Raw genomic sequence first — 57,671 nt, forward strand, 5'->3', positions numbered from 1 at the left:
TCCCGTCGAACCTGTCAACCCACTTGCACCAGTTACCCCTGTCGCACCTGTCGTTCCCGTCGAACCTGTCGAGCCACTTGCTCCGGTTACCCCCGTTGCGCCTGTCGTTCCCGTCGAACCAGTTGCTCCGGTTACCCCCGTCGGGCCTGTCGTTCCCGTCGAACCAGTTGCTCCGGTTACCCCCGTTGCGCCTGTCGTTCCCGTTGAACCAGTTGCTCCGGTCAACCCACTTGCTCCGGTTACCCCTGTCGCGCCTGTCGTTCCTGTTGAGCCGGTTGGCGATGCTACCGTATCTATTCGGATAATTGTAGAACCCGGACTTACGTCAACGGACAAAGTATCGGAGATAAATGTGATTTCTCCATCAAAATCTACCGGTGCGTTTCCGGATGTCCCAATTACATTAAATAACGGTGTTCCCCCCTGAAGCCCAGTGGGGCCAGTAGGGCCGGTTATTCCTGTCCCTGTTGCACCTGTTGCTCCAGTTGTTCCCGTCGGTCCTATTGGTCCTCCGGCAGGGCCGGTCGCTCCGGTTGCCCCTGTCGGTCCGGTAAAAGAAGGAGCAGCCAAAATCATTTCCAAATTGGACTGCAGCAGCAATTGTTTTTTCATTAACTGCCCTAACGTTTCCCTTACACTGGAATTTACGGCAAGCAAATCGCTAATCGTCGCCGGCACACTCAGGCCGGGCAGCGTACCAACAGCATATTGAATTTTTTCAGCCTCCGAGTTAATGATATGTCCAATTCCCAACTCTTCTATCGCTATAGAAGCCAACAGAAGGTTAATAGCTTCATCCCTTGACAAGGTAATACTCGGGGTAATATTAGGAATATTCGACTGAGACATAACATCACCCCTTTCTTTCATTTTTCGGCTTCGAACTATACTATTCTATTTTTTCATTTTTGGTATAAACATAAGTTGAGAGAATCAAAAACAAACAAAAATCAGCTTTAATCCCGGAAAAGCATGTCCATTAAAAAGCCTGAATATTATACAGCTCCGGGGAAAATGCTAATTTAACATTTAAATGGCATATGTTACTATAATTTGCATGTGATTGAATGGACATGAAATCCTTAAACACATTCCCTGCAGGCCGATGAAGCTTCATTAATATTGCATCAACTACCCTGTTTAAATAACCGTTAAGGAGGAAATATCATGAATATCTTGCCGCTGTGGCTGCTCTATGCGCTGCTTTCGGCCGTCTCGGCTGCACTTGTAGCCATTTTCGGAAAAATCGGACTGAAGGATATCGATGCCAACTCTGCTACCGCTATCCGGGCGGTCATTATGGCGCTGTTCCTGCTTGGTGTCGTTGCAGTTCAAGGGAAATTCACGCATTTAGGGGAAATTATCGCCCAGCGCAAGGCAATGACCTTTATTGTTCTGAGCGGCGCCGCAGGTGCGCTGTCCTGGCTGTTCTATTTTATGGCACTCAAATACGGCAAGGTGTCCCAGGTCGGCCCTATTGACAAGTTAAGCGTTGTTATAGCGGTTGTTCTGGCTGTGCTGTTTCTTGGTGAAAAAGTATCCTGGATCAATGCGGCGGGCGTAGCGCTCATTGCCGTCGGAGCTTTGCTTGTAGCGGTCAAATAACATCCTGCGGAACTTTCCTTCCTCCCTGCTTTTTTGTACATGCCATCCATTTGTAGTATCATTAAACAAACCCGCACCTGATTTTCGATTGGCGTTTTTATATATCCTCACATCCAAGGAGGCACACCACCATGCAGGAAAAAGAGAAATACAGCTTGAACAGCAAGGCGGTCGCAGAAGCAACCGAAGTCTGGCTTACCAAACGGGGGGTTACAAAGGAAGCAATCGCAGAGCTGGTCTATTTTCTGCAAAAGGACTATTTCCCGCAATTAACGCAAGAAGAGTGTATTGTGAATGTGGAGGCCGTATTAAGCAAACGGGAGGTCCAGAATGCGGTTCTGACAGGCATTCAGCTTGATATACTGGCAGAGGAGGGCAAGCTGTTGCCTCCATTGCAAGCCATGATTCAGCATGATGAGGGGCTTTACGGATGTGACGAAATATTGGCCCTGTCCATTGTGAATGTGTACGGAAGCATCGGTTTTACCAACTTCGGTTATGTAGATAAACTCAAGCCAGGCATTCTGGTGAAGCTGAACAGCAAAACAGACGGAGAAATTCACACGTTCCTCGACGATATTGTCGGTGCTATTGCCGCTTCTGCTGCAAGCCGTATCGCTCACCGAAAACAGGCCGAGCGTGAAGCAACAGGCGACGTACCGTTAAGCTAAGGGCTTGTGTCTGATATCCATTATCTGCCTGACTTATCATCCTTGAACAACAACTCCAAGCTCAAGGTCCGGCACCATTGCTGCCGGGCCTTTTTGTAATTTCGTCCACTATCCCCATTCATAGAGCCGAAACACAAGGTCTGCATGTTCAGAGGAATATCAGGGAAAAATGCTCGTATATATACCTGAATTTTGTTACAGATTGGAAGCAGCTGTGCCAGGGTAATTATAGAAAAAAACAAAGTAAGGGGGACCGGTTATGAGTAAGCAAGGGAAAACACTCCGGCTGCTTAATTGTCTGATCCACCGCTTTAATGATGACGAGGTTCCCGCATTGGGCGCACAATTAACCTATTATTTGATCCTCTCTTTCTTCCCCTTCCTCATTTTTGTCATCAGCATGATCGGATATGTATCCTTCTCTGCAGAGGATCTCATGGCGGATTTTTTTACGGTCATACCGGATGAAGCAGAGAAAATCGTCGAGGGCATTATTATTGAGGTCACGTCCTCCAATTCCGGAACGCTGGTGTCATTCGGAATGCTGGCTACAATCTGGGCAGCGTCCAATGGAATTAATGCGGTAATCAAAGGGCTGAACAAAGCCTATGACGAGGAAGAAAACCGTCCCTTCTGGAAAGTAAGGGGCATCTCGATACTGGCCACGCTTGTTCTGGCTATCGTAATTCTCGTTGCAATGCTGATGCTGATTTTCGGCAAATCGATTGGCCAGTATTTATTTGTGGCAGCCGCTTTTCCAACGGATTTCGAACAGATATGGGGAATCGTCAAATACGTAATCCCGCTCTCCATTATGCTGTGCGTATTTATGCTGCTCTACCGAATCGCCCCGAACCGCAAACTGACATTCAAGGAGGTGCTGCCCGGTTCGTTATTTACGACGCTCGGCTGGATCATCACCTCGCTTCTGTTCTCTTTTTACGTCAACCAGTTTGGCTCTTATACAAAAACCTACGGCAGTCTCGGCGGCGTCATCGTACTCCTGATCTGGCTGTACATCAGCTCCATCATTATTTTAATGGGGGGCGAAATCAATGCGGCGCTGGCATTTGAACGTGAAGGCAAGCAGAAGGGGGAATGCAAAACGTTTGGCTCGGAATTTTTCACCTTTTTAAGGAAATGGAGAAAGACTTGATGTGCGAAGCTCTCCCTTCCCGTACGAAAAAACGCCACGCAAATAACCCCCTGGCATTCAGTGCCCTGTCTTTCTGACAGATGGCCCTGAATACCGAGGGGGATTTTTTCATGCCGACTCATTTTCTTACGCTTTGCGACGGATTGTTCTGCGCCGGCTGCTTTACATTCTTGTCCAGCACTTCTTCAGCAAACTCCTCGGAAGCCTCGTAATGATTGCCTTTTGTATCTTTTTGCTGTGCCATTGGTTCATACCCTCCTTTACAATAGAATTTGCCACCTTCAGCAACCTAGCATCAGTAGCTTTCCAGATCCAGATGCATGGATTCAATATGGGCTTTTGTCTGCTCTGTGCCTACCTCATATAGAAGCTTGTAGACTCTGCCGAGCAGATGGTCATAACCCAGGTTAATACGCTCTGTGGAAAAGCTCCCAAAGGGTCTGGTGAAATGCAGGACCTGTGCCTCATCCCAGCTCGAAAGCTCCTCAAACAGCTCCTGAAGCCGGTTAAGCTCCTCTTCATTAGCCAGGATCTCCAATTCATAGGCAGCAGCAGTCGGGTCCTCCAGAATTTGGCCGGCGCCTACTGCGACATAATACGGCTTGCGCTCGTAAAACGCCTCCTCCGAAGATGTATCCATCGGCTCGCCTGCCTCCTTTTCATTATTTTTGCCTGCCTCTGTAGCATCCCAGAGGGACAGACATTTTATGCCTGAGTGCCGCATATACCTTTGAGACCTTGGTTTAATGCTCAAGCGCAAACGGGCGCAACCTTTCTCTGGAAGCGGGTTGCGCCCGGTGCAGACATGTAAGAATAGCCCCCCATTCAAATGTGATGCATTCTTATATTCAAAAAAGGCAGAGAGGAATGAGAGGCATGTGCGGAATTACCGGATGGATAGACTGGACAAAAAATCTGATTCAGGAAAGTGAAAGCCTGGAGCGAATGACCGATACGCTTGCTCCCCGCGGACCTGATGCCTCAGGAACATGGATCACGACCCATTGCGCACTTGGACACCGGCGGCTGAGCGTCATGGACCCTGCTGGCGGCGCCCAGCCGATGGTACGGGATTCTGGTGATGATACGTATGTCATTGTGTATAACGGGGAATTGTATAACGCCCCCGAGCTGAAAAAAGAGCTGGAGCAAAGAGGGCGACGCTTCACAACAACCTGCGATACCGAAGTGCTGCTCCTCGCTTATATAGAATGGGGGATGGCCTGTCTCGACCGGTTTAACGGGATCTTCGCTTTTGCGATCTGGAACAGCAAGGAGGAGAATCTTTTTCTGGCCCGCGACCGCGTAGGGGTGAAGCCCCTTTTCATCAGCCAGATCGGCGGGCTTTTCCTGTTTGGCTCCGAGCCGAAAGCCATCCTCGCGCATCCTGCGGTGCCTTCAGATGTCGGGCCGGAAGGTCTGGCAGAAGTATTCATGAACGGACCGGCGCGGACACCCGGACAGGGCGTATACCGCCATTTATCCGAGCTGCTTCCCGGACAGTGCATGCTGGTTGACCGCTCAGGGGCCAAAACCCGCACCTACTGGAAGCTGGAGAGCAAGCCGCATACCGACAATATTGAACAAACAGCCGAGCATGTCCGCTGGCTGCTCAAGGACACTGTCCACAGGCAATTGGCCTCAGATGTCCCCGTCTGTACGCTATTGTCCGGCGGACTGGATTCCAGCGCCCTGACTGCCATTGCAGCAGCCCATTACAGAGGCAGCGGCTCGGGAGAAATTGATACGTATTCCGTTGATTATGCGGATAATGACAAACATTTCAAAGCCCATGCCTTCCAGCCCAATTCAGACGCCCCTTTCATTCAGGTGATGTCCGATTATCTTGGAAGCAGGCACACTTATATCCAATTTGATACGCCAGAGCTGACGGAAGCCTTGGATGCGGCTGTTGCAGCCCGGGATTTGCCGGGGATGGCTGATGTCGATGGCTCGCTTTATTTGTTTTGCCGGGAAATTAAAAAAGGAGCGACCGTTGCTATCTCCGGAGAGGCCGCGGATGAAATATTTGGCGGCTACCCTTGGTTTCACCGGGAGGAAGCCCTAAGCGCCAATACCTTTCCATGGGCGTTATCATCAGCAATGCGCTCCGAGCTGCTGTCCCCGGATGTCGCCGCCTGGATCAAGCCGCTGGATTATGTAAAAGACCGCTATGCCGATGCCGTCGCCGAAGTCCCGTATCTGGATTATGAGACGCCGGAGCAACAGCGGATGCGCAGGATGTCTTACCTGAACATTACACGGTTCATGCCAACGCTGCTCGATCGCAAGGACCGGATGAGCATGGCTGTCGGACTTGAGGTGCGTGTGCCTTTTTGCGATCATCGGCTCGTCGAGTATGTATTTAATATCCCATGGGAAATCAAAACATCCGGGGACCGGGAAAAGGGGATTCTGAGGAAAGCGCTACGCGGGATTCTGCCTGATGAAATCCTGTACCGCAAAAAAAGCCCCTATCCCAAAACCCATAATCCCAACTATTTGACAGCTGTCCAAAAGAGGCTGACCGCCATTCTTGATGATCCTTCCTCTCCGCTGCTGCCGCTTATTCATGTCAAGAAAATCCGCGAGCTTATCCAGTCTACCGACGCTTCCTCCAATATTCCGTGGTTCGGCCAGCTCATGTCCGGCCCGCAATTATTTGCCTATCTCATTCAGGTCAACCATTGGCTGAAAACCTATAAAGTGTCGATCAAATAAAAAGGAGCTGTGCCCCGATCCTTAACGATCAGGGGCCAGCTCCTTAATCAATTTGGCCAAAGCTTGTCCGCGATGGCTGATGGTCTGCTTCTCATCCGTATTCAACTGTCCCATGGTCCGGCCGAAGGACGGCACCCAAAACAGCGGGTCGTAGCCGAAGCCGCCTTCGCCGAGCGTACGGTCAATAATATAGCCTTCCGCTGTGCCGTCTGTATGGTACACACTTCCCTTGGACGGGTCATAGACAACGAGGCTGCATACGAAACGGGCGCTGCTGAGCGCGGTAAGGTCCGTAGGCAGAATCAGTTCTGCATCGAACTTCATTTCTTCCCCGGCCCGCTTGTCCCCCAACTCCTTGAGCAATTTTGCGTTGTTGGCTGCATCCCCGGCTCCTTCACCTGCATATCTGGCGGAGTATACCCCAGGTTCGCCGTTCAGCGCATCCACGCAAAGGCCGGAGTCGTCTGCCAGCACAGGCACGCCCAGCCGGTCGCCCACAGCCTTGGCCTTGATCAGCGCATTATCAAAAAACGTCTCTCCATCCTCTACAATGTCCGGCAGGTTATCAAAATCATACATGCTCTTGACTTCCATTCCGAGCTTGGCAAAGGCATGGGCGAATTCTTTGACCTTGCCCTTGTTCTGGGTCGCCACAATGATTGTGCTTCCGGTCAGCTTCATGATTCGGCCCCTCCAATTCTCAGGCCTGCCTCCCCGAGAGCTTCCTTCTGCTGCTCAATCAACGCATAGATGCCCGCTTCTGCCGCTTCCAGCATATTGTTAAGCTCCTCACGCGAGAAAGGTGCTTCTTCTCCGGTGCCTTGAACCTCGACAAATTTGCCGGACCCGGTCATCACTACGTTCATATCGACCTTGGCCTTGGAATCCTCTTCGTAATTCAGATCCAGCAGTGTCTTCTCCTGATTGATCCCGACACTGACGGATGCCAGGTAGTCGGTAATCGGGTAGCGGTTGAACTTTACCTGCTTGCTCAGTTTATGTATCGCGAGAGACATCGCTACGAACGCGCCTGTGATCGATGTCGTCCGTGTTCCGCCATCTGCCTGGATCACATCGCAATCCAGCATAATCGTCCGCTCGCCCAGCGCCTGCAAGTCTACAATGGAACGCAGCGCTCTGCCAATCAGCCGCTGAATTTCCATCGTTCTCCCTGTCAGCTTGCCTCTGGCGGATTCACGCTGGTTGCGGGTTTGCGTAGCACGCGGCAGCATGGAATATTCTGCATTGATCCAGCCCTTGCCTTGCCCTTTCATAAAAGGGGGCACACGCTCCTCCACTGTAGCTGTGCACAGTACCTTCGTATCTCCCACTTCAATCCATACAGATCCTTCAGCATGCTTGTTCGGATTTATTGTCATTTTTACAGGTCTTAATTGGTTGGTTTGCCTTCCATCCGTTCTCATTTCGTTGCCTCCTGAATTTGAACTATCCCCCATTTTACCAAATAAGAGCTGTAAAAGCATCCCCGCCCATGGAACCCGGGCAGTCCGGCAGTCCACAGCGATTAAAGAAGCCGCAGCCCGTATGCTTCGGCTGCGGCTTCCAGTTATTTAATATCGGGAGCTGCGGGAATTGTCCATTGCTCCAGACTGCACGTTTGCCATCTAGGATTTGATTGCATTCACATATACAGGGCGGTCAACCGGCTCGCTGTAGCTGCGGTTGTCGGTATCCTTCACGTTGCCGCTGCCGTTTAGCTGGATCTGCACTTTGTTTGCGCCGGTGTTCTCTGTCAGGGATAAAATGACCGACTGGATCATCTCCGAAGGCATTGGCTGGCCATCCTTATAGCTCTGATCACGCAAATCGACCGTTATCACATCTTTCTTGATCTCGATGCTGCCAACCTCCAGATCCTGCGTCATGACACTGGTCAAATGGCTGGACGAGCCGGGACCTGAAATCAGCTCCTTCATTGCTGCCGCGGCAATGTCATCGCTGCGCTCAATCAGTCGGGTTACCGGTACATAATATTGGGTATCGGCCGGAGTGAGCGACGAGAAATAGAGTGTAACCGGTGTGGAACGGGCAAGGTCAACACCTTCTGCACGCTCCAGATTAATTCCGATATCCCTGGTCAGCGCATGGGTGAGCGGGAACCCGTCCACAGGCATCTCGGACAATTTCTCTCCCTCCTGCCACAGCTCGACCTGCTTCACATCCGGAAAGCTGGTAAGCGTCCATGTAACCGCCTCGACAATACGACGCTCATCCGGAACATTATAATCTGTAAAGTGCTCATTCAAATCTACGACCGCAAGCTCCTGATCCTTGACAATGTCCACTTTCTTTATCACAGTCCCTTTGGATAGAACCGGCTTGAAGCCTTCAGGCAGCTGACCCGCGTATGGGCCTTCGGCAACCATTGCCTCCAACGCGACCTGTTCCGGCTTCTTGTCTCCATTCAACGGGACGGACAGCGTTACAGGAGCAATATACCCGTTGCCATCCTTCAAATAGACGGTGAGCTGACTCCCCTCACCCTGCTGCAAAGCCTGCCCTTCCTCAATAGCTTTGCTGTTCTCCTGCAATCCGGCAGGCGGCGGATCAATCTCTGTACTGGCCTGTTTGGAGAACAAACCGCATCCCCCTGTAATCAGCAATGAGGCCGCAATAAGACCTGCGGGTACTGCCTTTAACATCCAGCGTTGACGTTTCATAATTATACGTTCCTCCCCGGTTGCAAGAACAGGCGATTCGTATGGACTTGGCCCAGGGCCGCCCCGGCATGCACGATAGCTGTACTTGCTTGATACTATTATGTATGCTGACCCTGTCCAATTTTAGACCAGTTTTGTCCTATCCGGGGGAAAATCTGAATGAGGCTTAGATGAGCCTGTTATGAGGATGAAAATTGCAAATTATCTTCTATATATAATGCCTGATTCGTTTCGTTCACTGAAGATTCGCCCTGCCGCTTCCAGGTAAAACAGATGGGCCAGCGTCTCGGACATGGCAAACCGCAGCTGATGGATGCTGCTCTGCGTTCGTTTTCCGAACATGCGCGCGCACAGCGTATAGGCTTGCTGCGGCTGTTCCAGCCAGCTCTCCAGCTCCGCCAGCCTGCTAGTATGGTGGCTGTTCAGCTCCATGATTCGCTCCGCAAAGCGGGAAAACGGATTGCGGTGGCCTGGAAAAGCCATCTCGACCTCGCAGCGGCTCAACCGCTTGAGACTGTTCAGAAAAGACTGCAGCGGATTGCGGTCCGGATCGCCGGGAATGACACTGACATTAGGGGTAATGTCCGGCAGCACCTGGTCTCCGCAGATGATATGGCGCAGCTCGCGGTTATAGAAGCAGAGATGCCCGCTGGCATGCCCTGGCGTGTGGATGATCTCCCAGTCCCGCCCGCCAAGGCGAATTGTACCTTCAAGCGGCAAATAACCAACCTCCGGCTGCGGGGATACCTGGCTGACGAAGCTTTCCAGATGCGTCCCGACCTGTTCCAAAAGTTCCTCAGGCATACCGTGCGCGGCAAAAAGTTCTGACCACTCCTGCCCCATGGTTCTCTCTTCGCCCCACATTCGGACTGCATAGCTGTGAGAAAGCCCGGACATAAGAACAGGAGCGCCGCTGCGCTCCTGAAACCAGCCGGCCAGACCGTAGTGGTCAGGGTGCTGGTGGGTGAGCACAATTCTTCTGATATCTTCAGGGAAGATGCCATGTTTTCTGCCATCCATCTCCCAGACCGATTCGGCTTCAGTGGTATGAAGCCCCGGATCGATCAGGGTATATCCGCCCGTTTCCTCTGGAATGAGATAGCTATTGACCCAACGCAGGGAGAAGGGCAACGGAACTTTGACTTGAATCCAACCTTCCGGCCATTCTGTGGTCTTGGCTGTATGTTCGTCTTCTTTGTTCATTGCCTTACCTTTCCGGCCATAATGAGCCGCTTGGATTTCAGCTCATCATAGGCTGACCCGTCATAGTCACCGCATACGTCTGTCAGTTCAAGACCGGCACCGGACAGCGCCGATTCAAACCAGGCAATCGGGTAAAGGCGCACCTGTTCACAGTAGCGGCGTACCTCGTCCTCAAACTGCAGCTCGATGTGTTTTTTTACCCAATGCTCGTCGGCTTCTCTCGTCTCAATAATGGTGCAGCCTGCCTCCTCGTCTTCCCGGACCGATTGAGGAACCAGATGACTTCTTATGTAGCTCGGGTTCAAATAGTCAATGACAAATCGTCCGTCCGGGCGCAACACCCGCCGCAGCTCCCGGAGCACCTGCAAATTATCCTTTTCCTCATTAAAATAACCGAAGGAGGTAAACAAATTTACAGTGACATCAAACTCCGCTTCACCAAAGGGAAGCTGTCTCATATCGCCATGTAAAAATCTGACCCTCGACTGCGCATCCTTGCGGCGGGCTTCTTCAAGCAGTTGGAGGGACAGGTCAACACCTGTCACATGAAAGCCCAAATCAGCCAATGCCAGGGCGTGTCTTCCCATTCCACAGCCGACATCCAGCAGGTCTGCCTGCCGGGGAAGCTTCATCCAACCGGCCAGCTTGTTCACTTCTTCGTGGGCGTGCTCCCAGTCGCGATGCTTATAAATGAGCATATAATCCGCTCCAAAGCTTCGTTCATACCATTCTGCCATGAAGATTCCCCCTGTCTGTCCTATTTTTTTGCCTACTATAAAGCATATCAAAAAAAAGGGCATCCTCCAATAACAACCCTGCTCAGCTTGTTTGGCGGGCTGAAATTAACTATTGGGAATAAGCGGAAGGAAAGCGCAGCATACTAACAGAACCATTCGCACCGGAGGATACCAATTATGATTAACAGAATATTGACGATGTTTGCGGAAGCAAAGGATTTAATTACGAAGCGTCTCAGGAATGACGACACCTATATTGAGATTGCCTATATCGATTCCCTGTGTGATGAAAGTAAAATATCCGAAGCTATTTTTGTCCCTTTTTCGCGTAATCAAAAACCCTTTCAGGAAATCGTGGAATTCAGCTCTGAGTTCAAGCCGGTCCATGAAATGACCGAGTGGACCAGTTCCTTGCTGCGGGGCTATGTCCTGGTTCATATTAATGGAAAATATTATTCCTATGACGCCTCCCGGAACATCCGGATTGAGACACAGACAACCCAGGTGGAAAGCTCGATTCAGGGGCCCCAACTTGCCCTCACAGAGGATTTGAAGGATGGCCTCAACCTGATCCGCAACCGCTATCCGGAGCCTAGTCTTGCTGTAGAAGAACGCACACTCGGCACCGTCTCCAAGACGAGAATTGCTATTTTGTTCGATAACCGCAAGGTGAATTCCAAGGTACTGAAAAATGTACAAAAGAAGCTGCTGGAAATTAATTCAGACATGCTGCATTCCGCAGGCGAGGTTGTCAGGGAACTTGTCGGCAACCGCAAGCAGTTGTTCCCTACCACGCTGATCTCGGAGAGGCCCGACAGGATCAGCAACAGCATCGCCCAGGGCAAGATCGTCATTCTTATGCACGGCAGTATGTTTGGCATTATATTGCCGGTAACCTTCTTTGATCTGATGAACTCGATGGACGACCAGTACGAGGGATTCTGGATGAGCCGGACACTGCTGATTATGCGCTATTTCTCCGTGCTGCTCACCGTGACGCTTCCGGCGATGTACATTTCTATTGTTTCCTATAACCCGGAGCTTTTCCGCGTACAACTTGCCTTCTCCATTGCGGGCAGCCGCTCCGCCGTTCCGTACCCTTCCTTTATCGAGGTGCTGGTCATGCTGTTCATGATCGAGATGCTCGTCGAAGCCAGCGTACGCCTGCCGCGGTATATCGGCTCTACCGGAACAACGGTAGGCGGTCTGATCCTTGGCCAGGCTGCTCAACAGGCGGGTCTTGTGAGCAGCATCATGATTATCGTCACCTCGGTAGTGGCGATTACCAACTTTGTCATCCCGAACAATGCTATGGCATTTGCGATTCGTTTTTTAAAGTATCCGCTCATTCTTTTGGCGGTCTTCTACGGCATTACCGGAGTCTGTATCGGCATGTTCATTTATTTTGTCTATTTGTCGAGCATAAGAAGCTTCGGAGTGCCTTACTTTAGATTACACGGCAAACTGACCCGCAGTGCAGAGGGTGATCTGGGGCAGGTGAGCTCAACATGAACCGTTACTACTATTACAGCTTCCTGTATGTGCTGCTCATTAACATTATGATGTTTGTGCCCAATATTCTCATTCAGAACCGCTTTACAGGGGGAGTCTCCTCCATGCTGCTGGCTATACCGTTCGGCACGATGCTCGTCCTGGTTTTTTCATCCTCCATGACCAAATTCCCGGGCAAGGCCGTTCCAGAAATTCTGTATGAGCGTTACCCGAGATGGTTCGTGACCCCGGTCATGTGGGTGCTTGCCTCTATCTACTTATTGGGTTCCATTATTGTGCTGGTTGCCTTCTCGGTTGTCATCAACCGGTTCTACAACCCGGACACGAGCTCCACGATCGTTCTGTATCTGCTGATTGCAGCCTGCATCTATTGCGCGACCCGAACGACACTGTCTCTGCTCTTCATCCTGGAGATGTTAATCATCATTAATGCGCCGCTGGTAGTATTCGTGCTCGGCAAAGCGCTGTTCACCTCCGATTTGGACTGGGATGCCATGCATACGGTAGCAAATTATGTCACGGTCAAGCCCAATTTAGATTCATTCGCCGCCGCCACCTACATATTTTCCGGTTATCTGAACCTGTCGATACTAAACCGGGCTCTGCCGCCCAACTTCCGCTTGAAGCACCGCTGGATTATTCCTCTGGTCGGCACACTCGCCATGTTTACCTCCGTATTCATCCCGATCGGGTTTCACGGGACGGAGGGTGTAGATGAATATTTGTTCATCTGGAGCATTACGGCAGACTCAATGAAGATGGAGTTCGGATTTATTGAGCGCGTCCTGTTCTTGTATCTGATCCTGTATTTGAATCTGACGCTGCTGTTTACGACCTTTGGCTGGCATAAAGCGATGGAATTTCTGAAGAGTACCTCCAAATCGTACAAGCCTGAGCTGGATGCAGACAAAACTCCCATCTTGAATTGGGTGATATGCGGCAGTTTCGGCCTGCTGACTATCATTTACAGCATCGTCGTGGATGAAAAGCAAAATTACAACATTGCGGGGAAATGGCTTGTCATCCGTTTTTTTACGGAAGTTATCTCTGCAATATGGATTTTCTGGCTGGCCTACCGTGTCCGGTCAAAATCAAAGTCCAAATCCAAGATTAATGTAAAGGAGCAGACTGAATCCAAATGAGGCGTCTGATCTCTCTTGTTCTCTTCACTTTGATGTTCGGTATTATACTCGGGGGCTGCGGGTTCAAGGATATCGACAAACGTTTCTTTGTCGTGGCGGCAGGCATTGACGAGAGCGGTAACCCGAACAAGCCTTTCCGGGTTACGCTGCGGCTTGCCGTCACTTCTCCGAAAATTGAACCTGGAGCCGGCAAATCCCAGATTGAAACGATTGAAGCCAAGACAATTGCAGAAGGCGTGCGCGAGCTGAAGGCTTATGTGGATAAAGAACTGGATTTTGGTCATTGCAAAATCTTTATGCTTGGAGAAAAGCTCGCCCGCACCGAAATGACTCAGGCCTTGAACTGGATGACCCGCCGAAGGGATATTCAGATGATCGCCAATGTATCGATCGGCAAGCCAAGTGCGGAGGCTATCCTGCAAATCCAGCCTAAAACCGAGCGTTACCCGGGCAACACTCTTTTCCTCAGCTTCGGCAAGGAGGGTACAGATTCATCCTACACCTTATCCGAATATGTATTCGGACTGCGCAAACGGCTCACTGAAAAAGGCATCGATCCGGTTCTGCCGATTATCGTATCCGAGCGGGACACGTACCGGATTAGCCAGGTGGGGCTTTTCAATAAAAAAAAGCTGGTCACCACCCTGAAACCGGAGGAGACGCAGCTGTATAATCAGATTACAAAAACCTATCTCAAATCCAGTCTCGGCGGCAATGTTGAAGACGACCCGTATGTACTGACCGTAGGGAAAATCCGTTCCAACTACAACATCAAAAACGGGCCACAAGGGAAACCGGTTGTACAAATGATTATTCGAATCAACGGTTTGCTGGAGGAAGCGCCCAAGATGGTATTTGAAAAGGACTGGACCCCTATCGAACAGGAACTTGGCAGACAGTACAGCAAAGCAGTGGTTCAACTGCTCAAGAAGTTCCAGCGTTATGGTGTCGATCCCGTAGGCTTCGGCATACGCTACCGGGCAACCCACTACAGCGGCGGGGACAAGACCTGGCAGGACTGGCAGCGCATGTATCCAAACATTGATTTCGATGTCCAGACCCATGTCACCATCGAAGGGACAGGCTTAATCAAATAAGACCAGGACGGCAACTGCCGTCTTGGTCGCGTTTTGCTTATCTTATGAGGCGGGAAGTATGCCGCAGTTCTGCAATACTGCCTGCGCCAATACCGAACATAGCTGCCCGCAGCTCGAAGGCGATTCGCCGGAACTGGTCATGCAGCGCTTCCTCCCAGCTTCCATCCGCTTCCGCTCTTGCTGCTGCGCCGGGCAGCAGCACTCTCCCGAATCCGGCCAGATGGGCGCCAAGCGCAAGCGCCTTCGCCGCATCGACGCCGTGCGTTAATCCGCCGCTTGCAATGACGAATGCATCCGGGGCCTTGGCGCGGATATCTTCAATGCAATCCGCAGTTGAAATTCCCCAGTCCGCGAATGCTTCCGCTGCCAGACGCTTCATCGGGTCAGAGCTGCGGTATTTCTCTACCTGACTCCAGGAAGTTCCCCCCGCTCCGGCAGCATCAATAAAAGCCACGCCAGCCGATGCCAGCGCTTGCGCCGTATCTCCGTCAATTCCCCAGCCAACCTCCTTGATCCCTACGGGCACATCAAGGGAGCGGCAGACCTGCTCTATTTTACGGAGCAATCCGCCGAAGTCGGTGTCCCCTTCTGCCTGAAATACCTCCTGCATGCTGTTCAGATGCAGTACGAGCCCGTCAGCCTCAGCCAGCTCCACAGCAGCCCGGCACTCCTCGATGCCGTATCCGTAATTCAGCTGCACAGCCCCCAGATTGGCAATAACCGGGACATCCGGTGCATAGGACCTGATCTTAAATGTTGGGGCGAGCGCCTCATTTTCGATTGCTGCGCGCATCGATCCGAGTCCAATTGCCCATCCGTGCTCCTGAGCCGCTTCAGCAAGCCTCCGGTTAATTTCTCCCGCTTCTTCTGTTCCTCCTGTCATTGAACTGACCAGAAGCGGTGCTCCCAGCTTCTTCCCCAGAAATTCCGATTCGAGTGAAATGTTGTCGAGAGCCAGCTCCGGCAAGGCGCAATGGCGAAACCGGAGCTTGTCCAGCCCTGTACGGATACCTTCGGCCTGAACCTGCTCCTCCAGGCATATCCGGATGTGCTCCCCTTTACGTTTTGCTGTCACTTCCGATTGTTCTGTATGTATGTTTTTTGGATTCGCTGCCAAAAGTCATTCTCTCCTTCCGCCACCCCTCAGGCTTTTCGCTGCTGCCGCGCCGCATGGACTTTTGGGAAGGGGCCTTAAGTCCGGCTATTCGTTACAACTTATGTTAGCTTTGACCTGAGATGCTGCTATATGCTTACCGTTCATCATACCCTAGTGCCTGCCACCGTAGCAAGCTGAGGATAGGACTTACGAACCTTGTGTAACAACCTGCTTCGCAAATCATGAATTCAACCCGCAACCAAATGAGGCAAAACAACCGCTCTTTTATAGACTCCTGCATCGGAGAGCGTCATCAGCATGCTGCTCACTCGCCTATTTTTTGAAAAAATAAATCATTAATATGATTTTTACAATCAAAAACATTGTTAAAGATGAAAAATTTCATTATAATGAAAGCATATAAATGAGGGAGATGAGCTAGATGATCATTAAACGATTTGACAGACAGGAAGAGCTAGACCAATACGCGGCACACCTGATCACCAATATCGTCAGAGAAAAGGAGCAGCCGGTGCTCGGGCTTGCTACCGGCTCCACTCCGGTCGGCATTTACAAAGCTATTATTGAAGAAGCTTCCCGTACCAGGCTTTCCTTCGGGCATGTTACAACGTATAATTTAGATGAATATGTCGGACTCGCGCCTAATCATGAGCAAAGCTACAGTTATTATATGAACGAGCATCTGTTCCGTCATTTGGACTTCCAGCCCGGCAAAACACACTTGCCTGACGGGCTAGCGGCAGATCCTGAGGCCGAGTGCAAACGATATGACGAGATGCTTGCCAATCATCCTCTGGATGTTCAACTGCTGGGTGTCGGACATAACGGGCATATCGGCTTTAACGAGCCGGATGCAGAGCTGCATGGCGGAACCCATGTTGTGAGGCTGAAGGAAGAGACCCGCACAGCCAATGCACGCTTTTTTGACCGGGCTGAAGAGGTTCCGGAATTTGCTTTCACGATGGGCGTAGGCTCGATCCTGAAGTCCAAAATGATTATTCTTGTGGCCAGAGGGGCCGACAAAGCCGATATTATCAAAAAGGCGTTGCAGGGACCGATCACGACTGCCTGTCCTGCCTCCCTGCTGCAAACCCATGCCAATGTAATTGTTCTGCTTGACGCAGAAGCCGGAAGGGAATTGAGCGAAGATGGAACACGTATCCAAATGGTACATTCATAATGTAAAACTGATTTTGGAAGACGGCATTTATAATGGATCATTAACCGTACAAGACGGCAGCATCGCTGCCATATATACCGGAGAGGGCAGTGTACCCCCTAATGGGACAACTGTCATTGACGGAGAGGGCGGCTATATCATGCCCGGCTTTATTGATATGCATGTTCACGGCGGCAGCGGCAGCGAATATATGGACACCTCTCACGAAGGCTATGAAGCCATTTCCCGCTTTCATGCGGGCGAGGGAACGACAGGCCTGCTGGCTACAACCGTCACCGCGGCCCGGGAGGATACGGAGGCTGTGCTTGCCTGTGCGGCACAATTCCAGAAGCAGCCGGGCGCGTATGCCCGGCTGCTGGGTGTACATCTGGAGGGGCCTTTCATTAGTCCGCAATGGCCGGGCGCCCAGAATCCGGCTTATATTACCAAGCCCCAGTTGAGCTGGGTCAAGAACTGGAATGAGCAATTTCCGGGACTGATCCGCCAGCTTACGCTTGCTCCCGAAGCAGAGGGAGCAATGGAGCTGATTTCATGGCTGGATGAACATGGCATTATTGCCGCAGCCGGCCATACGAATGCAGACTATGAGACAATCATGGAGGCAGCTGAGCATGGACTTTCGCAGGCGGTCCACACCTTTAATGCCATGACTCCGCTCCATCACCGCAAGCCGGGAACTGTGGGTGCTGTTCTTACCCACGACGGTATCTGCGCTGAAGTCATTGCGGACGGGCATCACGTCCACCCCGCTGTAATCCGGTTGCTACTGCGGGCCAAGCCTGAGGAGCAAGTCGTTTTGATTACAGACGCCATGTCTGCAGCAGGGTTTGGAGACGGCTGCTATAAGCTCGGAGAGCTGGATGTAAATGTCATGAACGGCGTTGCGACACTTGCCAAAGAAGGCAATCTGGCTGGCAGCACATTGACGATGATTCAAGCGTTCCGTTATATTCTGGAACACACAAACCTTGAGCCTTGGCAGGTAAGCCGTCTTGCCAGCGGCAACCCGGCCCGGCGTCTGCGTATTTGGGATCAGACTGGCAGCATTGCTAAAGGCAAACAGGCTGATCTTGTATGGACCGATAGCGATTTCCATATTAAACAGACATGGGTAGGCGGCCTGGCAGTTATCAAGTAATACGGCAGTCTCACCATCCCGCCATACATGGCTCTATACCGTCCCAGGCATATAAAGCCTTGGGCGGTGTTTTTTAATTGCGAAGCGCCCCCATTCCGGTTTGAAATGGGGGCGCTTCGCATTTTTGTATTGGTTCAGTTTTTATACTTGTATGATTTACTTTAGGAAACCTCTGCAGGACCCGCCTGATTTAATTCTGGATGCTTCACAATCACACGCTTGCCGGCATTGTTCAAGCGTTCGACAGTCTTGCTAAGGGCAAGCTCTGCCGTATGATCCCAAACTTTGGAGCTTGTCAGATCGATATGAACCTCCTCGGCGGCACAATCGTCCTCGATATGCCCGGCAAGCTCGGAAGCCGAGCCGAAGAACAATTGTCCACGAATGAGGTACGTTCTTGTGCTTCCATGCCATTCGCTATGAATGTGCACCCTGGACGCTTTAACTGCAAACCAGATGAAGCTGATCATCACACCAACCAGCACTCCGATAGCCAGATCATGCGTGAAGACAACGGCAGCTACCGTCGCAGCCATAACCAGTGTATCACTCAGCGGTACACTGCGGAAGCGGAAGACCGATTTCCAGTCAAATATAGCTATGCAGACCATCAGCATGATGCCTACCAGCGCAGCCATCGGAACCAATGCAAGTACATCGCCGAAGGCGACAACAAGCAGCAGCAGGAAGATCGCCGCAACGAGTGTGGACAAGCGGTTGCGTCCACCCATCTTGACATTAAGCACCGATTCTGCCACAAGCGCACATCCTGCCATGCCGCCAAAGAAGCCGGCAACGACATTGGCAATGCCTTGTCCGCGCATTTCCTTGTTTTTATCTGTTTTCTCGCCTGTCATTTCATCCAGCAGATTTTGCGTCAAAAGCGTCTCTGTATAACCGACAACCGCAAGCGACAGCGCATAAGGCAGAATGATAATGAAGGTTTCCCAACTGAGCGGCACATCCGGCAGCAGAAATGCCGGGAGGGATGCATCAATGGCCGCAATATCCCCGATCCGCGATACATGGCCGATTCCGAAGGCCCATACCGCCACCGTCAATACGACTACCGCTACAAGCGGTGATGGAATTGCCGTGAAGAACTTGGGGAGCACATAAATAATAGCAAGTGTTATGCTCACCAGCACATACATTAGCCAGGATTCACCCTTAAAATATCGAAGCTGTGACATGAAAATCAAAATAGCCAGCGCATTGACGAAACCTGTCAACACACCGTGCGGAACAAACTTCATAAGCTTGCCAAGCTTAAATACACCCATCAAATATTGAATGATTCCGGTCAACACCGTCGCGGCAAACAAATATTGAATGCCATGCTCATTGACGAGCGCCAACATAAGCACCGCCATTGATCCCGCAGATGCTGAAATCATGCCCGGACGGCCGCCAAGAAACGTGATGACAAGCAAAATGCAAATCGTAGCATAAATACCGACTGTCGGCGGTACACCCGCCATGAACGAAAAAGCCAATGAATCCGGAATAAGCGCCAGCGTTGCGGTCATACCTGCAAGCACGTTCATCTTCACCCCGGACGTCCACTGTTTATGCCAAGATGTCTGGCTAAGAATAAGTCTCACCTCATTGCCTGATTACATTAACGGTATTGAATCCACGTTAGTGTAACTGTGCGTTAATTTTTTTGTATCTGTCCCGTAGCGTAAAACAGCACCCTGTGTTCCATATCGTCGTTAACCTCGGCAAGGGATAACGAACAAGCATCATCGAAGCGTTCCGGTTCCGGCCAGACGGCCGCCTGTCCGACCTCCCGAAAGCCCCCTGATAAGAGCGGATGCCATATTCGCCTTATAGTAACGGAGCGGAAGAAGCTATCCGAACGCCTCCGTGCTCTTTCGCTGCCGTAATCTTCAATTGTATAAAAACCATCTCATTATATCATTAAGTGGTACATCCTTGTACAGGCCATTGAGACAATTGCCAAGAAGCAACTGTCGTTAAATAGAAAAAAACCGCCGCATCATCTTTACGATGATCCAGCAGTTTCTCTTCAAAGGCCACTATTAAAATCATTATGCCAGTAAAGATTCAATTCGCTCCAGCACTTCGGCAGAGAGCACAATACCGGCTGCTTTGACATTTTCTACAACCTGCTCCGGACGGCTCGCGCCGACGAGCGCGCTTGCTACATTCGTCTGCCGCAGAACCCATGCCAGTGCCAGCTGGCCGGTTGTCAGCTCCAGTTCAGCAGCAATGTCTGCCAAAGCGCTTACTTTGTTCAGCTTCTCTTCCGTAATGCCCTTACGCACCCATTCAAGCTTGGCGGCCCGGCTATCAGCCGGAATATCCGATGCAGTCTTGTATTTTCCTGTCAGCAAGCCTTGTGCCAGCGGGGAGAAAACGACCTGTCCAATGCCATTGCGTTCTCCGAAAGGAATGACTTCCTTCTCAATATAGCGATCCAACATGTTGTATACCGGCTGGTTGACTACTATGCGATCCAGTAAATAACGGTCTGCCATACCTATTGCTTCCGCCATTTGAGCTGCAGTCCACTCGCTTACACCCGCATAGAGCACCTTGCCCTGCCGAATTAGATCATCGATTGTCCGTAATGTCTCATATACAGGTGTTTCCGGATCATGACGGTGACAATAAAAAATATCTACATAATCAACGCCAAGCCGCTTCAGGCTGGCATTGCATTGTTCAATTACATGCTTGCGGGATAAGCCGCGGTCATTCGGCCCGTCACCCATCGGCCAGAAAGCCTTTGTAGCCAGGACATAAGATTCACGAGGATAAGCTTTAAGGATGTCACCAAGCACCTGTTCGGCAGCGCCGCGCTCATACACGTTCGCGGTATCAAAAAAATTCACGCCGAGTTCATACGCAGTTTGAACCGCTTTGCTCGCGTTCTCACGTTCAACATAGCCGCCATATGTGAGCCAACTGCCCAGGCTGATTTCACTAACCTTTAGCCCGCTGCCACCTAATCTGCGAAAATTCATGTACCAAACCTCCTGGATTGAAAATTTAATTTTGCGCTTTTTATGCCTGCCCCCTTATTGTAAACATGTCTATGTACAATTGAAAGTAGTGAAATTTACTCCCAAGGGCGAAGATCTCCACCAAATACTGAAAGAGATGAAATTGTGGGCAGCGAAATGGACGCAATAGTTATAAAAAAAATCCAACCCAAATCGGGTTGGATTTTGGACCGGGCCGTATGCAGAGCCCTTAATTTTCTTCAGCAACATGGATTTCCAACTGGTGCTGCGCAAATGAGGAATCCAGTTCCGGCGGCAGCTTCCGGTCGGTTATCAATCCATGCAACTGCTGGGGAAGTGCAATAGAAAACAGCGATGTGTGCCCGACTTTCGTATGGTCAAACAGCGCATACGTCCAGCGCGACCGCTGCAGCAACGCCTTGGCGATCTGTGCCTCCTGCTCGGAGTATACCGTAATTCCGCTATCGGCAGTAATCCCGTCGGCACCGATAAACATTTTGCCGATATTTAAATGCGAGACCATGCCTTCTCCAAGCGGCCCGCACAGCTCAAAGCTGTTATGGCGCATAATGCCTCCGGTTACTACAACCTGAATATCGCTGCCTGCCAGCTCCATTGCAATGTTGATGGCATTGGTCACGACCGTAATGCCGCGCCGGATCTTCAGCATCTTGGCGAGCAAATAATTGGTTGTTCCGCCGGAAAGCCCGATAACATCACCCTCATGTATAAGGGAAGCCGCCTTGGCTGCAATTCTTTCCTTCTCCAGATAGGAGATTTCTGTCTTCTCCGCAAAGGCCAGATCATGCGGGGCATGCATTCCTCTATACAATGCTCCGCCGATCGTACGAATCAGCGGCTCAGTCTTCTCCAACGCCTCCAGATCGCGTCTGGCTGTCGCCTCGGAGCAGCCTAATTGATCTACAATTTCCTGTATGGTCAACCGGCCCTGCCGCTTGAGCAGCTGCATAATCTGCTCTCTGCGCCGCTGTCCCTTTGATCCTTGGGATTCATTCATACTTACCGCTCCACCCATGCTTTATTGCCGAGCTCCTGCTCGACCGTGCTCCAGACCGGGAGTGCCTCCCAATCACCTTTCATTTGGACAGCCAGCGAGCCGTTGATGCTCGCTACCTCCACAGCTTCCCGGGCACTCTGCCCCTTCAGTATACTATAGAGAAAGCCGGCACAGAAGGCATCTCCTGCCCCTACAGTGTCGACCACTTCCCTGGCAGGGAAAAACGGCACCTCTATACGGACACCCTTCTCCAGAACAATGGTCTTTTCTCCAACACCCTTAATGATGCAAACGGCCTTGAGCGCAGACAGCTTCTCCAGTACCAGATCCAAATTATCCGTATCATAGAGAAGCTGCAGCTCATCCCAGCCCGGCAAAAAATAGTCCGCCTCTGCCGCCATCGGAAGCAGTACAGCTCTTGCCTCCTCGATAGTCCAGAGCTTCAGCCGAAGATTAGGATCAAAGCTTATTTTTACACCGGCGGATTTGGCAATCTCAATAGACCGGTGCAAGGTGTCCAGGCAATTGCTGCTCAGTGCAGCCGTTATTCCCGTCACATGCAGCAGCTTGCTGCCCCGAATGTAGGCCTCATCCAAATAATCCGGCTGCATTTTACTGGCTGCAGAATGCCTGCGGTAATAATGGACCGAGGTCCGTCCGGCAATCCGTTCACGGAACATTAATCCTGTGGATTCCCCCTCCACCATGCTTGCCCGCGACACATCCACCCCTTCGCCGCGCAAAGTTTTATAGATCATGGTGCCGAACGGATCAGCTCCAAGCGAGCCAAACCAGCCTGCTGACCCGCCCAGCCTGGCCACGCCGATGGCTACATTGCTCTCCGCACCGCCAAAGCCCTGTACAAGCTGACCCGCCCGTTCCAGTCCCTTATCCTCAGCCGGCATGAACAAGGCCATTGTTTCCCCAAAGGTAATCAAATCCGGTGAATTCATTGTTTGTTGTATCCCCCTGTCGCGCCTATGTCTATGTAAAGTCAAAACATGCGATACCGGTTATTTAAGCTGATATTTGCAAATGACTCCATGTATAGCGAAATAGGTTACTTCATCGGGCAGCGCATCCTTTAATGGTCTAAGCTTCTCAGTACCATGCTCCTTTGCCGCTTCAACGATAAGCAGCTCCCATTCGGACGGGATGATCCGCTCCCAATCCAGCTCATGGCCTTCTTCCCCACAACGGATAATATGGCCCTCTATGGTTACCTTCCCCATCCCACGCTCGCTGGCAATGTCATCAACCGTTGAGCCTGAGCAAAACATATCATAAGAAATCAGATGGCTCGGGCGGCCTTCATCCTCCGGCCCTGAAGCTGAACGGTTCGGCCGGGGCCGGTCTGTCATTGCAGATGAGACTGCCGCCAGCTTGCCAGCTGAGGCTTGGCCTCCTTCAAACCCGCGAATGATCTCCAGCAATGCAACGCCATATTTCGCTGCCTTGGCTGCGCCTACGCCCTTGATGGCAAGCAGTTCCTGCTCATCAGCAGGCCGGATGTCTGCCAGTTCCCGCAAGGTTGCGTCAAAGAACAAAATAAATGGCGGTACATTCTCCAGAGCTGCGGCTTCCTTGCGCCACTGGCGAAGCGCACCAAACAGAGGCGAATCCTGACCGGACAGCTGTCTTACAACCCGTTGCTTGAGCGGCTTGCGCTTCTGGAATACCTGCTGTTTGCCCTCAAGCACTGGCAGCGCATTCGATGTCAGGCCGACGGTCGGATACGTCCCGTCGCTGACCCGCAAGTAACCCTCGGCTACAAGCCAGTACAGCCACTCAACGATATCCTTCTCGTTCCAATCCTGAAACAGCGCATAGGTTGTAAGCCTGTCCAGGCCAAACTCGATAATCCGCTTCTCACGTGACCCCTTAAGTACCTTGGCCACAAGTGCAACACCAAAGCGGCCCTTCATCCGGCCTACACAAGACAACGCCTTTTGTGCTTCCCCGGTCACATCCACAGCTTCTGTCTCGTCCAGACAGCTTCCGCATTTGCCACAGGGAGGCACATCCGCCTCACCGAAATATTCAACGATAAACTGCTGCAAACAGCGCTCTGTACGGGCATAGTTCATCATCGTATACAGCTTGTTCAGCTGGATTGCCTTGCGCCCTTCATCCGCAGCTCCCTGTTCAATCAAGAAGCGTTGAACTTGAATGTCCTGTGAGCCGAACAACAGAACACAATCACTTTCCTCGCCGTCCCGTCCTGCACGTCCTGCCTCCTGGTAATACGATTCAATATCTCCCGGCATTTGATAATGGACGACAAACCGCACATTGGGCTTGTCAATGCCCATCCCAAAGGCATTCGTAGCCACAATGACTCGCGCTTCATCATAGCGGAAGCGCTCCTGAGAATCAACGCGCTCATCATCAGACATGCCGCCGTGATATTTCACCGCTTGAATGCCCTGTCTCCGCAATTCTTCATATACACTATCCACTTCCTTGCGGGTAGCTGCATAGACGATGCCAGACTGGTCAGCACGCTGGGCGATGAATTCCTTCAGATATCTTTTCTTATCCGCTCCGGTTACCACGGATAATGACAGGTTAGAGCGTGCAAAGCCGGTCACGAATACATTCGGATCATGCAGCGAGAGCATCGCCGCGATATCCTTGGCAACCTCTGGAGTCGCCGTCGCTGTGAACGCAGCTACAAGCGGACGCTGTTTCATTCGTCCGATCCACGCAGCAAGCTGACGGTAGCTCGGGCGGAAATCATGTCCCCACTGAGAGACACAGTGAGCCTCATCAATGGCAATCAGCGGAATTTGCATCTGCTCCATCAGTGAAGCGAACATCGGAGCATCAAGCCGCTCCGGCGCAATATAAAGAAGCTTGTATTCCCCTCCCGCAGCCTTGCGCAGCACATCTCTGTACTCGCTTGCCGACAAAGCGCTATTCAGGTAGGCCGCCGGAACACCAAGCCGGTTCAGCGCATCCACCTGATCCTTCATCAGGGAAATAAGCGGAGAGACCACCAGTGTCGTTCCTTCGAGCAGCATGGACGGAATTTGGTAGCAGACCGATTTCCCCCCGCCAGTCGGCAGGATCGCCAGCGTATCCCTCCCCTCCATGACGCCGGTTATTATGTCTGCCTGGCCTTTACGGAACGCATCATACCCGTAGACGCGCTTAAGCAGATGTCTTGCTTGATCCAGCATATGTTCCCCTTTCTACCGAGCCCGCAATTCCGGTCAAGTCCGGTAATTGACAGGGTTCAGGGCCAATAACAGCCGGCTTCATAAAGAAAAAGCAGCGGCGTATCGCCCGGTTGTAAACAGGAAGACCCTGGCAGCAGCTGTCAGGGTCTTCTATGTTGTTCTAGCCCGTAATGACTTGAATCACATTGCGTACGGATTGAGCAGATTTATCAAGAGCTTCCTTTTCCGCCCCGGTCAGCTCCAGTTCGAAGATTTTCTCGATCCCGTCGCCGCCCAGAATGACTGGAACACCCATGAACAGATTGTTGTAGCCATACTCGCCTTCCAGAAGAGCAATAACCGGAATAATCCGCTTTTTGTCTTTTAGAATAGCTTCTGTCATTTGAACCAGCGACGCAGCCGGTGCATAATAGGCGCTGCCGTTGCCGAGCAGGCCCACGATTTCCCCGCCGCCTACACGCGTTCGCTGTACAATCGCTTCGATGCGGTCTGAAGGAATCAGCTTCTCGATTGGAATACCGCCTACGTTGGAGTATCGTACAAGCGGAACCATGTCATCGCCATGGCCGCCAAGCACGAAGCCGCGGACATCCTCCACGGATACGTTCAGCTCTTGTGCGATAAAGGTACAGTAGCGGGCCGTATCCAGCACGCCGGACTGTCCGATGACACGGTTTTTCGGGAAGCCGAGTGCTTCATTTGCAACATAGGTCATTGCATCAACCGGGTTGCTCAGAATAATCACATACGCATTCGGGCTGGTTGCTTTAACATTTTCACACACGCTTCTTACGATTCCGGCGTTCGTATTCACAAGATCATCACGGCTCATCCCCGGTTTGCGGGCAATTCCTGCTGTGATAATGACAACATCGGAATCTTTGGTGTCTTCATAGTTGGATGTGCCTGTAATTCTGGCGTCAATGCCTTGTACAGGTGTAGATTCCAACATATCGAGCGCTTTACCCTTGGTCGGGTTCTCAAGCTGCGGTATATCGACGAGCACAACATCCCCAAGTTCCTTTTGAGCCAGCATCAGAGCAGTCGTTGCTCCGGTAAAGCCAGCGCCTACGACCGTAATTTTATGACGTTTTATAGCCATCTCTTGTTTTTACCTCCGGAATTGTAATGGAACTACATGTTTTTAATAATTTCGTCAGCAAATGCGGAGCATTTTACTTCTGTAGCGCCTTCCATCAGACGGGCAAAATCGTAAGTTACAGTTTTGTTGTTGATGGAAGCTTCCATTCCTTTGTAGATCAGATCAGCAGCTTCCTGGAAGCCCAGGTGCTCCAGCATCATTACGCCGGACAAAATAACGGAACCAGGGTTTACAACGTCCAGATCCGCATATTTAGGCGCAGTACCGTGAGTTGCTTCGAAGATTGCATGTCCAGTCAGGTAGTTGATATTCGCTCCTGGAGCGATACCGATTCCGCCAACTTGTGCAGCCAGTGCATCGGACAGGTAGTCGCCGTTCAGGTTCAGCGTTGCGATGACATCAAAGTCAGTCGGACGAGTCAGAACTTGCTGCAACGCGATATCAGCGATCGCATCTTTAACGATGATTTTGCCTGCTGCTTCAGCATCTTTTTGTGCTTTGTTAGCTGCTTCTGTACCTTCAGCTTCTTTGATCCGGTCGTATTGGCCCCATGTGAAGGTTTTGTCAGCAAACTCCTGCTCTGCTACTTCATAACCCCAGTTTTTGAACGCACCTTCAGTAAATTTCATGATGTTGCCTTTGTGAACCAATGTCACGGATTTTCTGCCATGCTTGATTGCATATTCAATAGCAGCGCGTGCCAGACGTTTGGAACCTTCAGCGGAAACAGGCTTGATTCCGATACCGGAAGTTTCAGGGAAACGGATTTTGTTAACGCCCATTTCAGTTTTCAGGAACTCGATAACTTTCTTCACTTCTGCAGAGCCTTCCTGATACTCAATGCCTGCATAGATATCCTCTGTATTCTCGCGGAAGATAACCATATCAACCAGCTCAGGACGTTTAACAGGCGATGGAACGCCGTCGAAGTAACGGACAGGACGCAGGCAAGTGTACAGGTCAAGCTCCTGGCGAAGCGCAACGTTCAGGGAACGGATACCGCCACCGATTGGTGTAGTCAGAGGCCCTTTGATTGCAACGATATATTCACGGATAGCAGTCAGTGTATCTGCAGGCAGCCACTCACCGTATTCATTAAATGCTTTTTCACCGGCAAATACTTCATACCAAGCCAGCTTCTTCTCTCCGTTGTACGCTTTCTCTACTGCAGCGTCAAGTACACGCTTGGACGCGCGCCAGATGTCACGGCCTGTACCGTCACCCTCGATGAAAGGAATGATCGGGTTGTTCGGAACCTGCAGTTTGCCGTTATCAATTGTAATTTTCTCGCCTTCAGTAGGAAGTGCAAATTTTTCAAAAGCCATTAAAATTTCCTCCTCTTAATCCTTATATGATAAGTAATATTTAAGCATGACGGTAGCCGGAAAGCGGACAATCGGCCCGCTCCGGCCTGTGGTAGGCACACCTTGCACAGCCAGTCTTCCGGCTGCCCAGGCTGCAATCAATTAACGCTCATTTATCGGAATGTAATGCTGGCCTACAGGACCGGTATACTCGGCACGCGGACGGATGATGCGGTTATTCTCAAATTGCTCGAGAATGTGGGCAGTCCAGCCCGACAGACGGCTGATCGCGAAGATCGGCGTGAAAAGGTCGCGCGGAATTTGGAGAGCTGTATACACGGAAGCCGAATAGAAATCGACGTTAGGCTTAAGACCCTTTTGTCCGGTTACAATGCTCTCAATACGCACGGACATTTCAAACAGTTCCAAATTGCCGGTCAGCTTGCCCAACTCCTGGGACATCTTTTGCAAATGCTTGGCGCGCGGGTCTCCGTTCTTATAGACACGATGACCAAAGCCCATAATTTTATCTTTGTTGTCCAGCTTGCCTTGAATGTATGATTCGACATTGTCGAGGGAACCGATTTCTTCAAGCATGACCATAACGGCTTCGTTGGCACCTCCATGCAGCGGGCCTTTCAAAGCTCCGATTGCAGAGGTGACACCGGAATAAATATCAGAGAGAGTCGCGACCGTCACACGGGCGGCAAAGGTTGAAGCATTAAGCTCATGGTCAGCATGCAGCACAAGAGCCTGATCAAGCGCTTTCACTGCTACTTCATCCGGTTCTTGTCCCGACAGCATGTATAAGAAATTATGGGCAACAGACACACCCTGCTTTGGAGCAATCGGCTCCAAGCCTTCCCGAATACGTGCAAAAGCGGCCACAACAGTCGGCAGTTGGGCCTGCAATTTGATGGCCTTGTGAAGATTGGCTTCTTGGGACATCTCGTTGGCATTCTCGTCATAAAGCGCCAGGCTGGATACAGCTGTGCGCAATGCCGCCATTGAATTGGTATCCTTAGGGTAAAGCTTGATCTGCTGGATGACCTGATCTGCTATAGGAGCATACGCGCCCAATTGTCCGATCAGCTCGTCCAGTTCGGATTGGTTCGGGAGCTTGCCATACCAGAGCAAGTAAGCAACCTCTTCGAATGTAGCGTGCTCTGCCAGTTCATCAATATCAATGCCGCGGTACGTAAGGGCGCCATCAATTATGGAGCTGATTGACGAAGTTGTTGCTACAATTCCTTCCAGTCCCTTGGTAGCTGTCATGTTTCTCTCTCCTTTTACGAAAGAATTGGCTTCAAAAATTCCAAATTTCGTGTTAGGCGTAAACGGCTGTGCCGCATATGGAAGAGGCTCAGCTCATTTTCGCAAGTAGAAAATACAAACCCGCATAACAGGTGTTCTATTACGCCTGCTTATATTTACTAAAAACAATACGTCCTTTTAATAATAAAGTATTTTGCCAGGGAAGTGAACTCTTTCATCAAATAAAATTGTTTATCGCCTTCATAAATTTTTATTTTGATGACGCATTCCAACATTTTTCCCTTTTCCAGGCATTTTATGACAAGCTCTCGAAATGCTTTTTTTCCTGCTGCCGACAATGTTAGAATAGAGGTATTCTATTCCAAACTATGGAGGACCGAATGAAGGAACAGCGCATTGGAATTATTGATATCGGCTCCAATTCCATCCGGCTTGTCATTTATGAGCGGACGGTTCATGGAGCCCATCGGGTCATAGACGGGGCCAAGCGCGCAGCAAGATTGAGCCAGCAGGTAGATGAGAAGGGCAACCTGGAAGCAGGTGCAATTGTGCAGCTTATCGACATTCTGAACCATTTCCGCCTGCTCTGCAATCTCCACCATACCGGCTCTATCCGCGCAGTTGCAACGGCGGCTGTCCGCAATGCGGCCAACAGTGCCGAGGTGCTGGCAAAGCTTGAAGAGGAAACGGGGCTGTCCATTGAACTGCTCTCAGGTCTGGAAGAAGCGGAGTATGGCTTTCTCGGTACGATGAACAGTCTGGATATTGAAGACGGGTATCTGGTAGATATCGGAGGGGGCAGCTCGGAATTTTCCTTGTTCCGCGGCCGCAAGCTCATTCGTACGGTCTCCTTCCCCTTTGGCTGTGTCAGCCTGGCCAGGCGCTTTACAAATGGTGGCCAGATGGACAAGGATCAGACCCTGGCACTGGAGGCGCTGGTAGCCCAGGCAATAGCGGGTGAGCCCTGGATGCAGGAAGGTGCCGGCTTGCCGCTTATTGCAGTCGGCGGGACTGCCCGTGCCTTCGGCAAGCTGGTTCATGCCCGTCAGCGCTACCCGTTTGCCCAGTCGCATAATTATGCTGTTGAGGGCCGCATGGCAGGCGAATTGCTGGAAGTGCTCCGCCAGCTCCCGCTCGATAAACGCAAGAAGTTCCCCGGCTTGTCCAAGGACCGTGCAGATGTTATTGTGCCGGGTCTCGCTGTGCTGAATGCGATATACAAGGCATGCATGGCCTCTTCGTTCCTAATCTGCGGATCAGGACTGCGCGACGGGCTGTTCTTCAGTTCACGCTTTGCGGGCCAGCCGCTGCTGCCCGATGTGCTGAATTACAGCGTAAGCAATCTGGCCGCCCTGCATCCGGAAGCACCACAGGCCTACATTCAACAGGTGAAACAGACGGCAAAACAGATTTTCATGGAACTGGCCGCGGCCGTCCCATTTCCCGAACGCGCCGGCCGATGGGTGGAAGCTGCGGCTACCCTGCACCGGATCGGAGCCAGTATTGATTACTACAGGTATGAGGGGCACACCTTTTATCTGATAATCAATTCTTCGCTGAACGGATTGTCGCACCGGGAAATTATTTTGACAGCCGGGATTGCCTCGTACAAGACGAAGAAACGGCTGCGGCAGAACATGCTTCCCTATGAAAGCCTGCTTGAGCCGTCTGATCTGGAGCATATGATTCGTCTTGGGACGCTGCTGCAGCTGGCGATTGCACTGAACCGGAGCGAAACGCCGACCTTGAAGCAGCTCAGTGTGCGGGCAGACGGGAATACGCTCCACCTCCAGCCTCTGGTAGGTAATGGGCCGCTCACAGTGGAGCGTCAGGAGGTTGAGTCGCTTGCCGAGGACTTTGCCAAAGCTTGGGGGCTCCAGCCTGTCCTGTACCCCTGCTAGGCGCTCTGAAGAGCGGAACCGTTCAGGCAGAGCCCCGACTGCAAAATGAAGGGTTCTTCACTTGAAAGTTTGCCAAAAAAGCCGCTGATCATCATTTTAATGACAATCAGCGGCTTTTGCTATAACGGCTATTTACTTGCCAGACGGTTTATTTCCTCCGCGCTCTGACAGTTATCTCGATTAACCCAAGTTCAGCGCCCTTTTGCAGCATTTTCAAGACAGCATCCCTGCTTATCGGTTGCCCATTGATCAAATCAGGCTTTTCCAAGAAGTGATATCCATAGCTTTGAATTGGCTGCGGAACGTAGAGCCTTCACGCTCAACGGTCACATAGTTTCCGTTGGGCTGCAGCTCGCGCGCCTTGACGTTATCGTTCAGATTCAGCATCAAAATATTGATTAGAATGTTGCGCAGCTCGCCATCCAGAACCGGGCACATCAGCTCGACCCGGCGGGAGAGGTTGCGGGTCATCCAGTCAGAGCTGGACAGATAAACTTCTTCCTCGCCGCCATTGTGGAAAAAGACAACCCTGGAGTGCTCCAGGAAACGGTCCACAATGCTGATAACGCGTATATTCTCGCTTCGCCCCGGAACCCCCGGACGCAAGCAGCATACGCCGCGCACAATGAGCTGAATTTGAACCCCTGCTTGAGAAGCCTCATACAGCTTGTCAATCATATCCTGATTGGACAGGGAGTTCATCTTGGCAATGATCTTCGCAGGGCGCCCGGCAAGCGCATGCTCCTTCTCCCGGTCAATCAGCTCAAACAGCCGCTCCTTCAAATTTGTAGGGGCTGCCGCGAAGGCTTTCCAATTATGCGGAACCGAATAGCCCGTCACCTCGTTAAATAAAGCCGATGCGTCAATTCCGATAACGGGATGAGAAGTGAACAGCCCGATATCGGTGTAGAGCTTGGCCGTACTCTCATTATAATTTCCCGTGCCGACATGAACATAGCGTCTGAGAGCATCCTCTTCACGGCGGACAACCAGTACCATCTTGGCATGAATTTTGAGCCCGATCAGTCCATAGACAACATGGCAGCCAGCCTTCTCCAGCTGTCTTGCCCAGGCAATATTGCGCTCTTCATCGAACCGTGCCTTCAGCTCGACGATAACCGTTACTTGTTTGCCCTGCTCCGCAGCATTGGCCAGTGCCTGTACCAGCTTGGAATCGCCGCTTACACGGTAGAGTGTCATTTTGATAGCTAATACATCAGGGTCCTCGGCCGCCTGCGTGACGAAATCATTGAACGCCTCAAAGGATTCATAAGGATGGTACAGCAGTACATCCCGGCGTCTGATGACCTCGAACAAGTCATCCGATTCCTCGAATTCAGCCGGGTAGACAGGCTCCAGCTTTTCATAGCGAAGATGTTCACGGCCGGGAACCAGCCCATTCAGCTTCATCAGAAAGCTGAGGTCGAGGGGACCATCAATTTCAATAATATTGTCTCCGATCTCCAGCTCTTCCTTGAGAGTCTGCAGCGCATAAGGGTGCATGCCTCTTGCAATCTCCAGACGTACCGGCATCCCCCACCGGCGTCTGCGCAGCTCCTTCTCAATTTCCTCAAGCAAGTCTTCCGCCCCTTCTTCATCGAGCGTCAGATCCGCATTGCGGGTTAATCTGAACGGATTTACTGTGACCGGTATATAGCCATTGAACAACGTATCCATATGCTTCTCAATTAATTCTTCCAGCAGAACGAATTCTGTTCGTTTGCTGCTTATTTTTCCCGGAATCTGCACCAAACGGGACAAAATAGACGGTACTTGTACAATTGCAAAGAGCGGTTCCTCATCCATCCCGCAGCCTACCTTTTGCAGCAATACAGCCAAATAAAGCTCTTTGGTATGTACGAGCGGGAACGGGCGGCTCTGGTCTACAGCCATAGGGGTAAGAACGGGAAACACAATTTCCCTGAAATAGATTTCCATTGCCGATTGCTGGGTTGGAGTCAAATCCTGCAGTTTGCGGAAGCGGATACCTTCCTTTTCCAATCCGCGCAGTGTCTCCCTGTAGGTCCGGTACTGTTCAGACACCATCGTTGATGTATGCTTCAGCAGTCTTCGCCACAGTCCTCCGGGCGTATAGCCGGTAAAATCTTTTTTATGATAGCCTGCCTTGATCTGATCCTGAATGCCAGCAACCCTGACACTCATAAATTCATCCAGATTGCTCGATACGATTGCCAAAAATTTCATTCGCTCGAGCAATGGCGTGTCCGGATGGTGAGCCTCCGAAAGCACTCTGCGGTTAAACTCAATCCAGCTTAGATCCCTGTTGACATAGTGGGATAACTGCTTTGTCATGACGTATTTCCTCCCCCGTATATGCCATCATTATCCTATCCTTTTGTTAAATGGATGTTAATGAATTGTGATGGGAATGTAAAATAAACGAAAAAGGGCAGATTATCACTACCATCTGCGGATACTCACATTGCCTTTGCGCACTTTTGCTTCAATCCATCCGAGCAACAGACCCCGATAATACGGACGGGTAAGGGGAAAAATTAAAGAAAATCCGACAAGGTCAGTAATAAATCCCGGAACGATAAGAAGAAATGCGCCCAGCAGCACGCATAAGCCATCAAGCATCATCAGTCCGGGAATTTGTCCGCTCTGCATTTGCCGTTGCGCCTCCAGGAACACTCTAAGCCCCTCCCGGCGGGCCAGATAGACACCCGTCGCTGAGGTAAGCAATATGAAAAAGAAGGTCGGCCAGCCTCCGATCCACGCGCTCACCTTGATTATTCCCCATACTTCAATAATCGGCAGAATAAGAAGAAGTCCAATTACCCATTTCATGTGCTTTGCACCCCCTTCTATCTATTATCGTCTGCGGCAGCCCTTTGAATCAAGGCGTACAATTCCGGGGCCGCCTTATCCAGCCGTGCAGGCCGAAATTCCTGATTTACCCATACATGACGAGTTCCTCCATCTACAAGCAGCTCTCCCGGAGGTTCCGCGTGCAGGCCGCCTGCCTCCTCCTTATTCTCTCCCACAAGACGGATTTGGGATTCAAAAGTTAATCTGAGCGGTGAAAATTCCTTCATTCGGGTGCAAACTACAATTTCATCATCATAGCGGGCCGGTTTTACAAAGCGGCAATTGAGCTCGGTCACCGGAAGCAGCATGCCCTGCTCTTCAATTGCAGCGTATGGTACGCCCGCATGTCTGACCCATTCCGTCCTTCCAATCTCGAACCAGTTCACATAGTTAGCATGAAACACAACCTGCATTTTGTCGGTCTCCTGATAGCGCACCCTCAATGGATGAACATGCCAGCGGGCTCCCTGTATCTGTCTTTGCATGATTTCTTCACTCTCCTATTGAGCCTGAATATAAATCAAGAGCGATGGTCAGTTGCACCATCGCTCTTGATTGTGTATGTTGTATAACCTGCTATATAAGCGGGTGATTTGAATCCATTACATTACTTTTGCTTGTCCGGAGTAAATAACCCCTGCCTCACCGTATACAGTAACTTCCATGCCGTCCTGCAACAGCTCCAGCACATTCTCAACACCTAGTACTACCGGGATTCCCAGGTTGAGGCCAACCACTGCCGCATGGCTTGTAATGCCGCCTTGCTCAACAATCAGCGCTGCTGCTTTTTCAATAGCAGGCATATATTCTTTATCTGTCGAGGACGTAACCAGGATTGCTCCTGCTTCCGTCTTGGCAACAGCCTCTTCAGCCGAACGGGCAACAACAATTTTACCTGTTGCGCTTTGGCTGCCGATGCCTTGTCCTCTTGCCAGCAGATCGCCAACATGATGAATTTTGATCAGGTTCGTGGTTCCGGAGCGGCCAACTGGTACGCCTGCAGTGATAATAACCGTGTCACCCAGTTGCACAACGCCGGAATCAATACCGCCGCGAACTGCGATTTCGAACATCTCATCAGTCGTTTCAGCCGGTGTGCCTTGAACAGGCAGTACACCCCAAGTGAGTGCAAGACGGTGAATGACCTTCGCATCAGGAGTTACCGCAATGATTGGAGCTTTTGGACGATATTTAGAGATCATGCGAGCCGTATATCCGCTCTCGGTAGATGTAATGATCGCCTTTACTCCCAGATCCAATGCGGATTTTGCAACAGATTGGCTGATTGCTTCCGTAACGGTTGTTTGCTGGGCATTTGCCTGCTTCGTGAAAATTTCACGGTATTCCAGTGCAGCTTCTGTACGCTTGGCGATTCTCGCCATTGTCTGCACCGATTCAACCGGATATTTACCTGCAGCAGTTTCGCCGGAGAGCATGATCGCATCTGTACCGTCGAAGATCGCATTCGCCACGTCACTCGCTTCTGCGCGGGTCGGACGCGGGTTGCGCTGCATGGAGTCCAGCATTTGTGTAGCTGTAATAACCGGCTTGCCTACGCGGTTACATTTTTCGATCATTTGCTTTTGAACAAGAGGAACCTCTTCAGCCGGAATTTCCACGCCAAGATCTCCACGAGCAACCATCAGACCGTCAGATACTTCCAGAATTTCATCCAGATTGTCGACGCCCTGCTGGTTTTCAATTTTGGAGATGATTTGGATATGGCCTGCGTTGTGCTTCTCAAGCAGCTCGCGGATTTCCAATACGTCGCTTGCTTTACGAACGAAGGAAGCCGCTACAAAGTCGATGCCTTGCTCGATACCGAAAATAATATCGTTGGCATCCTTTTCTGTAATACCAGGCAAGGAAATGTTTACGCCAGGAACGTTAACGCCCTTCTTGCTCTTGATTTGTCCGCCGTTTACGATACGGCAATGGATCTCAGTGCCTTCAACCTTCTCAACTGTCAGACCGATCAGACCATCATCGATCAGAACGGTAGAGCCAACAGTAACATCATTTGGAAGGTTGCTATACGTTACAGGGATACGGGTACGATCGCCAAGAATTTCTTCAGTCGTCAGCGTGATCGCATCGTCCTGGTTCAGTTCGATTGGCTCTTCTTTCAGTTTGCCCAGACGAATTTCCGGTCCTTTGGTATCCAGCAGGATGGCAACATTTGTGCCAAGCTCTTTGTTCGCTTGTCTGATGTTTTTTATACGGTTGCCGTGCTCTTCAAAATCTCCGTGGGAGAAGTTAAGACGGGCAACGTTCATGCCAGCCTGAATCAGTTTTTTTGTATTTTCCAGAGATTCACTGGAAGGTCCAATCGTACAAACAATTTTTGTTTTGCGCATGTTAGGTTTCCTCCGTTAGACAAACATAAATGACTCCGATGCCTTTGGCTGTCGAAGCTTCGTTTCTGGTCAAATCTGAACAATTGATTAAACAGTCCCGCCTCCTGCCGAATTTCACAGGCAAGCAGCTCCGTCCATAGACAGACGAAGCTGATCGTTGTACGGGCTTTGTATCGCCGGCTGCTGGCAGTTACCCGGCTCGGCCTTGTTCGTTTACATCCCAACCAAGGCTTGACCAAATAAAGCCGAACACCCTCTCACACAGAAATACAAGTCAAGATAGAACATTGTTGTTCTATACATGGCTTGTATATCAAGCGTCAACATCTGCCGTTGTCTTAGACAAAGACAACAGCATTTAGTCTGGAAATATAAGGATAGCCACAATTCCGTGTCCGTTATTCCTATATTTCAAAAAAAATTCACATCTTTATTCAAAATTACACGATTCTGCGGGCCTTGTACAGTCTGTTCACAAAAAAATTACACTTGGGCCTGTACAGATTCCATCGACACCGGTTCAGAAACGGTATCTGTCTTCGCCGCTGCCGTTTCAGAGAAAGCACCAATTTTGCGGAACTTCTGATAGCGGTCTTCGATCAGCTGATCCGCGGATAAGCCTGAAAGCTCTGTCAAATGGCGCTGAAGGGCTTCTCGAAGCACCTCGGCCTGCTGCGGCAGATCACGATGCGCGCCGCCTTCTGGCTCAGGGATAATCTCTTCGATAATTTCAAAGCCCAACAAATCCTTGGCTGTGATTTTCATCGTTTCGGCTGCCTGATCCGCCTTGGATGCATCCTTCCACAAAATCGAAGCAGCTCCATTCGGGGAAATAGCCGAATAGATCGCATTCTCCAGCATCAGGACGCGGTTACCTACGCCAAGTGCCAGCGCTCCTCCGCTTCCGCCTTCCCCGATAACAACACAAATGATCGGCACGCCGAAAGTTGCCATTTCGCGCAAATTGCGGGCGATCGCTTCGGATTGGCCGCGCTCCTCGGCTGCATTACCAGGGTAAGCTCCTTTAGTATCAATGAGCGTCACGATCGGACGTTTGAACTTGTTTGCCTGCTGCATCAAGCGCAGCGCCTTGCGGAAGCCTTCCGGATGCGGATGACCGAAGAAACGGGCAATGTTATCCTTGGTGTCCTTCCCGCGCTGATGGCCGATAACCGTCACCGGAATATCGCCAAGCTTAGCCAGTCCGCCCACAATCGCCAAATCATCCGCGTACAAACGGTCCCCGTGCAGTTCAATAAAATCTGTGAACACCGCATGGATAATATCCAGCGAAGTTGGACGCTGATGATGGCGAGCCAGATGCATCTTCTGGGCAGCCGTGAGCTCGCTGTAGAGCTCCTGTTTGAGCTGCTGGTACCGAAGTTCAAGACGGGAAATTTCGTCGGCGAAATCAATCCCCTTTTCCTGTCCGAAACGCTTCAGCTCATCGATCTTCATTCGAAGCTCCAAAAGCGGCTTCTCGAATGGAAGTTCACCCGCCATATGAAACATCCTCCCTTACAGTATGCATATCAAGCAGCTTGATCAGCAGACCCTTCAAGTCTTTCCGATGAACCACCTTGTCCAGCTGTCCATGCTGCAAGTTAAATTCCGCCGTCTGGAAATTGTCCGGCAGTTTCTGGCGAATCGTCTGTTCAATAACAATCCGTCCCGCAAAGCCGACAAGTGAGCCGGGCTCGGCCAAATTGTAATCGCCAAGCATTGCAAAGCTTGCCGTTACCCCTCCGAACGTCGGGTCGGTCAGCACCGAAATGTAAAGCCCGCCCTCGTTCTGGAACTTGGCAAGCGCAGCGCTTGTCTTGGCCATCTGCATAAGGCTTAGAATACTCTCCTGCATACGTGCTCCGCCCGAGGTCGAGAAAATAAGAAGCGGAACCTGTTTTTCCAATGCCTTTTCAATCGCACGCGTAATTTTTTCCCCGACAACCGACCCCATGCTGCCCGAGAAAAAATCAAAGCTCATCACTGCCACAACGGCAGGGAATGAACCGATAGTTCCTTCTCCGGTTACGACCGCTTCACGCAGTCCCGAGTTTTTCTTCTGGGCTTCCAGCTTGGAAGCATAACCCGGGAACTCCAGCGGATCCACCGACTCCAGCTCCGCATCGAACTCTTTAAAGGAACCATCATCGGTAATCATCTGAATTCGCTCCCATGCATTCAGCCTGAAATGGTGGCCGCAGGAGGAGCAAACTTTCAAATTCTTTTCCAGTTCCTTGCCATATTGAATGTTCCCGCACTTGGGACATTTATTCATAAGCCCTTCCGGTATGTCCCGCTTGGGACGATCCGTCGCTGAAGGAATGGTCGCATATTTCTTTTTCTGAAATAAGTCCTTAAACATATATGACACCTCTTAGGGGGCGCAATAGTATTGCAGCGGTTGCCCTGCCATGTCTCCGTTTCACTGGAAGATATTCCGTACTAAGCAGGGCGCTGCCGCTGCAACCGAGCAGGGGGCGCAATCATGAATGGAGAATTGAATTCAGTACTTCCTGTACTTCATCCAGCTCTCCGGAAGGAACCAGTATCTCGTATTGCTGCTTGGAGAGATTAATCGGGCGTAGCTGAACCAAAAAGCCCTCTTCTGTTAATCTTGATTTAATCGTCTCCGCAATCTTAGTTGTTGGCGCGATATAGATCACCGTCCACATGAATGAACCCCCTAAACCGTCTGGATCAGGCCGTATAATGGAATAATGATATCATAACTCGTCTTTTCACCGCAACAAATGGGTTTTTCTGCTGGAGGCGCCAAAGCTTACTGGTAATCCCCATAGTCGTGCGCTTTAGGGTCCTTGTGGGCGATCCTCGCCGATGCCGCAGCAGCCAAACCGGATACCAGATCGTCCAGAAATACATGAATATGCTTGCCTTTTTCGTTGAGTTTCTTAATGATCCCGGGCTTGACTTTATCTAAATATCCGAAGCTTGTCAACCCGATCATACCGTAAACATTGGTAATTCCCAGCGCCATCGTCTCATCCACACCGTACAGCGATTCATCGGCTTCCATAATCGACTGCAGCGGCTGGGGAAGCTTTCCCTGCTCAGCCAGCTCATCCAGAGCAATGCCTGTATACAATACATACTGTACTTCCCTCTTGGCAAGAATCGCCCGGACACTTTCAACACAATCCTCCAACGTCAGATCAGCGTTATACGGATGCTGCAGCATATATACTATTTCGGCTACAGCCTCAATGCTGACGCCCCGGCGGTGCAACAGGCTTTCCAGACTCTGTGGCATGCTTATCCCTCCCGCTAGCTTGTATGTCTCCCTAATCTATGCGGGATAGGAACCTAATGTGACTAAAAGTTCCCGGGGAAAGCTGCAGCAAACCGTCAGGACCACAAGCTATCTGATAATCGCAGAGCCGCTTCCCAGCAGCTTCCCGATCTTCTCAAGCAGCTCTGGCGAAGGCTTCACGCTGTACTTCTCGCTAAGTGCCAGCGTCCGCTGGTCGCGCTCATAGAACAGCACTGTCTCCAGGTCGCCGGCATGAGCAGAAATAAGCGTTTTGAGCTGCTCCAGACGTCCATTCTCTTCCTTGTCAGCGGCAATCTTGACATAGAGCCGCTGCTTGCGCGATGGACTTCGGCGGGGAGCAGCTTCAGTCCGTGCTGCCAATTTGTCCTGACCGGATGCCAAAGCAGCCGGCGGGCGGGAAGATCCATCCGCCGCCGTTCCGGCAGCGGGCCGCTCTCCTCTGCTGCGGGCAGAAGCCCTGTGCGAGTGCGCCTGCTGGAGCAGCTTTGACGCCTGCTGCGGCAAATCTCCCGCCGCAAGCGGAACCGCCGTCTCCACGATAAGCTTGAGGTCTTCCTCCTCCCGCTGCACGGTAGCCTGCACCAGCAGCAGCGCTCCCTTGGCAAACTCATGCTGGCTTCGCTTCCACAGTGACGGAAAGGCAACAGCCTCCACGCGCTCCAGATGGTCCTCCAGCTCCAGGAAGCCCATCGCCTGGCCTTTCTTCGTGGTGAACGGCTTGACCGAAACGACCATTGCCCCGATAACGACAGCAGCACCGTCCGCGCTATCGTATAAATCAATCATCCGCGGCAAGCCAAGCCCGTCGAGCTGCTCCGCATAGGCATTAAGCGGATGTCCGGAGAGGAAAAGCCCGAGCAGCTCACGCTCCAGCTCCAGCTTCTGAATGGAGCTGAATTCGGCTACCTCCGGCATCTCAACATCCCAGTTCTGGACTTCCTTGAAGTCAAACAGCTCGATTTGCAGTTCCTCGCGCTCTTTGCGCCATTTCAGCGCCGCCTCCACAGTTTCATCCAGCGCCGCAAGCTGCTGGGCGCGATGCCCCGGCAGTGATTCTGTTGCGCCTGCCTGTATCAGCGATTCAAGCACCCGCTTGTTGACGACCCGCAAATCGACACGGCGGCACAGGTCCAGCAGGCTTGCAAACGGCTTCTCCAGCCTCTCCTTCATCAGCGCCTCTATAGCAGTTGTCCCCACGTTTTTGACCGAAGCAAGACCAAAGCGTATCGTGCTGCCCGAAGGGGTAAAACTCACACGGCTCTCCATAATGTCAGGAGGCAGCACCGGAATGCCCATTCGACGGCATTCGTCGACATATTGTGCTGTTTTCCGATGATTGCCTGTCACAGACACGAGCATGGACGCCATAAACGGGACAGGATAATTGGCCTTGAGCCAGGCGGTCTGGAAGGCCAGAACCCCGTAAGCGGCTGCATGGGCCCTGGGGAAACCGTAATCGGCAAAGCGCACAATCATATCGTAGACCCGGTCCGCTTCCTGCCGTGTATATCCTTGACGCAAGCTGCCCTCTACGAAGTGCTCCCGCTGCTCGTCCAGCACCTCACGCTTTTTCTTGGATACAGCACGCCGCAGCAGGTCCGCTTCACCAAGCGAGAAGCCCGCCATGACGGCCGCAATCTGCATAATTTGCTCCTGATAGACAATAATGCCGTACGTATCCTCCAGGATCGGCTCCAGCGCTTCGTGCGGGTATTCAACCTCAATCTGCCCATGTTTGCCCTGAATATATTTAGGGATAAACTCCATCGGACCCGGACGGTACAGTGCCAATACAGAAACGATATCCTCAAAGCCGGAAGGCTTCATATCCTTCAGTACTCTGCGGACACCTGCTGACTCCAGCTGAAATATGCCCGTCGTTTCACCTTTCCCAAGCAATTCGTAAGTAGCCGGGTCATCATAGGATATCGTCCTGAAATCGATCTCCTTGCCATACAGCTTCTTGATCCAGCGGATGGTCCGCTCCAAAATGGACAGCGTACGCAGACCAAGAAAATCCATCTTGAGCAGTCCGACCGCTTCCAAATTCTCCATCGAATACTGGGTCAGCGCCGTCTTCTCCGTTCCGCTCTGAAGCGGCACATAATCGGTCAGCGGCTCGCGGGAAATGACAACGCCCGCAGCATGTGTCGAAGCATGGCGGGGCAATCCTTCGACTTTAATCGCCATATTCAGCAAATCCGCCGTCTGCGGCTGCCGGCCCGCCTCCTCCAGCGCCTCAACTCCCTGAAGCGCTGCTCCGAGCGTAATCCCGAGCTGTTGCGGAATCAGTTTGGCGACACGATCCACCTGCGCATACGGTACATTCAGCGCTCTCCCAACGTCGCGAACCGCCGCCTTGGCCGCCATTGTACCGAACGTAATAATTTGGGCGACATGCTCGGCCCCATATTTGTCCGATACATAAGCAATCACTTCATCACGGCGCTCATCATTAAAGTCAATATCGATATCCGGCATCGATATCCGCTCCGGATTGAGAAAACGCTCAAAGAGCAGCTTATGCCGGATCGGGTCGACATCGGTAATCCGCAGCACGTAGGCGACCAGGCTTCCCGCCGACGAGCCGCGTCCAGGCCCTGTGCGAATGCCCTGTTCATGGGCAAAGCGGATGAAATCCCAGACAATGAGGAAGTAATCGGAGAAGCCCATGCTGCTAATGACCGACAGCTCATAGTCCAGCCTTGTCATAGCCGCTTCCGCAGCGCCCTCTTCCTCCTCGGCTGTACCAAAATCAGGGTAGCGTTCATGCAAGCCCTGCAAACAGAGCTCCCGCAAGTAAGTCCGGGCATCCAGGCCATCCGGCAGCGGGCTGAACGTCGGCAGCACCGAACGGCCAAATTCCAGCTCTAGCCGGCACTGGCCGGCAATCCGCACTGTATTCTGAATGGCACGCGGCACATGGCGGAACAGGTCAGCCATCTCGGTCTGGCTCTTGAAGTAGAGCTGATCGGTCACCATCTTCATCCGGTTCGTGTCATCGACCGTCTTGCCTGTCCCGATGCAGATCAGGAGGTCCTGCAAGGCAGCGTCCTCACGGCGCATATAATGAACGTCGTTCGTTGCCGCAAGCTCAATGCCTGTCTCTTCAGCGAGCTTGAGCATGCCTTGTATGACCTTCTTCTGTTCCAGCAGCCCGTGATCCTGAAGCTCCAGATAAAAGTTTTCCCCGACAGCTTGCCTGTATCGCAGTGCTGCCGCCTTTGCCTCTTCATAACGGTCATGCAGCAGATGCTGAGACACCTCTCCGCCGAGGCAGGCGCTCAGCACGATAAGCCCCTCCGCGTGACGGGACAATGTCTCTATATCAATGCGCGGCTTGTAATGGAATCCTTCCAGATGGCCGATCGAGCACAGCCTCATCAGATTCTGATAACCGGTATAATTGCTTGCCAGCACGATCAGGTGATAGATTGGCTGGTCTTTGCGCGATCCCTTATCGAGACGGGAGCCCGCCGTAAAATACATCTCGCAGCCGATAATCGGCTTAATGCCGCGTTCCTTGCATGCACGGTAAAACGGAATGGCGCCATACATGACCCCGTGGTCTGTCAGCGCCAGCGCATCCATTCCCAGCTCTGCCGCCTTGTCCACCAGCTCCCTGATGCGGGCGGCGCCATCGAGCAAACTGTATTCGCTATGCACATGCAGGTGAACAAATGCATCTCCACTGTTCATTTGACGTACGACCCTTCCGGTTTATATTTATTCTATTTTATCATAATGTGCATGCAGAAGCCCATAAAATGAAACAGGCCCTCTGCAGACGAGCGGCTGATACTAAACCTTTAAGGGCGGTGGCATGCCGTGAATATGAATGTTTTTTTGTCGAAAACGGCCGTGGATTTCTTTATTGCTTTCGGGGTTGTCATTGGCGGGGCGCTGCTTGCCGGGGTCGGATCGGTACTGGTGCTGCAAGCTCCCGGTACGGTTATGCTGGAGACTGCGGCCAAGCTGAAAATATGGGCAATTGTAGCTGCGGTAGGCGGCACGATCGACCCGATGCGGGTCATTGAATCCAATATGCTGGATGGTCATCTGTCCCCCGTGGTGCAGCAGGTCACCATTATTATTACAGCCTTTTTGGGCGCACACATGGGAACGGAACTGGTCAAAATGATCTGCGGGGAGGTTCTGTAGCGATGCGCGTTCCGCCCTTCGAACGGTATCGCGGATTTACACGCGCCGCCGGGTGCTTCATTCTGGGCGCTGTAGTCGGCGCAGCGGTATTCAACAGCATCAACCATAATCACCTGAACGAGCTGCACCGCTCCGTAGATAAGCTGAATACCGTCATTGAAGAAAAAAATCATGATATCAAACAGCTCACTGAATATAAAAATGAACATAACAACGTGATTAAAACGGTCCATATTTATGTAGAGAACAACCGGATGAAAAAGCCAGGCACAGGTATAGATTCACGGACCGAACTGGAACTGAAAAAAATAGTCAAAAAGGATTTTGATATTTTTCTCGGACGCAAAGTCTATGATATCGGGGACGATTCCCGGCTGACCCGGACACTGCTCGGCAATAAGGTATACACCATAGGGGTGGACAACAAAAAATTTCAGGTTCAGGTCAGAACGATGCTCGTTGTGGATACTTCCTTAACGGTATGGGTCACAGCAAAGATGCAACCTGCTCTTTAAAATGATACAATGGATCAGGCACCCAAATCTGCCAGACTGTTCAGCAATAATTGGATGCCAAGCGTACCCATATCATAAAGGAGCGTGTCTACCATCATGGCCGTCATACAATGGCTGCTTTTTGCAGGAGTTGTGATTACCCTTTGCCTTACAACCTATTTCAGCTATAAAGCGCGCCGTTCGCAGGAAGCTCGCGTTCGCGGATTAAATACAGCCCGGATGAACATCAGCATGGGCACAATGCTCGTCATGCTGTCTCTCATTCAGATGGTCATGTTCAGCGGGTCCACTGTCAGAATGATTGTAGGTGCCGTATTTCTGGTGCTCGGACTGTTCAACCTGTTTGCAGGCATCCGCAACCGCACACTGTTCTTGACCATGAAGCAATAGGCCGGGGTTCTCAATCAGTTTCTCACATTTGATTTAGACTCATGAGTCGGGTTATTTTATCCGCAGTGAAGGTTCTTTTTTCTCAAAACAGGTGTTGAAGCATTTCACGCTTCAACACCTGTTTTGCATACATCTTCTTCTGCGCTTCGTATAGATAAATATGATTTACTTTTAAATAATGTTATTGAATCAACAGATACACCTGTGGTTAAATCCTTTTATCCAGGGAGAATATACAATGAAAAAATTATATACGCTGCTTCTTCTCGCCTTGATGCTGAATGGTTGTGGAATTGAAAGTCAGATGAACAACCCGGCACCTGAAAATCAGCCCTTGACTAGCAATCAAAAACAAGTTGACGACAAGTTTACCGTTTACGATGAATGGACCGAAAACGGACTGCAACTTGAAATGCACTACTTAGATCTAAAAGCTGGCTATAAGCTCTATGAAAATTGCTTTTTAGAGACGGCCTCTGCGATTAAACTGGATCAACAGACGGAAGGATTATTGCTTAAAATTAATGGCAATGATCCGAATATGATTATTAATCATGACAGTGATAACCGGTTTGCCTATTTAATATGGGCAAATATAGATGGACATCTTGAGCTGATTTTTAACTCTTTGGAGTTGGAAATTAATAAAGACGATAATTACATCACGTCCATAACAGACGATAAACAGATTTCCATAACCGACACGGCAAATGATTTTAAAGCAGATTTTACTCCGTACATAAGTGAAGGTGAAGAAAAATTCTATCAAGACATCATTAATGATCCCGATCAGGTTAAAGGGTTATTTACAGCTTCAAAATGGTTCATGGCCGTAGAATTTCTTGAAGATGAAACTACCTTTCGAATAAAATTGACAAAATTATTTGGTGGATACCGGTCAGCCAACCCGTCAGGATATTTTGAGTATCAGTATACGTATGAAAACGGGAAGTTTTATTTGAACAAGGAAGCTTTCTACACAGTTAAAGGATTAAATTTGATCGATCCGGTTCTTATAAAAAATGTGGATTACAACTAGCTAAATTCAAGCTGATGCCGGAGGCTCAACCGGAATCAGCTTGTTTGCTCTTTATGCACATCACGTACGCGGATGTCAAGGATCAATCATTTGCGCACTCAGCATGGCCTTGGCAGCCAGGCCGTGATCATCGACAATTTCGATTTCCAGCTTGGCAGACTTCCGGTTCATCTCCAGCAACCGCGGCACGATGGAGATTTCATGATCAATCTGGATCGGTCTTACAAAGTAAGTCGTCACGCTCTCCAGCACGTGGTCGCGCTTGCCGATCTCCCAGATCAACAGACGCCCGGCTTGCATAAGCAGCGTCATCAGCACCCCTTCGGATACCGTGCCGAGCGGCCCGGACATCTGCGGTGTCATGCGCCCCCTGTACAGCCATCCTTCCCCTGTCCGCTCCCCGGTTATTTTCGTAAATCCGCTCCAGATCAGATCGTCGAAGGTTTCACCGGATTGCGGCTGCTTGCCGGCAAACGGCATTGCCGACAGCACCTCCTGCCTGGTGACAACGGCAATGAGCTTGCGCTGGCGGTCGACAATCGGCAGCAAATCAATGCCTTCCGAGGCCATCGTATGGGCAGCAGATGTGATCGGCGTATTCGCACGGACGGTAATCGGATTGCGGGTCATCAGCCTGTCCACCGTCTGCGAAAGCGGATTGCCAGCCGCATCTCTGGACGTAATGATGCCGATAATCCGGCCCTTCTCATCGATAACCGGGAAGCGTGCGCGCCCTGTCTCCCGCTGCAGACGTTCAAACGTCTCCATCGTATCCCCCGGGTGCATCGTCTCCAATGTCTGCCCGAAGGTGACAATATCCTCTATCCGCATAATTTTCTGCTGGATAAGGCGGTCATACATGGCACGGTTAATAATTGACGCCACAGTGAACGTATCGTGCTTGCAGGATATGACCGGCAGCCCGCGCTCGTCCGACAGCCTTTTGACTTCATCGCTGGTGTCGAATCCCCCGGTAATCAGCACGCCTGCGCCCTCTTCCAGCGCATAATGATGCGCATCTTCACGGTTACCTACTATGAGCAGGCTATCCGCGTCAATATAAGGCAGCATTGCCTCCAGCTTCATCGCGCCAATGACGAATTTCTGCAATGTTTTATCCAGTCCCGATGCTCCGCCAAGCACCTGGCCATCCAGAATCGTCGCGATCTCCGAGAAGGTCAGACGGTCATGCTGGCTGCGCTGCTTCTTCTCAATTCGCACGGTGCCGATTCTCTCTCTCGTGCTGACAATGCCGATCTTCTCGGCTTCCTTCAACGCCCGGTACGCAGTACCTTCACTGACCTGCAGCGCTTTGGCAATCGAGCGCACGGATATCTTCTCGCCGATCTTGAGCTGTTGGATATACTGCAGGATAAATTCATGCTTCGTTAGCGCCTCATCTCCGGGTTCTATCGTCTCCACCGGTAATTCCCCCCTGCCAATTGTAAAAAAACATTTTCATTTTAGGCCAAAAGCAAGTAAAGTAATAACAGGCAATCACTTTTTTAACCCAGGCTGCACCTGCGGCTGCCTGAAGGAGAAGCACGCATGGATTACATACTGGATTCACTTATCAATTTATTCTTTCTGTCGATCCCGCAAACCTTTATTTACTTAATGTTCAGTTTTCTGTTCTGGGGACTCGCGCTGGAGCATTACGCTGCCAGGCTGTTTTGGACGAGCGCCCTTCATTCCTTGTATTTGCATATTATGGCGGATGTCATTCCTGCTTCTGTTCACATCCTGCATTCGCTGCTAGCCTTCGCCCTGCTTTTTTCATGGATTTTCCGGTCACTCAGCCTTCAGGCGAAGCTGGCCATCCAGATTACCTTTATTGTATCTGTAATTTGTTCCGATTTGGTTGCATTTCTGATCGGCTCCAGTGTGTTTGATTCCATGAGCCTACAGAATACGAACGTGTGGGACCGGCTGCTGCTGCATTGGCCCCTATTCATGATGGTTTCAGCTATCGGCTGGCTTCTTCATCGCCGCGCCTGCTATCCCGGCCTAAAAATGAAAGCTTTCCTGAAGAGCAAGCATCATCGCCCGATTTTTCTGTTTTGTGTGCTCATACTCATCCAGGCCATGACGCTTACAACCTATTTCTTTTCCCGTTATTTTACCCGATATGATCAAATTACCAAACTCCTGTTTTATATCGGTCTCTGCTCTACCGTATTCGTCAGCTTTATGGCAATCCGGCTCATCTTCAAAACACGGGAGGAAGCGATCACCGCGACCCGCAGCGTCTATGTCAGTGATGTGATGCAGATGCTGACGTCCATTCGCGGACAGCGTCATGATTTTTTGAATCATATTCAGGTAATCTCGTCCATGGTCACGATGAAAAAATATGAGCAGTTGAAATGCTATATTGAAGAGGTTGCCGTAGACCTCCAGGCACAAAACCGCACCAGCAGCCAGGTTCCCGCTGCCGCTGTCGCTGCCCTGGTACAGTCCAAGCTGACTGTCGCCGCGGAGCAAAATATCCGGTTCGAGTACGAAATTCCCGAGCGTTTCGATACTGTGCATGTGAAAAGCATTGATCTGATCCGCATTCTCGGCAATCTGACGGACAATGCCTTCGATGAAGTCATGACACTGCCGCAAAAGGAGCGTTCTGTCCGTCTTACTCTGAGACAGTATCATAACGAAGTGGAAATTGAAGTCCATAATAACGGCCGACTGCTCGGCGAGGAAGACCGGCTTATGATGTTCACACCCGGCTATACGACGAAGGAGCATAATCATTCGGGGCTCGGGCTGTCCATTGTCTCTGATCTGGTCAAACGGTATAACGGCTCTATCCATGTACATTCTGAGCCCGGAAAGGGCATCACCATAAAGGTTTTACTCCCGGATATTTTTCCGGTTGCAGCAGATTGACAGCAAAGCGGATGATTTTGTCGCCCTTTGCAAATAGAGCCGGGGCGCTCCTGACGGAGCGCCCCGGCTTTTTTTCACAGAAAAGACAGATACACTAAGATGGCAATCATGCCTTGGCACGGCGGGAACGGCTCTCCTGCTGCCTCAGCTTGAGCTGCCACATCCGTCTTTTCGCACGCTTGATCTTCTCCAGCTGCTGCCGGGTCTCCTCATCCACACCAAGCAGGGCATGAAGATTGGCTGCAATAACCAGAAGCGCAAAGCCGATCCATACCGCGCCGAACACGGTCGCCAGCGTCCAGGCTTCACGAAATTCCAGCTTGGGAATGGCGATCAGCACCATAACAAGGGCTAATGCCAAATAAATGGCATGAGGAAGCTTCTTCATATTCACGATTGATGGCCCCTTTCTGACAAAAAGGTTACTCTCTACCATCATCTTATGAAGTCCCGCCGCGATTTATGTGTACAACCTATTCGTAAATGTCCTTGAGGGCATCAGACATAATTTTGTTCACATCATCAAAAACAGCCGCGAATCTGCGCTCGGCCTCAAACAAGCGGTGGATATGCGGATTTAGGCTAATGACCTCATACAGCCTGTTCATCGTATCCAGATCGCCTTCGCTCGGCTCTTCCCCCGCCATCATCTTTTGCTGAAAGCCTTCCTGCCGGGAGCGGAAATCATCCAGCATCCTCTTCGCCTCGCTATCCGATTCAACCACCTGGCGGGCAGCCTTTAAATCCTGTACCTCCAGGCTTTCACGGAGTGCCTTGGCCAGCTCATATGCTTTATCATATACGTTCATGTCGAATCCCTCCAAAACGTGTTAGATCCTGCCCCACCGATTCATTTCCTTCGATCATACCATCAAGTCCTTCTCCAGCCAAGTCATTGTCCCAACTTTGATAACCCGTACTTTTATTTACAGCTTTGAGTGGGTCAATCACCAAGGGATAGATGTCCTCATATGATGAACTAATTGCAAGGCTTCCAACCTTCACACTCGTTACATCTGCTGTGGAAGGAGATCAATAATGCTCAAATCGAAAGTCGCCGTACAGGTAGTCAGCCCAGGCATCCTGTCAGATGACGCACTAATGCTTGGCGAAGCTTATTTGAAACAATGGAAGATTCCGCAGGGCCAATCCATCGAACTAAAATTCGGAGCCTACAAGCAGCAGGTTAAGGTTGTGCCGGTTCCAAAATTCGAAGGGATGCGCATTAGCCAGTTGCTTGCCAAACGTCTTGGCTTGCCGGGCAGCACCAGCCTGCGCATCCAGTACCGCGCTTCGGCGATGACACTGTCGCTGGGCCCGCTCATCGGGGTGCTGATTAGCCGGGATTACCCGGATACACCGGAGAAGCCGTTTGGTTCAATCACTATGTTTTGCAAAGAACTGGTGGATGCCTGCAAGGTTCAGGGGGCTCACGTGTATTTCTTCACCCCAAACCATATCGGCAGCAGTTCCAGTTCCGTTCAAGGTTGGGTGTACGCTTCAGGCTGGCACAAAATAACTGTTCCCGTCCCGGATGTGATCAACAATCGTCTCACCTCGCGCAAGCTGGAGAACAAGACGAGTGTCCAGCGTCTCATCAGGGATGCGAAGTCCCGTTACCAGACTCAGGTATTCAATGAGAAGTTCCTGGACAAATCAGAGGTATTCGACGCGCTGCGAAATGATTCAGCCCTGCACCGATACCTGCCTGAATCGCATTTGCTCAAAAATTTTCCGATGCTCAAAACGATGTGCTCGCGCTATTCCACTATCTTTTTGAAACCAATCCGGGGCAGCCTTGGGAAAGGCATTATCCGGGTCAAAAGGAGCGAAGGCGGGTTTCAGGCCATGTATACAACACCGCTAGGCACCCGCAAAGAACAGTATGCAACGCTGACAAAACTATTCTCCAGTTTGTCAGGCAAAATCAAAACCGTCCGCTACCAAATCCAGCAAGGTCTCCAGCTAATAGACATCGGCAAGCGGCCTGTCGACTTCCGCGCTCTTGTACAAAAAAATGCGACCGGAACCTGGGGACTGACCTCAATTGTCGCACGAACCGCAGGCAGCCAGCACTTTGTCTCCAATCTGGCGCGTGGCGGAACACTGAGCACCGTTAAGGAAGCTGTCGCCAAATCCAACTTAAGCGCAGGCAACAAAAAAGATGCCTCCGGCAAGCTGCAGCGGGCTGCACTGGAAATTGCCAAAGGGGTGGATAAATATATCCCCGCCCACTTCGGCGAGCTCGGCATCGACCTGGCATTGGATACAAGCGGACGGGTATGGCTGCTGGAGGTCAACTCCAAGCCTTCCAAGAACGACAATACACCGCTGAATAATGATCAGAAAATCAGACCCTCGGTGCGGCTGATGATTCAATATGCCCGCTTTATCTCCGGCTTCTGATTCAAGGAGGATAACATGACCCAGCCGCAGTGGAATTTGGGGATTCATATTGCCGAAGCGACCGTGCCCCCTCAAGATAAGCAGCGCCTTCCGGAAGACAGCTTCTGCCGCGAGCTTTGCCGCCTGGGGCATGAATATGGCTTTCAAGTCTTTGTATTTTCACCGCTGCATTACGATCCGGATACAGGCGTGCTTCAGGGCTATCAGCTTCAGGAGGGCGTCTGGGAATTCGGGCCTTGCCCCCTGCCGGACATTGTGTATGACCGCTGCTATTATCAAGGACGCCAGGAGCGTCTAAGAGATAAGGCAGCCATGCAAGCGATGATGCTGCGCCATCCATGGGTCCGGCTTGGCTCACAGCTTCCCGGCAAGCTTGATGTATACCGCCTGCTGCTCGGAGAGCCAGAGCTGGCAGAGCTGCTCCCGCGCACCGCTCCTTACCGGAGCAGCAGACAACTGCTCAGATGGCTGGAGCGGGAACCGGACGGCATCGTGCTCAAGCCGGATGCCGGCATGCAGGGCAGGGGGATTTTGCGCATCTGGCAGGGCCCGGGAGGCCTGCAAATCCAGGGCCGCAATGCGGCGAACCGTCCTTATGCTTATTCTTTCGGGCAAAAGGAGCAGCCTCTATCATCCTTTAACCGGATCATTTCAGGACGATCCTACCTGCTGCAGCCCTATCTCCGTCTGAATGAAGCGTCGCAGCGCCCTTTTGATATCCGTGTGCTGATCCAAAAGAATGCGTCCGGACGCTGGTCCATTACCGGCACTGCGATCCGGGTGGGAGAGCCGAATGTCCTGACCGCCAATCTGCATGGCGGAGGCAGTGCTGCTCCTGCTGAGCCGTTCCTCCAAGCCTTGCTGGGTACAGAGAAGAGTGATGCCGTCATGGAACAGCTGCATCAAGCAAGCTACTGTGCGGCCCGCAGGCTTGAGCAGCACTGTGGAAGACTCCTGGAACTTGGACTTGATTTTGGGCTCGAGGCCAATGGCAGACTGTGGCTGCTCGAAGCAAATTCCAAGCCGGGACGCTCCTTGTTTACATTGCTGGGGGAGATGGATATTGCCTCTCTGTCTCATTCCCGGCCGCTCCAATATGCCCGGCTGCTATGCAGCCGTTCGGCCCTGTATATGCCACAATTCGAAGCAAATTGAACTCACGCATTGATTTTAAAGAAGGGTTTTCCCACGGAAAACTTTCAGGAGGTTCATACATGAGTTTGACGTTTTGCAACATTCACTTTTCCCAAAAGCCAAATAAAGTCGTCTATTTATCCCAACCGCTTATTAAGCAGTTCAAGTTGACGGGTAAAAAGTCCATTCAACTGAAGCTCGGAAAAGAGGTGATCACCGCCATTGTCAGACCGCTCAAAAAAACGGGCAATCATCTGTACCTCTCATCGGGTGTACGGCAGTCGATCCGCATTCCCAAATCAGGCAGCGTCTACGTCACCACCTCCGGAGAGGATGAATTGCAGCTTGGCCCGCTAATCGGCGTGCTTACCGATTCCGGCCCGGGAGCAACTCCATTCGGCACGCGGACCGGCTTCATTAAGCAGCTTCTCAAGCTGGGGGAGAAAAGGGCGTTTTTCTTCGCCTTCACGCCACGGGATATCAATTGGCAAAACGAAACGGTCAACGGACATTTCCTTAACTCTCAGGGCGGGTGGTACCGTAAAGTCGTACCTCTTCCCGATGTTGTCTATAACAGGCTTCCAAGCCGCAAGGCAGAGACCACTTCCCCGATCCAGTCGCTCAGGGAAAGATTTATCCGTAAAAATATTCCTTTCTTTAACTGGAGCTTCTTCAACAAGTCAGATGTCTACAAATTGCTCGAAGGGGACACGGAGGCCGAGCAGCATATGCCTGAATCCGTGAACAATCCGACGCCGGAGAAGATCAAGGAGCTGCTTGAGAAGCACCAGTTCGTCTACTATAAACCAACGGCAGGAAGCCTGGGCAATGGCATCTATCGTCTGACCTATCACCCCAAACGCGGATATTTTGCCCGTTACCGCCGTGGAGGGAGCAATGTGCTATTGCGGTTCAACAGCTTCAAAAGCCTGATGCGGATGCTGACAGCCCGTCATGGCGGCTTTCTGAGCCGTTATGTGATCCAGCAAGGCATACGCTTGATTGAAATCGAAGGCTGTCCGCTTGACTTCCGCTTTCATATGCACAAGAACGGCAAAAATGAGTGGGTGCCTGTAGGCATTGGCGCGAAAAAAGCCGGACGTGGCAGCGTCACGACGCATATTAAAAACGGAGGCTCGCTGATGACACCGGAACAGGCGCTCAGCCGGACATTTGGGCCACGAGGCGGAGAAGTCCTGAATTACGCCAAGGCTGTTGCGATTAAATTATGCCAACGCATTGAATACAACTATCCGCATACCCTCGGGGAGCTGGGGCTGGACCTTGGCATTGACAAAGATGGTGAAGTCTATATGTTCGAAGCCAATGCCAAGCCAGGCCGTTCCATCTTCAAGCATCCGGCACTCAAAGATGAAGGACGCGCTTCCCTCTCCTATATTTTAGAGCATTGCCTCTACTTGAGCCGGTTCCGCAGGAGGGAAAATGAATGAACGTGGAATGGGTAGATGACGAGGATAGTTTCGAGCTTCACAGCAGCAAGCCTGTTCTGGCGATACTGACTGTAGAGGACGACTTGCAGTTTTTCCGGGGCAACCGCAGCAACTTTTCAGATTTGCTCCAGACAGGCAAAGAGCTGGGGTTCATAACCTACGTCCTGACGACCAGTGATTTGAACCTCAACAAACGGAGAGTAAAAGGCTTTGCCTATTCAGCAGAAACGAAAACCTGGCATCAGCGCATGTTCCCGCTGCCGGGAATTATCTACAACCGGATTCCGTTCAGGGAGGATGAGACGCAGCCGGCCGTCCGCCGCAAGCTGGCGGCCATTATGCGCCATCCGGGCATCCGCTTGTTCAATCCGAAGTTTTTTGACAAATGGAGCCTGTTTGAGTGGCTGAAGTTGTCCAAGACAACAAAGCCGTTCATTCCGAGCACCCGGAAACTGATGACTCCGGTCGGGCTGAAAAACATGCTGCGCAAGCATCCGTATTTATATCTCAAGCCGATAAGCGGCAAAGCAGGCGTGGGCATTATGACCATCCTGATTCAGCCCGATAAGCCGAAGCCTTACCGGCTGAAGGTGCAGTCCAAAAAGAAGAGCATTACCTACCGCTGTGCAAGCATCAGCAACCTGTGGTCCCGCATTAAGAAGCAGAGTTCGGGTGAAGCCTATATTGCCCAGCAGGGCATAGAGCTGGCCTCTTTCCATGACCGGCGGTTCGACCTGCGTGCGCTGGTGCAGAAGAACAGGCTCGGGCAGTGGGATCTTACCGGCATCGGGGCGCGTGTTGCGGGCTCCAGCAGCATTACGACCCACGTTCCTCGCGGGGGCTGTATCGAAGACCCGGAGAAGCTGCTCGTCAGTGCTTTCGGGACAGAACAGGCCCGGCGCCTGCTCGTTCGGGTGAAGCAGACCGCTATGATGATCGCCAAGCAGATTGAACGGGGAAGCAAATTTACGCTTGGCGAGATGTCCATGGATTTGGGGGTAGACGTAGACGGCAATGTTTGGCTCTTCGAAGCCAATTCCAAGCCGATGAAATTCGATGAGCCTCACATACGCAAAAAATCCCTGGAGCGTATTTATCATTACGGCCTGTATCTGAACAAACAAAAGCTGGAAAAAGCGGGAGGAGCTTAGCTTGAAGATACAGCTTCTTACCGGTGAGGAGTGGAGCAGGATGCGCCCCTCTCTCCTTGCCTTTATTGTGCGATTCGGGGAAAAGCGGCTGACGATGTCAGCCGTATCTGCATTAAAGATGCTTCAGCCTCATCAGCTTGAGGAACGCTATACGGGAAGCGGCATCTCGAGCTCTGCTGTAGCTGCTGCTGTTCACAAAGGCAAACTGGCCGGAGTGGCTGCTGCCATCGATTACGGTCAGGGAGCCTGCCTGATGGCCGTTCACCCGTCCAACCGCGGACATGGGCTGGGAGGACGTATGCTGAAGGCGATGATGAACCAATGCGGACGGCTGCAAGGAGAGGTCTCTCTTGATAATCCGGCCAGCATTTCCGCCTGCTTCCGCAGCGGAATGAAAGCTGTCGCTCTGCTTACCGGACCAACCGGCAAACCAACGCTGCGTTTCGAAGGCACCGCCCAGCCCGCGTGCTGCCGTCGTCTCACGGCGGAAGAAGAGGAGGGACTACTATGGCAAAGCCCATCCTCGGGATTATGACCTTATATCTGAATGATAACCGGATGCTTGAGGAGCGGAGCGTCTATCAGAAAATGATTGCTGCAGGACGCAAGCTGGGACTGGAAGTGTTCGTGTTCACTCCCCAGGATGTCAATTACAGCAAAAACCGGATTGAGGGGATGTTCTACGATGTTCAGAAAAAACAGTGGTCAAGGCGCTGGTGTTCCTTCCCCCATATGATCTATGACCGTTGCCGCATTCAGCGCAGCCACCGTTTTGAACAGCTCAAGCGGTTCCGTTCCAAGTACAGCCATCTTACGTTCCTCAACCGCCCGATGCGTAATAAATGGACGGTCTACAAAACGCTGAACGGGGACAGCCGCTTCCGCCCCTATCTGCCCGAAACCCGGATAATGGAAAGCAGCCGGGATGTATCGGAAATGATCTCCAAATATCCGCTTCTCTATATTAAGCCAATCAATGGAACGGGCGGGCGCGGCATTCTGCGGGTAGAGCGCCAGCCAGGCAGCAAAAGCCGATCAAGCCGTTCCGGGCGCACTTGGCTGATCCAGGGGCGTGATCATTCCCGCCGGATCATTAATCCGGAGAAGGTTACACTCCCTGTAATGCAGCGCAAGCTCTCAGGCTGGGGCATGAAGGTGAAAGGGACCCGCTATCTGATTCAGCGGGGAATCCAGCTCAAGCTGCCAAACGGCCGTGTCCATGATTACCGGATGCTGGTGCAGAAGAACCGGGAAGGCGAATGGGAGCCAACAGGCTGCGCCGGCCGGATCGGCCCCAAAGGCAGCATCACCTCCAACCTCCATGGCGGAGGCAGAGCAGCCGGAATGAAGGATTTGCTCGGACAATGGATTGGGAGCGAGGAGAAAATCGCCTCCATTCAGCAGGAGGCGGAAGAGGTCAGTATTCTCATTGCCAAGCATCTGGAGCAATCCTACGGACATCTGTGTGAACTTGCATTGGATCTGGCGATCGATCAGAAAGGCAAAATATTTCTGCTTGAAGTGAATCCGAAACCTGCCCGTGAGGTATTCGCAAAAGCTGGCGAGATGGCTACCTACCGCAATGCGATTATACGCCCTCTGGAATACGCGCTCTGGCTTTACGGCCAGAAGGCGCGCCGCAAGCAAAAAAGTGGAAGCGGCTCAAAATCTGTTGCGAATTAACCGATGCCTCCCTTCATCATAGAAAAGGCCGTCATCTTCAGCAGAAAGCTGAAAATGACGGCCTTTGTAACTGGATTAGAATTGTTTTGCCAGATCTTTCGCACGGGCAATTGCGTTTGCTTTAATCTCTTGAGCCTTGTCAGGAGCAGCTGCATGGCCTTCGACGAACAGGCCGTCAAAGTCAGTAATTCCGAAGAATTGCATGATGGTGCCGATGGTACGGTGCCCGAGCTCTACATTAGCAGCCGGTCCTTCGGAGTAGAAGCCGCCACGAGCCTGGATGTGCAGCGCCTTTTTGTCAGGCAGCAATCCTACAGGACCTTCGGCTGTATATTTGAAAGTTTTCCCTGCTACGCAATTCGCATCCAGGTAAGCTTTCATAACTGGAGGGAATGAGAAGTTCCACATTGGCGTAACGAATACATATTTGTCAGCATTAATAAATTGCGCATTGATTTCACCCAGACGTGCAACTTTTGCCTGCTCCTCGGCGGACAGAGTATCGAATGCCGCACCTGCTCCCAGTTTGCCCCATGCGCCAAGCACATCTGCATCAATTTGCGGAATATTTTCTTTGAACAAATCTACATGAACGACTTCGTCATTCGGATTTGCTTCCTTGTAAGAATCGATGAATGCTTTACCAGTCGCCAAACTAAAAGATGTTGTCTCATCAAGCGGATGTGCTGTAATATACAAAAGCTTTGCCATATTGTTCTCTCCAACCCTTCGCATTTCTAATATAATGAATCGATGCAATAATTGCGATCACCAATTACTTTATTTAGTATAGTTGCAGTTTAAAATATAGTCAATGAATTTATGTATAAAGGTTACTTACAATTTTTAACATACAAAACATCTCTCATGTAAAATTAGAAACCATTTATACCAGTCAAATTTATATATTCTATATAAATATGCGGCTAAGTCACCAGAGGATGATTTAGCCGCATCAAGATATTAAGCTAAAATTTGCAGCAGCTCATCAAAGCTGCTGATGAGATAATCTGAGCCTTGCAATTCATCGTCGCCCCCAAAGCCGGCATACTGACATCCGATGACTTTCAAGCCATTATTAAGACCAGCCTCTACATCCGAGCTGCGGTCCCCTACCATCCAAGCGCTTTGCAGGCTATGATCCTTCAGCAATCTGGATACCAGGTCGACCTTGGAGGCGGTGTCGAACTCACCTGCACTGTATAGCCCCGTAAACAGATGATCAATGGTGCGTAGGCTCGCTACCCCTTTGACATAATGCTCCAGCCCGTTGCTGGCTACAAACAGCTTGATTCCGCGCTGATGAAGCGCCTCAAGCGTCTCTATCACCTTCGGATACAAAATTCCGTTGCCAGCCTCCAGCTCCTCCAGCTCATACTGCAGCATTAATTCATTCGCACGCTGGTGTGCAGCAGGTGAACCGTCTGGCATAACCTTCTTCCAGATATCGTCGAGCAGCATGCCCAAACACGCAATAAGTCTCTCTATAGGCGGTGTGTCATTCGTATACAGGCCTTCTTTGCGAAGCTGTTCAAATATCCGCTTATGTACACTCTCAAGCAGGGTTTCGGTCTGGAACAACGTGCCGTCCATATCGAAAATGATCGCTTCGGGCTGCTGTAATTTAGTCTGAGTCAAT

At 51.2% G+C, this 57,671-nt stretch carries 53 protein-coding genes; 21 read left to right on the forward strand and 32 right to left on the reverse strand.

What is annotated here, in order from left to right:
• The coding region (locus H583_RS0119160; RefSeq protein WP_028561884.1) for an alpha-helical endospore appendage domain-containing protein at nucleotides 1–849 on the reverse strand (849 nt) is incomplete at its 3' end.
• A 327-nt stretch (nucleotides 850–1,176) separates the two neighbouring features.
• Between H583_RS0119160 and H583_RS0119165 the strand changes: the two genes are divergently transcribed.
• From H583_RS0119165 to H583_RS33510, 3 genes are all read left to right on the forward strand, one after another.
• A complete protein-coding gene (locus H583_RS0119165; protein WP_028561885.1) occupies nucleotides 1,177–1,605 on the forward strand; it encodes an EamA family transporter in 429 nt (142 codons plus the stop codon).
• A 131-nt stretch (nucleotides 1,606–1,736) separates the two neighbouring features.
• Nucleotides 1,737–2,276, forward strand: a complete 540-nt coding sequence (locus H583_RS0119170) for a phosphatidylglycerophosphatase A family protein (protein ID WP_028561886.1) — start codon at nucleotides 1,737–1,739, stop codon at nucleotides 2,274–2,276.
• Between the two features lie 259 nt (nucleotides 2,277–2,535).
• Complete coding sequence (locus H583_RS33510; RefSeq protein WP_051236644.1) at nucleotides 2,536–3,432, forward strand: YihY/virulence factor BrkB family protein; 897 nt, start codon at nucleotides 2,536–2,538, stop codon at nucleotides 3,430–3,432.
• A 118-nt stretch (nucleotides 3,433–3,550) separates the two neighbouring features.
• Here H583_RS33510 and H583_RS37890 read toward each other — a convergent pair whose 3' ends face one another.
• Entirely contained in the window at nucleotides 3,551–3,676 is a 126-nt protein-coding gene (locus H583_RS37890; protein WP_281170132.1) for a hypothetical protein, read from the reverse strand.
• A 51-nt stretch (nucleotides 3,677–3,727) separates the two neighbouring features.
• Entirely contained in the window at nucleotides 3,728–4,072 is a 345-nt protein-coding gene (locus tag H583_RS0119185; RefSeq protein ID WP_028561887.1) for a hypothetical protein, read from the reverse strand.
• Between the two features lie 236 nt (nucleotides 4,073–4,308).
• Between H583_RS0119185 and asnB the strand changes: the two genes are divergently transcribed.
• A complete protein-coding gene (gene asnB, locus H583_RS0119190; RefSeq protein ID WP_028561888.1) occupies nucleotides 4,309–6,153 on the forward strand; it encodes an asparagine synthase (glutamine-hydrolyzing) in 1,845 nt (614 codons plus the stop codon).
• A 21-nt stretch (nucleotides 6,154–6,174) separates the two neighbouring features.
• Here asnB and rdgB read toward each other — a convergent pair whose 3' ends face one another.
• The 5 genes from rdgB to H583_RS0119215 form a co-directional block, all read right to left on the reverse strand.
• Nucleotides 6,175–6,834 (reverse strand): RdgB/HAM1 family non-canonical purine NTP pyrophosphatase, encoded by a 660-nt coding sequence (gene rdgB / locus H583_RS0119195; RefSeq protein WP_028561889.1) that lies wholly within the window; start codon nucleotides 6,832–6,834, stop codon nucleotides 6,175–6,177.
• Nucleotides 6,831–7,577 carry a ribonuclease PH gene (rph, locus tag H583_RS0119200; protein WP_028561890.1) on the reverse strand — a complete coding sequence of 249 codons (747 nt, stop codon included), beginning with the start codon at nucleotides 7,575–7,577 and terminating at the stop codon, nucleotides 6,831–6,833. The genes rdgB and rph overlap by 4 nt, the downstream gene beginning before the upstream one ends.
• A 201-nt stretch (nucleotides 7,578–7,778) precedes the next feature.
• Nucleotides 7,779–8,834 (reverse strand): GerMN domain-containing protein, encoded by a 1,056-nt coding sequence (locus H583_RS0119205; protein ID WP_028561891.1) that lies wholly within the window; start codon nucleotides 8,832–8,834, stop codon nucleotides 7,779–7,781.
• A 201-nt stretch (nucleotides 8,835–9,035) separates the two neighbouring features.
• Complete coding sequence (locus H583_RS0119210; protein ID WP_028561892.1) at nucleotides 9,036–10,037, reverse strand: MBL fold metallo-hydrolase; 1,002 nt, start codon at nucleotides 10,035–10,037, stop codon at nucleotides 9,036–9,038.
• A complete protein-coding gene (locus tag H583_RS0119215; protein ID WP_028561893.1) occupies nucleotides 10,034–10,774 on the reverse strand; it encodes a class I SAM-dependent methyltransferase in 741 nt (246 codons plus the stop codon). The genes H583_RS0119210 and H583_RS0119215 overlap by 4 nt, the downstream gene beginning before the upstream one ends.
• A gap of 177 nt (nucleotides 10,775–10,951) precedes the next feature.
• On the opposite strand from H583_RS0119215, the gene H583_RS0119220 reads away from it, so the two are divergent.
• The 3 genes from H583_RS0119220 to H583_RS0119230 are packed head-to-tail and all read left to right on the forward strand — an operon-like array spanning nucleotide 10,952 to nucleotide 14,525.
• Nucleotides 10,952–12,286, forward strand: a complete 1,335-nt coding sequence (locus tag H583_RS0119220; RefSeq protein ID WP_028561894.1) for a spore germination protein — start codon at nucleotides 10,952–10,954, stop codon at nucleotides 12,284–12,286.
• Complete coding sequence (locus H583_RS33515; protein ID WP_051236646.1) at nucleotides 12,283–13,428, forward strand: hypothetical protein; 1,146 nt, start codon at nucleotides 12,283–12,285, stop codon at nucleotides 13,426–13,428. The genes H583_RS0119220 and H583_RS33515 overlap by 4 nt, the downstream gene beginning before the upstream one ends.
• The gene (locus tag H583_RS0119230; RefSeq protein ID WP_028561895.1) at nucleotides 13,425–14,525 is read left to right on the forward strand and encodes a Ger(x)C family spore germination protein; all 1,101 of its coding nucleotides are present in this window, start codon (nucleotides 13,425–13,427) and stop codon (nucleotides 14,523–14,525) included. Before H583_RS33515 ends, H583_RS0119230 begins: the two co-directional genes overlap by 4 nt.
• 37 nt (nucleotides 14,526–14,562) lie before the next feature.
• Here the strand turns inward: H583_RS0119230 and fni are convergent, their stop codons facing one another.
• Nucleotides 14,563–15,642, reverse strand: a complete 1,080-nt coding sequence (gene fni, locus H583_RS0119235; protein ID WP_245585940.1) for a type 2 isopentenyl-diphosphate Delta-isomerase — start codon at nucleotides 15,640–15,642, stop codon at nucleotides 14,563–14,565.
• Nucleotides 15,643–16,063: 421 nt separating this feature from the next.
• On the opposite strand from fni, the gene nagB reads away from it, so the two are divergent.
• Complete coding sequence (nagB, locus tag H583_RS0119240) at nucleotides 16,064–16,822, forward strand: glucosamine-6-phosphate deaminase (RefSeq protein WP_028561897.1); 759 nt, start codon at nucleotides 16,064–16,066, stop codon at nucleotides 16,820–16,822.
• On the forward strand, nucleotides 16,791–17,960 hold the full coding sequence (gene nagA, locus H583_RS0119245; RefSeq protein ID WP_028561898.1) for an N-acetylglucosamine-6-phosphate deacetylase: 1,170 nt from the start codon (nucleotides 16,791–16,793) through the stop codon (nucleotides 17,958–17,960). The genes nagB and nagA overlap by 32 nt, the downstream gene beginning before the upstream one ends.
• Before the next feature lie 161 nt (nucleotides 17,961–18,121).
• Here the strand turns inward: nagA and H583_RS0119250 are convergent, their stop codons facing one another.
• The 8 genes from H583_RS0119250 to citZ form a co-directional block, all read right to left on the reverse strand.
• Entirely contained in the window at nucleotides 18,122–19,564 is a 1,443-nt protein-coding gene (locus tag H583_RS0119250; RefSeq protein ID WP_245585941.1) for a SulP family inorganic anion transporter, read from the reverse strand.
• Between the two features lie 450 nt (nucleotides 19,565–20,014).
• Nucleotides 20,015–20,953: an aldo/keto reductase family protein gene (locus tag H583_RS0119255; RefSeq protein ID WP_028561900.1), complete on the reverse strand. Its 939-nt coding sequence runs from the start codon at nucleotides 20,951–20,953 to the stop codon at nucleotides 20,015–20,017.
• Between the two features lie 229 nt (nucleotides 20,954–21,182).
• Entirely contained in the window at nucleotides 21,183–21,971 is a 789-nt protein-coding gene (locus tag H583_RS0119260) for a DeoR/GlpR family DNA-binding transcription regulator (protein ID WP_028561901.1), read from the reverse strand.
• A gap of 2 nt (nucleotides 21,972–21,973) precedes the next feature.
• Nucleotides 21,974–22,924 carry a sugar kinase gene (locus H583_RS0119265; RefSeq protein WP_028561902.1) on the reverse strand — a complete coding sequence of 317 codons (951 nt, stop codon included), beginning with the start codon at nucleotides 22,922–22,924 and terminating at the stop codon, nucleotides 21,974–21,976.
• A gap of 60 nt (nucleotides 22,925–22,984) precedes the next feature.
• The gene (recQ, locus tag H583_RS0119270) at nucleotides 22,985–25,153 is read right to left on the reverse strand and encodes a DNA helicase RecQ (protein WP_028561903.1); all 2,169 of its coding nucleotides are present in this window, start codon (nucleotides 25,151–25,153) and stop codon (nucleotides 22,985–22,987) included.
• Between the two features lie 160 nt (nucleotides 25,154–25,313).
• Entirely contained in the window at nucleotides 25,314–26,255 is a 942-nt protein-coding gene (mdh, locus tag H583_RS0119275) for a malate dehydrogenase (RefSeq protein ID WP_028561904.1), read from the reverse strand.
• A 32-nt stretch (nucleotides 26,256–26,287) separates the two neighbouring features.
• Entirely contained in the window at nucleotides 26,288–27,580 is a 1,293-nt protein-coding gene (icd, locus tag H583_RS0119280; RefSeq protein WP_028561905.1) for an NADP-dependent isocitrate dehydrogenase, read from the reverse strand.
• A 141-nt stretch (nucleotides 27,581–27,721) separates the two neighbouring features.
• Nucleotides 27,722–28,834, reverse strand: a complete 1,113-nt coding sequence (gene citZ / locus H583_RS0119290; protein WP_028561906.1) for a citrate synthase — start codon at nucleotides 28,832–28,834, stop codon at nucleotides 27,722–27,724.
• Between the two features lie 380 nt (nucleotides 28,835–29,214).
• Here citZ and H583_RS0119295 point away from each other — a divergent pair, with 380 nt between their 5' ends.
• Entirely contained in the window at nucleotides 29,215–30,735 is a 1,521-nt protein-coding gene (locus tag H583_RS0119295) for a Ppx/GppA phosphatase family protein (protein WP_028561907.1), read from the forward strand.
• A 249-nt stretch (nucleotides 30,736–30,984) separates the two neighbouring features.
• Here H583_RS0119295 and ppk1 read toward each other — a convergent pair whose 3' ends face one another.
• The 9 genes from ppk1 to H583_RS0119340 all read right to left on the reverse strand — a co-directional run bounded on the left by ppk1 (nucleotide 30,985) and on the right by H583_RS0119340 (nucleotide 42,915).
• Nucleotides 30,985–33,048, reverse strand: a complete 2,064-nt coding sequence (gene ppk1, locus H583_RS0119300) for a polyphosphate kinase 1 (RefSeq protein ID WP_028561908.1) — start codon at nucleotides 33,046–33,048, stop codon at nucleotides 30,985–30,987.
• A gap of 108 nt (nucleotides 33,049–33,156) precedes the next feature.
• A complete protein-coding gene (locus H583_RS0119305) occupies nucleotides 33,157–33,546 on the reverse strand; it encodes an FxsA family protein (protein ID WP_036709972.1) in 390 nt (129 codons plus the stop codon).
• 17 nt (nucleotides 33,547–33,563) lie between these two features.
• A complete protein-coding gene (locus H583_RS0119310; RefSeq protein WP_028561910.1) occupies nucleotides 33,564–34,052 on the reverse strand; it encodes an acyl-CoA thioesterase in 489 nt (162 codons plus the stop codon).
• Between the two features lie 117 nt (nucleotides 34,053–34,169).
• Entirely contained in the window at nucleotides 34,170–35,924 is a 1,755-nt protein-coding gene (pyk, locus tag H583_RS0119315) for a pyruvate kinase (protein ID WP_028561911.1), read from the reverse strand.
• Nucleotides 35,925–36,407: 483 nt separating this feature from the next.
• Entirely contained in the window at nucleotides 36,408–37,427 is a 1,020-nt protein-coding gene (locus H583_RS0119320; protein WP_028561912.1) for an acetyl-CoA carboxylase carboxyltransferase subunit alpha, read from the reverse strand.
• Nucleotides 37,417–38,289, reverse strand: coding sequence for an acetyl-CoA carboxylase, carboxyltransferase subunit beta (gene accD / locus H583_RS0119325; RefSeq protein ID WP_028561913.1), 873 nt, complete (start codon nucleotides 38,287–38,289; stop codon nucleotides 37,417–37,419). The genes H583_RS0119320 and accD overlap by 11 nt, the downstream gene beginning before the upstream one ends.
• Before the next feature lie 121 nt (nucleotides 38,290–38,410).
• Entirely contained in the window at nucleotides 38,411–38,599 is a 189-nt protein-coding gene (locus H583_RS0119330) for a hypothetical protein (protein ID WP_028561914.1), read from the reverse strand.
• Nucleotides 38,600–38,706: 107 nt separating this feature from the next.
• Complete coding sequence (locus tag H583_RS0119335; protein WP_028561915.1) at nucleotides 38,707–39,195, reverse strand: phosphatidylglycerophosphatase A family protein; 489 nt, start codon at nucleotides 39,193–39,195, stop codon at nucleotides 38,707–38,709.
• 108 nt (nucleotides 39,196–39,303) lie between these two features.
• Complete coding sequence (locus tag H583_RS0119340) at nucleotides 39,304–42,915, reverse strand: DNA polymerase III subunit alpha (RefSeq protein WP_028561916.1); 3,612 nt, start codon at nucleotides 42,913–42,915, stop codon at nucleotides 39,304–39,306.
• 135 nt (nucleotides 42,916–43,050) lie between these two features.
• Between H583_RS0119340 and H583_RS0119345 the strand changes: the two genes are divergently transcribed.
• The 4 genes from H583_RS0119345 (at nucleotide 43,051) to H583_RS0119360 (ending at nucleotide 45,321) form a co-directional block, all read left to right on the forward strand.
• Nucleotides 43,051–43,377, forward strand: coding sequence for a YtrH family sporulation protein (locus H583_RS0119345; RefSeq protein WP_028561917.1), 327 nt, complete (start codon nucleotides 43,051–43,053; stop codon nucleotides 43,375–43,377).
• Nucleotides 43,378–43,379: 2 nt separating this feature from the next.
• The gene (locus tag H583_RS0119350) at nucleotides 43,380–43,892 is read left to right on the forward strand and encodes a sporulation membrane protein YtrI (protein WP_028561918.1); all 513 of its coding nucleotides are present in this window, start codon (nucleotides 43,380–43,382) and stop codon (nucleotides 43,890–43,892) included.
• Between the two features lie 96 nt (nucleotides 43,893–43,988).
• Nucleotides 43,989–44,282, forward strand: a complete 294-nt coding sequence (locus tag H583_RS0119355; RefSeq protein ID WP_036709976.1) for a YtpI family protein — start codon at nucleotides 43,989–43,991, stop codon at nucleotides 44,280–44,282.
• 238 nt (nucleotides 44,283–44,520) lie between these two features.
• A complete protein-coding gene (locus H583_RS0119360) occupies nucleotides 44,521–45,321 on the forward strand; it encodes a hypothetical protein (protein WP_028561920.1) in 801 nt (266 codons plus the stop codon).
• 75 nt (nucleotides 45,322–45,396) lie between these two features.
• Here H583_RS0119360 and H583_RS0119365 read toward each other — a convergent pair whose 3' ends face one another.
• Nucleotides 45,397–46,734: a DRTGG domain-containing protein gene (locus H583_RS0119365; protein WP_028561921.1), complete on the reverse strand. Its 1,338-nt coding sequence runs from the start codon at nucleotides 46,732–46,734 to the stop codon at nucleotides 45,397–45,399.
• 135 nt (nucleotides 46,735–46,869) lie between these two features.
• Between H583_RS0119365 and H583_RS0119370 the strand changes: the two genes are divergently transcribed.
• Nucleotides 46,870–48,207 carry a sensor histidine kinase gene (locus tag H583_RS0119370; protein ID WP_028561922.1) on the forward strand — a complete coding sequence of 446 codons (1,338 nt, stop codon included), beginning with the start codon at nucleotides 46,870–46,872 and terminating at the stop codon, nucleotides 48,205–48,207.
• Nucleotides 48,208–48,313: 106 nt separating this feature from the next.
• Here the strand turns inward: H583_RS0119370 and H583_RS0119375 are convergent, their stop codons facing one another.
• The 3 genes from H583_RS0119375 to H583_RS37050 all read right to left on the reverse strand — a co-directional run bounded on the left by H583_RS0119375 (nucleotide 48,314) and on the right by H583_RS37050 (nucleotide 49,212).
• Nucleotides 48,314–48,595 (reverse strand): hypothetical protein, encoded by a 282-nt coding sequence (locus tag H583_RS0119375; RefSeq protein WP_036710270.1) that lies wholly within the window; start codon nucleotides 48,593–48,595, stop codon nucleotides 48,314–48,316.
• 85 nt (nucleotides 48,596–48,680) lie between these two features.
• Nucleotides 48,681–49,016: a YlbF/YmcA family competence regulator gene (locus H583_RS0119380; protein ID WP_028561924.1), complete on the reverse strand. Its 336-nt coding sequence runs from the start codon at nucleotides 49,014–49,016 to the stop codon at nucleotides 48,681–48,683.
• The gene (locus H583_RS37050) at nucleotides 49,003–49,212 is read right to left on the reverse strand and encodes a hypothetical protein (protein ID WP_028561925.1); all 210 of its coding nucleotides are present in this window, start codon (nucleotides 49,210–49,212) and stop codon (nucleotides 49,003–49,005) included. Before H583_RS37050 ends, H583_RS0119380 begins: the two co-directional genes overlap by 14 nt.
• Before the next feature lie 33 nt (nucleotides 49,213–49,245).
• On the opposite strand from H583_RS37050, the gene H583_RS0119390 reads away from it, so the two are divergent.
• Genes H583_RS0119390 through H583_RS33525 form a run of 6 tightly spaced genes read left to right on the forward strand, consistent with a single transcriptional unit; the run spans nucleotide 49,246 to nucleotide 56,032 of the window.
• A complete protein-coding gene (locus tag H583_RS0119390; protein ID WP_028561926.1) occupies nucleotides 49,246–50,613 on the forward strand; it encodes a YheC/YheD family endospore coat-associated protein in 1,368 nt (455 codons plus the stop codon).
• Between the two features lie 15 nt (nucleotides 50,614–50,628).
• Complete coding sequence (locus tag H583_RS0119395; protein WP_028561927.1) at nucleotides 50,629–51,768, forward strand: YheC/YheD family endospore coat-associated protein; 1,140 nt, start codon at nucleotides 50,629–50,631, stop codon at nucleotides 51,766–51,768.
• A 59-nt stretch (nucleotides 51,769–51,827) separates the two neighbouring features.
• Nucleotides 51,828–53,198, forward strand: coding sequence for a YheC/YheD family endospore coat-associated protein (locus tag H583_RS0119400; protein WP_028561928.1), 1,371 nt, complete (start codon nucleotides 51,828–51,830; stop codon nucleotides 53,196–53,198).
• Nucleotides 53,195–54,349, forward strand: coding sequence for a YheC/YheD family endospore coat-associated protein (locus H583_RS0119405; protein ID WP_028561929.1), 1,155 nt, complete (start codon nucleotides 53,195–53,197; stop codon nucleotides 54,347–54,349). The genes H583_RS0119400 and H583_RS0119405 overlap by 4 nt, the downstream gene beginning before the upstream one ends.
• A gap of 1 nt (nucleotide 54,350) precedes the next feature.
• On the forward strand, nucleotides 54,351–54,884 hold the full coding sequence (locus tag H583_RS35445; RefSeq protein ID WP_051236650.1) for a GNAT family N-acetyltransferase: 534 nt from the start codon (nucleotides 54,351–54,353) through the stop codon (nucleotides 54,882–54,884).
• Entirely contained in the window at nucleotides 54,857–56,032 is a 1,176-nt protein-coding gene (locus H583_RS33525) for a YheC/YheD family endospore coat-associated protein (RefSeq protein WP_051236652.1), read from the forward strand. Before H583_RS35445 ends, H583_RS33525 begins: the two co-directional genes overlap by 28 nt.
• Before the next feature lie 75 nt (nucleotides 56,033–56,107).
• Here the strand turns inward: H583_RS33525 and H583_RS0119420 are convergent, their stop codons facing one another.
• Together H583_RS0119420 and H583_RS0119425 are read right to left on the reverse strand one after the other, a co-directional pair.
• Nucleotides 56,108–56,743, reverse strand: coding sequence for an FMN-dependent NADH-azoreductase (locus H583_RS0119420; protein WP_028561930.1), 636 nt, complete (start codon nucleotides 56,741–56,743; stop codon nucleotides 56,108–56,110).
• A gap of 252 nt (nucleotides 56,744–56,995) precedes the next feature.
• Nucleotides 56,996–57,670 (reverse strand): HAD family hydrolase, encoded by a 675-nt coding sequence (locus H583_RS0119425; protein ID WP_028561931.1) that lies wholly within the window; start codon nucleotides 57,668–57,670, stop codon nucleotides 56,996–56,998.
• Between the last annotated feature and the right edge of the window lies 1 nt (nucleotide 57,671).

This window comes from Paenibacillus pinihumi DSM 23905 = JCM 16419 (assembly GCF_000422505.1).
Lineage (GTDB): Bacteria > Bacillota > Bacilli > Paenibacillales > Paenibacillaceae > Paenibacillus_D > Paenibacillus_D pinihumi.

What these genes read in the sequence shown, in the direction of transcription:
- H583_RS0119170 (WP_028561886.1), top strand. Translation starts at nt 1,737, where the DNA reads ATGCAGGAAAAAGAGAAATACAGCTTGAACAGCAAGGCGGTCGCAGAA.
- H583_RS33510 (WP_051236644.1), top strand. Translation starts at nt 2,536, where the DNA reads ATGAGTAAGCAAGGGAAAACACTCCGGCTGCTTAATTGTCTGATCCAC.
- H583_RS37890 (WP_281170132.1), bottom strand. Translation starts at nt 3,676, where the DNA reads ATGGCACAGCAAAAAGATACAAAAGGCAATCATTACGAGGCTTCCGAG.
- H583_RS0119185 (WP_028561887.1), bottom strand. Translation starts at nt 4,072, where the DNA reads ATGGATACATCTTCGGAGGAGGCGTTTTACGAGCGCAAGCCGTATTAT.
- asnB (WP_028561888.1), top strand. Translation starts at nt 4,309, where the DNA reads ATGTGCGGAATTACCGGATGGATAGACTGGACAAAAAATCTGATTCAG.
- rdgB (WP_028561889.1), bottom strand. Translation starts at nt 6,834, where the DNA reads ATGAAGCTGACCGGAAGCACAATCATTGTGGCGACCCAGAACAAGGGC.
- rph (WP_028561890.1), bottom strand. Translation starts at nt 7,577, where the DNA reads ATGAGAACGGATGGAAGGCAAACCAACCAATTAAGACCTGTAAAAATG.
- H583_RS0119205 (WP_028561891.1), bottom strand. Translation starts at nt 8,834, where the DNA reads ATGAAACGTCAACGCTGGATGTTAAAGGCAGTACCCGCAGGTCTTATT.
- H583_RS0119210 (WP_028561892.1), bottom strand. Translation starts at nt 10,037, where the DNA reads ATGAACAAAGAAGACGAACATACAGCCAAGACCACAGAATGGCCGGAA.
- H583_RS0119215 (WP_028561893.1), bottom strand. Translation starts at nt 10,774, where the DNA reads ATGGCAGAATGGTATGAACGAAGCTTTGGAGCGGATTATATGCTCATT.
- H583_RS0119220 (WP_028561894.1), top strand. Translation starts at nt 10,952, where the DNA reads ATGATTAACAGAATATTGACGATGTTTGCGGAAGCAAAGGATTTAATT.
- H583_RS33515 (WP_051236646.1), top strand. Translation starts at nt 12,283, where the DNA reads ATGAACCGTTACTACTATTACAGCTTCCTGTATGTGCTGCTCATTAAC.
- H583_RS0119230 (WP_028561895.1), top strand. Translation starts at nt 13,425, where the DNA reads ATGAGGCGTCTGATCTCTCTTGTTCTCTTCACTTTGATGTTCGGTATT.
- nagB (WP_028561897.1), top strand. Translation starts at nt 16,064, where the DNA reads ATGATCATTAAACGATTTGACAGACAGGAAGAGCTAGACCAATACGCG.
- nagA (WP_028561898.1), top strand. Translation starts at nt 16,791, where the DNA reads ATGGAACACGTATCCAAATGGTACATTCATAATGTAAAACTGATTTTG.
- H583_RS0119255 (WP_028561900.1), bottom strand. Translation starts at nt 20,953, where the DNA reads ATGAATTTTCGCAGATTAGGTGGCAGCGGGCTAAAGGTTAGTGAAATC.
- H583_RS0119260 (WP_028561901.1), bottom strand. Translation starts at nt 21,971, where the DNA reads ATGAATGAATCCCAAGGATCAAAGGGACAGCGGCGCAGAGAGCAGATT.
- H583_RS0119265 (WP_028561902.1), bottom strand. Translation starts at nt 22,924, where the DNA reads ATGAATTCACCGGATTTGATTACCTTTGGGGAAACAATGGCCTTGTTC.
- recQ (WP_028561903.1), bottom strand. Translation starts at nt 25,153, where the DNA reads ATGCTGGATCAAGCAAGACATCTGCTTAAGCGCGTCTACGGGTATGAT.
- mdh (WP_028561904.1), bottom strand. Translation starts at nt 26,255, where the DNA reads ATGGCTATAAAACGTCATAAAATTACGGTCGTAGGCGCTGGCTTTACC.
- icd (WP_028561905.1), bottom strand. Translation starts at nt 27,580, where the DNA reads ATGGCTTTTGAAAAATTTGCACTTCCTACTGAAGGCGAGAAAATTACA.
- citZ (WP_028561906.1), bottom strand. Translation starts at nt 28,834, where the DNA reads ATGACAGCTACCAAGGGACTGGAAGGAATTGTAGCAACAACTTCGTCA.
- H583_RS0119295 (WP_028561907.1), top strand. Translation starts at nt 29,215, where the DNA reads ATGAAGGAACAGCGCATTGGAATTATTGATATCGGCTCCAATTCCATC.
- ppk1 (WP_028561908.1), bottom strand. Translation starts at nt 33,048, where the DNA reads ATGACAAAGCAGTTATCCCACTATGTCAACAGGGATCTAAGCTGGATT.
- H583_RS0119305 (WP_036709972.1), bottom strand. Translation starts at nt 33,546, where the DNA reads ATGAAATGGGTAATTGGACTTCTTCTTATTCTGCCGATTATTGAAGTA.
- H583_RS0119310 (WP_028561910.1), bottom strand. Translation starts at nt 34,052, where the DNA reads ATGCAAAGACAGATACAGGGAGCCCGCTGGCATGTTCATCCATTGAGG.
- pyk (WP_028561911.1), bottom strand. Translation starts at nt 35,924, where the DNA reads ATGCGCAAAACAAAAATTGTTTGTACGATTGGACCTTCCAGTGAATCT.
- H583_RS0119320 (WP_028561912.1), bottom strand. Translation starts at nt 37,427, where the DNA reads ATGGCGGGTGAACTTCCATTCGAGAAGCCGCTTTTGGAGCTTCGAATG.
- accD (WP_028561913.1), bottom strand. Translation starts at nt 38,289, where the DNA reads ATGTTTAAGGACTTATTTCAGAAAAAGAAATATGCGACCATTCCTTCA.
- H583_RS0119330 (WP_028561914.1), bottom strand. Translation starts at nt 38,599, where the DNA reads ATGTGGACGGTGATCTATATCGCGCCAACAACTAAGATTGCGGAGACG.
- H583_RS0119335 (WP_028561915.1), bottom strand. Translation starts at nt 39,195, where the DNA reads ATGCCACAGAGTCTGGAAAGCCTGTTGCACCGCCGGGGCGTCAGCATT.
- H583_RS0119340 (WP_028561916.1), bottom strand. Translation starts at nt 42,915, where the DNA reads ATGAACAGTGGAGATGCATTTGTTCACCTGCATGTGCATAGCGAATAC.
- H583_RS0119345 (WP_028561917.1), top strand. Translation starts at nt 43,051, where the DNA reads ATGAATGTTTTTTTGTCGAAAACGGCCGTGGATTTCTTTATTGCTTTC.
- H583_RS0119350 (WP_028561918.1), top strand. Translation starts at nt 43,380, where the DNA reads ATGCGCGTTCCGCCCTTCGAACGGTATCGCGGATTTACACGCGCCGCC.
- H583_RS0119355 (WP_036709976.1), top strand. Translation starts at nt 43,989, where the DNA reads ATGGCCGTCATACAATGGCTGCTTTTTGCAGGAGTTGTGATTACCCTT.
- H583_RS0119360 (WP_028561920.1), top strand. Translation starts at nt 44,521, where the DNA reads ATGAAAAAATTATATACGCTGCTTCTTCTCGCCTTGATGCTGAATGGT.
- H583_RS0119370 (WP_028561922.1), top strand. Translation starts at nt 46,870, where the DNA reads ATGGATTACATACTGGATTCACTTATCAATTTATTCTTTCTGTCGATC.
- H583_RS0119375 (WP_036710270.1), bottom strand. Translation starts at nt 48,595, where the DNA reads ATGAAGAAGCTTCCTCATGCCATTTATTTGGCATTAGCCCTTGTTATG.
- H583_RS0119380 (WP_028561924.1), bottom strand. Translation starts at nt 49,016, where the DNA reads ATGAACGTATATGATAAAGCATATGAGCTGGCCAAGGCACTCCGTGAA.
- H583_RS0119390 (WP_028561926.1), top strand. Translation starts at nt 49,246, where the DNA reads ATGCTCAAATCGAAAGTCGCCGTACAGGTAGTCAGCCCAGGCATCCTG.
- H583_RS0119395 (WP_028561927.1), top strand. Translation starts at nt 50,629, where the DNA reads ATGACCCAGCCGCAGTGGAATTTGGGGATTCATATTGCCGAAGCGACC.
- H583_RS0119400 (WP_028561928.1), top strand. Translation starts at nt 51,828, where the DNA reads ATGAGTTTGACGTTTTGCAACATTCACTTTTCCCAAAAGCCAAATAAA.
- H583_RS0119405 (WP_028561929.1), top strand. Translation starts at nt 53,195, where the DNA reads ATGAACGTGGAATGGGTAGATGACGAGGATAGTTTCGAGCTTCACAGC.
- H583_RS33525 (WP_051236652.1), top strand. Translation starts at nt 54,857, where the DNA reads ATGGCAAAGCCCATCCTCGGGATTATGACCTTATATCTGAATGATAAC.
- H583_RS0119420 (WP_028561930.1), bottom strand. Translation starts at nt 56,743, where the DNA reads ATGGCAAAGCTTTTGTATATTACAGCACATCCGCTTGATGAGACAACA.